Here is a 57671-nt window from a genome sequence, read left to right as displayed (position 1 = left end):
CCGACGTCGACGACGGGCACGGCCACAGCTACGGAGCCGACGCAGTGCGCATGTGGGCCGACATTCTCGAACCGCCGGGATGGTCCGACGCCGACGTCGAGCGGCTGTACCTCGAAATGGCGGGTTGACATCGGTGCCGGAGAACGACGAGGTCGGCCAGGTGTTGGAGCTGGAGCGGCAGTTGCAGCGGGCCGAAACCCGGCGTGACAGAGGCAGACTCGTGGCGCTGCTCGCGGACGATTTCGTCGAGATCGGAGCGTCGGGGGTGGTGTGGACCAAGCAATCGACACTCGAGCTGTTGGGCGGAGAAAGTGCGGACGACGGCATCATCGAGGTCCACGACTTCTCCGGACGGATACTGGGCGCGGGTGTCGTTCTGGTGCAGTGGACGTCACGACGGTCGGAACGTCGAGCCCGTCGATCGTCGATCTGGCGACGCGCCCCCGATGGATGGGAACTGGTGCATCACCAAGGCACACCTGTGGTCGACGGTCCGCCGGATCGGACGGGGTAGCCGAACCCGGGGACGCAACGTGGATTTCTGCGTCCCCGGGTTGCAGGGTCAGGCAGTCACGACGACGAATTCATTGGGCGTGACATCGAGTTGCTTGCTCTCGGTGACGTTTCCGGTGGTGAGGTCGACGGCGTGGATGCTGTTGCCGGCCGGTTCGGTGACGTAGGCGGTGTCACCCGCGATGGAGATGCCGGGGTGGGCGTCCTGGTATTTCGCGGGACCTTCCCAGGCGTCGATGACGGGGTACGAGGCGGTGAATGTCTTTGTCGTCGGATCGAATACGTGGACTGCGCCGTCCGATCCGATGATGTAGGCCAGGTCGCCGGGGCCTCGGGCGACTCCGCGCCAGGTGTATTCGGCACCGTCGGGGAGCTTCACGACGTCGAGGGTCTTGGCCGCGGGGTCGATGACGGTGACCGCGTGTAGGAGTGAGCCCTCTGCGTCCGGGTCGTCCTTGTAGTCTCCGACGATGAGGGGGCTGGTCTCGCTCACGTACGCGTTGCCCGTCCGCCCGTAGGGCTGGTCCGGGGCGTCGAGCTTGGTTATCTGGCCCTTGTCGTAGATCAGAGCGCCGTTCTCGCAACCGAAGACGACGATCTCGCCTTTCGCTGTTCCCTCTCCGTGGACGCCGGGGCACTGATCGTTTTTGGCGACGACCGCGCCCGATGCGTCACGAACCTCGATGCCGGTGCGGCCGTTCGAGTTCCCGACCGTGGTGAGAAACGTGCCGTCTTCGAGGACGATCGAGACGCCGTGGTGCGCGTCGACACCGGGGATGCTCTCGGTCTCCGGGAGCCCGTCTGCGGATTCGAGTGCTGCGGTGTCGAAGATCGTGGTGTCGCTGGTGCCGTCGGCGTACAGGATGGTCTTGCCGCCGTGTCGTACGACGTGACCGGGCTTTTCGGCTTCGAAGACGGTGTCGGTCAGTTGCGGTTGCTCGGTCGTCCCGGCCGCGGTGTCGAGCACACGGAAGCCCTCGCTCGTGGTGACCATGACGTTGCGGTCGTCGCCGGCGAGGTTGAGGCGCGTGTACTCCTCGGAGTCGAAATCAGCGACGGTCTCGAACGTGTCGGCGTCGAGCACCCGAAGGCCGCCTTCGTAGGACACTGCGACCCGTGGCCCGGCCGCAATCGATGTGGATTCGGCCGCGGGTGTGGTGCCGGAGGAGCAGGCCGCCAGGGTCGCTACCGCACCGAGGGCGAGCGCGGTGACGCTCACCCTTCGTAAATGGTTGACACGCATGATTGTTCCTTTTCTGTGTGACGAATCGGTCAGCTGGTGAGTCCATCGGAGATGCGCTCGGTGTTGACGCGCATCATGGTGAGGTAGTCGGGGGCACCGCCGTCGGGTGCGGTGAGGGATTCGGTGAACAGTTCGATCACAGCGACGCGAATGTCGGCCTCGCTCGCCAAGGCCTGGACGAGACGATCCGGAGAAGACGATTCCGCGAATATCGCGGGAACACCGGTCTTTTCGATGGCTCCGACGAGTTCGGCCAGATCGGAAGCGGACGGTGCCGCCAGGGTGGTGCCGCCGGGAATGGCTGCCCCGATCACCGTGAAATCGAAACGGTCTGCGAGATAACCGAATACATGGTGATTGGTGACGAGTGCGCGGCGCTGCTCCGGGATCGCAGCGAAGGTGGCGCTCATGTCGTCGTCGAGCCCCTTCAACTGCAGCAGGTAACCTGCTGTGCGGTCGGCTATCTCGGCAGAATCGACACCGTCCAGCCCGGCGAGCGCCGGCTCGAGGGCATCGACGACGGCTGTCATGCGCGCGGGATCGGTCCAGAAGTGCGAATCGGGACTGCCTGCGGCGTCCCCTTCCGTGTACTCGAGGACGTCGATGGCGTCGCCCGCGACGAAGGTGAGCACGTTCTCCGCCGCTGCCTCGTCGAGATGTTGCTGTAGACCTTCTTCGAGGCCGAGACCATTGGAGACGATCAGGTCTGCCGTGCGTAGGCGGGCCCCTTCCTGCGCCGAGATCTCGAAGGAATGCGGGTCGGCGTTCGGCTTCATCAGCGTCACCACGTCTGCCTCGTCGCCGACGAGCTGCTGCACGACGTCGCCGAGGATGTTCGTGGACACGATCACCACCGGGCGGTCGTCACCGTCGGCGGAGCAGCCGCTCAGGCACAGTCCGATTGCTGCGGCCACCGCCACTGCCGATGAGAAGCGGCTGACGCGTCCGCTCGTCATCGTCCGGTCTCCGCGGTGAAGGCCGGTTCGGTGGCGGTGTCGAAGGTCCGCGCTATGCGGGCACCGTCGGCGTAGTCGATCTCGTACAGCCGTCGTTCGGTCGGGGCGCTGAGATAGGCGCGCTGATCGTCGGCGACGAGAGTCGGGGACGCGCCGGCCTCGAGTGATTCGGCCACCAGCGGTTCGGTTTCGGCCAGAATTGCACCGTTGTTGCCGTCGAGTATCAGGACTCGGCCATCCTCGGTGAGGGCCAGCACGTGCTCGTCCGCATCGTCCACGGCGGTGACGTGCACCAGGGGTGCCGGTGCCGGGAGTAGGGACCACGACCGTTCGCGGGTATCCAGCATCCAAATGCCCTCTGCACCGGCAGAACCTGCGACCGTGGGGCGGCCCTCGCGGTTGTCGAACGACGTCGCTGCCGCGGCGGTAGCGCCGGCCGGGTAGGGGATTCTCTCGACCGCCAATTCGTCACCGGTGGCCGAGGCGAGCAGTGCGCCGTCTGCGCACCCGATCACGGCACCGACCCTGGTGGTGATCGTGCCGCGGGCCTGCGGGCACGGCTCGACCGGCCCGGTGCGTTCGCCGTCGGCGGTGTACCCGACGACCGAGGTCGACGGACCGGATCCCTCGGTCACGAGCGCGAAAGTGCCGACGGGAACGACCATTCCGGCACCGGGCGTGGTGACCTTTCGGAATCGTTCCACGACTGTGCCTTTCGACAGGGCCTCGGTGTCGAGCAGCACAGCCTCGCCGGAGTCGGCAAAGAACAGTCCGGTACTTCCCGAAGTCGAAAGGTTGGACGTGGCAACGGTTGCCGTACCTGAGCCGCCGACCGTGCCGAGCAGTCGAGGCTCGCTGCGGTAGTAGTGAAAATGGTCGACGTGGTCCCAGGTCCAGACCCCGCTGTCGACGATCTCGACGCCCGCGTCGGTCTGCACGAACAGGTAGCGGCCGTCGGTGTGCAGAGCCTGCGGGGCTCCGATCGTCCCGAGATCGGTGACGGTGTCGTCGAGCAGATCGCGATGGGACACCCGCCCCGTCGGGTCCACGGACGTGAGCCCGAGCCGCGGTTCGGCGAGTTCGGCGGCACCGGCTATTGCCCCGTGGCCTTCGCCTGCGGGTTCGTCCGTGCGTGGCACGTTCGTCTCCGAGGAACAGGCCGTCGATGCGAGAACGAGGGCACCGACGGCGATTGTGGTGGTCAGGATGCGGGGGCGCACGTGTTCCTTTCGGGTGAAGTGGGGCGAGGACGGATGGCGGTGACGGCACTGCGTATCGCGTACGACAGGCCGGACACTGCGATCGCGGTCGCCGCCACGGAGGCACCGGCGGCGGTGGCCGCGTGCCAGGAGATCAGTAGGCCGCCGAACACGGACAACACGCCGAGGACGGCCGCCACCAGCATTCGAGTGGGAATGCGGGTGGTCCACTGCCCGGCGGCGACGGCAGGGGCGAGCAACAGTCCGACGACCAGCAGCGAGCCGACGGCTTGGTACGACGCGACGACTGCCAGCGTCACGAGTGCGACGAGAACTGCTTGAGCCGAGCGCGGCCCGAGTCCGAGCACCGAGGCAATTCGGGGGTCCAGCGCAACGGCGACCAGCGGTCGATGAAACAGCGCCGCGACGGCGACTCCGAGTGCGGCCGCTCCGGCCAGGAGATAGAGGTCCGTGTGCGAGATGGCAAGAATGTCGCCGAACAGTATGGACGTGGCGTCGGTGGCGAAGCTCCCCGAGTGGGAGATGACGATGACGCCGAGCGCCAACATGGACACGAACAACATCCCGATGCTCGTGTCGTAGGACAGTGTTCCGCGGCGTTGCAGCGCGGTGATCCCGAGGCTCATGGCGACCGCGCTCAGTGCGCCGCCGATCATCACCGGAACTCCGAAAACGGTCGCGAGAGCGACACCGGGCAGCATTCCGTGTGCGAGCGCCTCACCCAGAAATGCCATGCCGCGGATCACCACCCACGTTCCGACCACCCCGCACAGCACGGCGACCAGGGCTCCGCCGAACAGGGCGCGTTGTACGAAACCGAGGGCGAACGGCTCGAACAGCGCGTCGATTGTCTGAAATGGCACATTCGGGAGCCTAATGAGATTGATAACGATATTCAAAATCGTATAGTGGCAATATGAACACCTCAGCTGTCAGCGCGTCGTCCGAGTTCGCTCGCCTCCGGGGCGTCCGCGTCGAGTTCTCCGGCCACACGGCACTCGCAGGCGTCGATCTGGACCTGTTACCCGGTCGGCTCATGGCCATCGCAGGGCCGAACGGTGCCGGCAAGTCCACGTTGCTCGAGGTGGTCGCCGGCACCCGGCCACTGACGGGCGGGACCCGAAGCGCAACTCGCGCAATTGCATTCGTTCCGCAGCGCGCTGCTGTGCCGGATAGGTTGCCGTTGACCGTATGGGACGTCGTGGCAGTGGGTGCGTGGGGACGCCTCGGCCGGTGGCGTCCGATGAACACCGAGGCTCGGGCATCGGTGCGCGACGCCCTCGAGCGCCTCGACATCGCGGAACTGACCGGCATGCCGTTCGCCGACCTGTCCGGAGGGCAGCGTCAGCGCACCCTACTGGCTCAGGGTGTGGCCCGCCGGGCCGATCTCCTGTTGCTCGACGAACCCACGACAGGTCTCGACGCCGCCAGTGGACAACGGATTCGAGCCGTCATGCGTGAGGAGACGATGCGTGGAGTTGCCGTTGCGTGTGTGTCTCACGATCCCGAGGTGTTGGCCGCGGCCGACGAAGTGGTGCGACTCGAGGACGGTCGAATCGTCTTCTGACGGATACGCGCGTCGGGTGCTCTCACCGCGCCGCCAACTCGGCTCGCAATCCTGCGCGGTCCAGTTTTCCCGGACCCCGCGTCGGCAGTGCGTCGACGAGGAACAGCTCCCGCGGTGCAGCGGTGGCATCGAGCGACTGCTCGACGTGAGAGCGCAACTCCGCCAACGTCACCGGCGCAGAGGCAACCACTGCTACCACCACCTTCTGGCCGAGGCGCTCATCCGGCAATCCGACGACAGCGCACTCGCGGACAGCGGGATGCGTTGCCAGCGCGGCTTCGACCACCTGTGGTACGACGGTCAAGCCGCCCGTCGAGATGGCCTCGTCGAGTCGACCGGTGATGCTCAGCACCCCGTCGATCATCGTGCCTGCGTCGTCCGTGCGGAACCATCCCGGCTCGGCGAATGCCGGATGGTCCGGTAATCCGCGATAGCCCGAGGCCAGAGTCCGCCCGCCCAGAACCACTCGTCCGTCGTCGATCCGAACGACGGTGCTGTGCAACGGAACTCCGTCGTACACACAGCCGCCCGCGGTTTCGCTCATGCCGTAGGTGCGTACCAATCGAACACCCGCGGCAAGGGCTCTCTCGCGCAACGGAATCGGCGTGGCAGCGCCGCCGAGCAACACGGCGTCCAGCGATGCCAGTGCAGCAGTGGCCTCGGGGTTCTCGAGTGCTTTGACCAACTGGCCGGGCACCAGGGAGGTGTAGCGCAGCGGACCCGACATCCGTCCCACGGCCTCGACCAAGGCGGCCGGGTCGAAGCCGGCAGAGACGTCCATGATCACCGGCGACGTGCCGGCGAGCACGCTGCGCAGCAACACCTGCATCCCGGCGATGTGGTGTGCGGGCAGAGCCAGCAGCCACGAGCCGGGGCCGCCGAGGCGCTCCTCGGTTGCCGTCGCCGACGCGACCAGTGCGGACGCAGACAGCATGGCACCCTTGGGAATTCCCGTCGTCCCCGATGTCGCGACGACCAATGCGACGTCGTCGTCGATGGGGGTTCCGGGGGCCAACGCGTCGTGCAGGCGACGGATCTCGCGTGGATCGTCGGCGGGGACGGGGAGGACGGCGGGGCCGTCGCCGGCCAGCAGACGGCTCAGCCGCGGCAGGATGTCTGCCGCGGCCGAGCCTGCTGGAATGGGAACGCTCTCGAGCACACTGGCGAGATTAGTCCTTGCGCCGGATCGTGAACGGGTCGGCCAGAGGCCAACCCCCGGCGGCGAGGTTCGCGCGCACCCGATTGACGTCCTCTTCTCGGGGCAGCTCGTTGGTGACCTTGGTGATGGTGACGGAAATTCCGGCCTTGTCGGCAGGTAGCTGGCCGTCGGCGATGAGGGCATCCATCACCGACTGCACTTCGTCGTCGGACAGTCGCCGATTCAGAAGGGCAAGGAGGGGAACGTAATCCGCTTCGGGTACCCCGTCGGGATACCCGCCGCGGAGCCACTCGACGATCGAGTGGAGAAACGACGGGACCGCCATGGTCTTACAGGGCAGCCGGATCCGCGAGCGGCCAGCCACCGGCGGCCAGTCGTGCCGAGACACGGGAGATGTCCTCGGCCGTCGGCTCGGCGTCGATCTGGTCGCGGATGTACGTCGCGATCTCCTCGGTCGAAATGGCACCGTCGTCGAGTGCACCGTTGGCGGGAGAGACGAGTTCGAGAACGATCTCCTGCACCTGAGCGTCGGTGAGTGCGGCGCGGCGCAGAAGGGCGACGAGCGGGAATCGGTCCTTGGGCGGAACGCCCTCGGGGTATCCGGCTCGGAGCCATTCGAGCACCGAGGCCGGGAATGCGGTCTTGGTGGAGTCGGTCATGAGAGCTGTACCCCTTCTCGGGTGTGTCAGAAGACGGAGATGCCGAATGTGCTGTCGAGGAAGTTCTTCATGATGAAGAGAATTCCGGCCACGATCGCGACGACGACCACTGCGAAACAGAGGACGGCCGCGGCGGTGGCGACTGCGGGTCGGGCCACGCGTGTGGTGCCCGAGGCAGTGGCCTCGTCCGAGGGCTCACCGACCGAGAGTGCCTTGAGTCCGAAAGCGAAGATCGCGGGCAGTCCGGCACCGAGCAGCAGGCCGACGAGAACAACCTGCCAGAGCGAATCGAGTGTGTGCTTCAGGGTTTCCATGTTGTTCAGACCTTCGCGGGGGAGTCGGTTTCGGCGGCGGCAGGAACGAGTCCGCCGTCCCATTCGGCGTTCACGTTGTCCGGATCGACGGGTTCGCGGCGCGAGCGGATGTACATGACGGTGGCCAGTCCGACGAGAATGGCGAAGACCACGAGGATGCCGGGCAGACCGCCGATCGTGTGGGCGAGCAGCCAGCATGCAGCGCCGACCACGCCGGCGAGCGGCAAGGTGATGACCCAGGCGACGGCCATGCGTCCTGCGACGTTCCAGCGCACGGCGGCACCGGGCTTTCCGAGTCCCGATCCGAGGATCGAGCCGGTCGCGACCTGCGTGGTCGAGAGCGGGAGGCCGAGGTGGCTCGACGTCAGAATGATTGCCGCAGACGAGGACTCGGCTGCCATGCCCTGCGGGGATGCGATCTCGACGAGGCCCTTACCGAGGGTGCGGATGACGCGCCAGCCGCCGAGGTAGGTGCCCAACGCGATGGCGAGGGCGCACGTGACCTTGACCCACAGGGGCATCTCGGCGTCCGGCGAGACGGTCCCGTACGCGACGAGCGCCAGGAAGATCACGCCCATCGTCTTCTGGGCGTCGTTGGTGCCGTGGGCGAGCGAGACGAGTGAGGCCGAACCGATCTGGCCCCAACGGAATCCGCGCTCCTTGGACTTCTCGGGAACTGCGTTGGTGATGCGGTAGATGATCCAGGTGCCGACGGTGGCGACGAGGCCGGCGACGATGGGGGCCAGCACGGCGGGCAACACGATCTTGCTCCACACCCCGTCCCACACGACGCCGCTGGTTCCCAGGCCCGCCATCGTGGCACCGATGAGGCCGCCGAACAGTGCGTGCGAGCTGCTCGACGGGATGCCGAGCAGCCAGGTGGCGAGGTTCCACAGAATGCCGCCGACGAGGCCGGCGAAGATGATGGTCAGCAGGGCCTGGCCGCCGGTGTCGCCGAGATTGACGATCCCCTTCGCGACGGTGGCTGCGACCTCTACGGACAGGAAGGCGCCGACCAGGTTGAGGACGGCAGACAGGGTGACCGCGACCTTGGGCTTCAATGCCCCCGTTGCGATCGACGTCGCCATGGCGTTGGCGGTGTCGTGGAAACCGTTGGTGAAGTCGAAGGCCAGGGCCGTCACGACCACCACGAGAAGTACGAGAAATTCAGCGCTCACGGTGGAAAGTGTGGGACACGAACGGTCATTGGAGGAAATTTCTTGCGAAGTGTTCTTCTCGGGTGCCGCGAAGTCGTCTCCAGTTCACCTCCAGTTCACCTTTTTGCCTTATATGTCCACTTCGTCTGTGGCGTAGCGCACGGCGGTGGTCTCCTCCGGTCGAAGCATTGTGGAACAGTGGACGACGTGAAGGGATCGGGTATGGATGATGCGGTGTCGGCCGCCCTGTCGTACTTCGATTCCGTCGATCCGGCTCTTGCCGCCGACGCCCGGCTCGGGTGGGACGGACTGGCCGCGGTGTCGCCGCCTGCGGGGCCGACACAGCATTCCGTACAGACATTTCTGTGGATCTATCTGCGCCACGCGGCCGAGGGCCCCGATCGGGCCGTCGACATCGCCCGAGCGCTCGGGGATCTGCTCGAGCGGCTGGGACGCGTCGCGTATGCGGAGATCGCACGCAGCGGCGTGACGGACGAGCTCGTACGTGCCACCGACGATGCGATCTGGCTGCAGCAGTATCGCGCCGCCACCGAGCAATCCGGTATCGGAGCAGTCGACACCGAGTTGGTGACGTGGCAGGACGGTCCGACCGGGGTCGAGCGGGCCATCGTCGAAAAGATCGGTGAGACACTCGAAGTGGCGACCATTGCCGGTGAGTTCGAGCCGTCGAAGCCCGGCGGCAGGCCGCTGGGAGTCACCGCACGGGCGACGCGTCGTCGCGGCGTGACCGACGCGGTGCTGACCTCGGAGCAGGGCAAGAACGGCACCGACGACGTTCTGCTCGAACAACTTCTCGACCACCGCATCGAACTGTGGAGCAGTTACAGCGCTCCACGCGCCGAGCTCTACCTGGGCTTGCGCGAGGCGCTGCACGAGGCGGTCGAGCCGGTGTACGGGTGCGTGCGCAGACTCGAGAGCTTCATCGGCTGCATCGGCGACGGCGTGGCGCTGACCGATGCCGGGTATCTGCCGGACGATCTGGTGGCGCGGATCGCTCGCACCGTCTTTCCGGTAGCCGAGCGTCCGCAGTTCGTCGGACGCGAACTCGATACCGACAAGGTCCTCGCTCTCCGGCGTCTGGTGATGCGACTTCGGTTGATGCGGCGCTCCGCAGGCAGGCTGGTTCCGACGACGCGCACCCGGCAGCTGAGCTCGGACGGATTGTGGCGCGTGCTCACCGGGGGAATCGTCGGCAGCGACTACCACCCCGACTCGATCGCTGCGGAGGTTCTCCTGGCCCGGATGATCCTGGGCAACGACATCGCCGACGCTCAGGCGACTGCCGACGATTCGGCGCGACTGTTGCGTGCGGAGGGATGGACCCATGCGGGGGAGGAGCCGGAGTCGGAGCACGCCGAGACTCTGGCGGACACGTTGATCGCAGAACTCGACGCTCTCGGAGCGTTCCGCTCGGCCGACAACCGCGTCGCAACCGACGAAGGCGCACGGGTGGCCGCGGCTGTGTTGCGTCATCGGCTCCTGCACACACGCTTCCCGGCATTGTGACGAGCTCGAGATGGGGTTTGCCTGCGGTCTGCCGTTCGTGCACGGTTAAACTCGGTTCCACGCGGGTCGAGAGCGTGCCCGGATGTCGGCTGCGAGGAGATGCTGGTGGACGGTGAGGTGCACGACACCGCACGCTCCCAGTCTCGGCGGCAGAGCGACTCGGCTCGCCGCTACCTCGATCTGGAAGCAACCACACCCGCGTTGCGCTCCACCGTCGAATTCGCGGCACGCAGTGTCGGATTCGCCATCGCCCAGCTGAACGTGTTGGACGAGGACACCCAGTACACACTGGTCAACATCGGCGGTCCGCCGATGTCCACCGTGGTGCGGGCCGACACCCTGTGCGACGACGTGGTGCGCACGGGAGTGCCTGCGGTCGTCGCCCACGGCCGGGTCGATGCGACCACCCGGCAACGCGCGCTGCTCGACGAGAACGGCATCGAGTCCTATGCCTCGGTTCCGCTTCGCGGACGAGAAGGTCTGGTGATCGGCACTCTGTGCTTGCTCGACCGCACTTCGAGGCCCCTCTCCAACGACCAGATGCAGGAGCTCGAACAGTTCGCGTCCGTCCTCGAGGAGCAGCTCGATCTGCATCGGCGGGTCGGCTCGGGATCCACCCGACTCGGCAGCGACAACGACATCGCCGACTCCCTCGCCGACGGTCACATCGTGCCGTGGTTCCAGTCGATCGTGGACCTACGGACAGAGGAGATCGTCGGCTTCGAGGCATTGGCGCGTTGGCACCATCCCACTCGGGGTCTGGTGGTGCCCGCGGACTTCGTGCCGTTCGCCGAGGCGAGTGAACTGATCATCGACGTGGATCTGAGCGTGCTCGCGCAGGCGGCCGCGGAGATGAAGAAGTGGCACGTACACCGACCGGACCTGCGGCTGACCGTCAACATTTCCGGACGTCATCTGGCGCATCCGGACGGCGTCGGCCAACTCGAACGTGCGATCGCGTCGACCGAGGTGTCGCCGAAATCCATTTCGCTCGAACTCACCGAGACCTCGTCGGTGACGCCAGGGCCGTTGCTGCGCAAGCACATCGACGACGTGCACCGGCTGGGTTTCCGCGTCCTGCTCGACGACTTCGGCTCCGGCTGGTCGTCTCTCGAACGTTTGGTGACGTTGCAACCGGACGGCATCAAGATCGACGGACATCTGACACGGTTCATCGACACCGTGGCCGGTCGGGCGATGATCAAGTCGTTGGCCTCGGTCGCCAACGATCTGGAGCTGACGATGATCGTCGAGGGGATCGAAAGTCGAGCTCAGGCCGACGCCGCTCTCGATCTCGGATGCACTCTGGCGCAGGGATATCTGTGGTCGAGGCCGCAATCGGCGTCGGCGGTACTGCGAACCGTCTCGGGTGGCTAGCGAGTATCCCGGCGTAGTGGGTGGTCCTGCGGAATCTGCACCAGCACGATGGGGATTCCATCGGGATCCTCGATCCACATCTCGATGAGTCCCCAGGGTTCGGTGGTCGCCGCCCGCACGATCGCAATGCCGGCCTGCTCCAATTCCGCTGTGGCAGAATCGATGTCGCGCACCTGCAGCCACAGTGCCCCGGAGAACGATCCCGACTCCTCGGCGCCGCCGTGCGCTGCGATCTCGATCAACCCTTGGCCTGCGAACAGCACCGTGCCGCCGGGATATTCACGGCACACCGCAAGGGACAGGCCGTCTCGATAGAACTCGAGGGTCTTCCGGTAGTCGACCGGGCGCAGGATGGTACGTGCAGCGAGGATGTCCACCTCGCATGGATATCACGCAACCGACCATCACTGCCGCAGGATGGTCACAGCGGGAGTGGAGCCTGCGGAACGACCCGGATCAGTGGCGTCGATCAGTGGCATCACAGCACCGTCGTGACAATCCGGTTTCCGCCGGCTGCTTTGGCCTCGTACATCATCGAGTCCGCCACCCGCATCGCCCGCGTCACGAGGTCGAGGTTCTGCTCCCACAGGGGTGAACTCGCGTGCAGGATGGCTGCCCCCACGCTGACCGTCACGGCGACGCCGTCGTCGGGATCGCGCATGGCTCGTCGAACACCGTGGATCAACGCATCGATGTGCAGGCGCGACGTCGAGACCACGGCGAGGTATTCCTCGCCGCCGGTGCGCGCGATCACGCCGTATCTCCCCATGTGTGCGCCCAGACGCTCGGCGACGCGAACGATGACGGCGTCTCCCTCCTCGTGCCCGTAGTCGTCGTTGACGGCTTTGAATCGGTCGATGTCCACGACCACGACGGCCGAGCAGCGATCCTCCTCGCGGCCGAGCAACCAGACGTCGTGGATCACCGATTCGAGCCCGCGCCGATTCAGCAACCCGGTGAGCGGGTCGAGCAACGAACTACGGGCGTCGTCGGTCAATACGGTGACCAACAGATGCGAGGTGAGCGGCACCCCGGCGATCGCGAGCAACACCACGTCGGTCCGGAAGATCAGTGACGCGACGTCCACATCGCCGGTGCGGTACGTCGCCGCCGCGGCAGCGACGGTGCACGCCACCGAGAAGACCAGGTGAGCCACCAGCCACCGTGGGCTGACGAAGAACGTGCAGAACGTGCCGATGACGGCGAACAGCGCGCACGTCAAGATCGCATCGGCGATCGGGTTGACGAGGATCGACGACGCGGTGCCCAGATCGGCGAACACCGCGAATGCGACCACCCCGAGACGGCCCGGGAACGGCTTGGCGATCCACGCGGCCGCGACCGCCACCGCCATGACGACCAGGAATGCCTTCCAGCCGATCGCCGCGGCGTTCCGCGTGGCACCGTCGGAGAAGAGGGCCACCACCGCCAGAGCGCCGTAGTTCAGCGTCAGGATCGCCATCACCCATCGGATGAGCTTTCCGGTGGGCCGCGAGTTCTGGAAGTCCGCCATCCAGCGGTAGTCGTACGGCTGCGTGAACCAGGCCCACAGAGCACCCACGGCAGTACCGCGATCGCGGTGATGCGAGTTCGGGGTCACGAAGCGTCAGAAATATCGAGGAAACGGCGACCAGTCGGGCTCGCGCTTCTCCAGGAACGCATCGCGTCCCTCGACGGCCTCGTCGGTCATGTACGCCAGCCGGGTGGCTTCACCGGCGAACAACTGCTGGCCGACGAGACCGTCGTCCTGCAGGTTGAACGCGTACTTGAGCATCCGCTGCGCCTGCGGCGACTTGGCGTTGATCTTCGCGGCCCACTCGATGGCGGTGTTCTCGAGTTCGGCGTGATCGACCACCTTGTTCACCGCGCCCATGCGGTGCATTTCCTCGGCCGAGTACGTCTCGCCGAGGAAGAAGATTTCACGGGCGAACTTCTGGCCGACCATCTTGGCCAGGTACGCACTGCCGTAACCACCGTCGAAGCTGCCCACGTCGGCGTCGGTCTGCTTGAAGCGAGCGTGCTCGCGGCTTGCGAGCGTCAGATCGCACACCACGTGCAAGCTGTGACCGCCACCCGCTGCCCACCCGTTGACGAGACAGATGACGACCTTGGGCATGAAGCGGATCAGCCGCTGCACCTCGAGAATGTGCAGTCGGCCCGCGCGAGCCTTGTCGACCGTCTCGGCCGTTTCACCGTCCGCATACTGGTAGCCACTTCGTCCGCGAATGCGCTGATCGCCGCCGGAACAGAACGCCCAGCCGCCGTCCTTGCTGCTCGGCCCGTTTCCGGTGAGCAGCACCGTTCCCACGTCCGAACTCACGCGTGCGTGTTCGAGCGCGCGGTAGAGCTCGTCGACGGTGTGCGGCCGAAAAGCGTTGCGAATCTCGGGACGATCGAACGCCACCCGCACGGTCGCGTCGGACACGTGGCGGTGATAGGTGATGTCGGTCAGATCTTCGAAGCCGGGAACGGGACGCCACAGTGCGGGAGTGAAGGTCACGTGGGCCAGCTTAACGGTGGCGAGGGCTGAATCCGCTGCGGCCGGGCGGTGCAGCTAGCGTGCAGGTCATGACCGATCCGATGCAGCTCGACCGCAGTTCCGACCCCGATTACGACCACCACGGCGGCTTCCCGCGTTTCGTTCCGGCGAAGGTGGGGCCGGAATACGGACAGTTGCTCGAGGCACTGCGCACGGTCCAGGATCTCGCGGTGTCCACGTCGTTGCCCGCAGACGTCACCGAGGCAGCCGCGAGCAAGACTCGAGAATTGATCGAGTTGTTGGAGCCGCACGTGGTCGCCGAAGGCAAGCAGACCGCGGGGCGGGTACCTGCTCTGCCGGGCCGTGGTTCGCTGCTGCTGCCGCCGTGGATCATCGAGAAATTCGCAGCCGACGGCGTCCGCAGCCGTGGCATGTTCCGTCGCTTCCACCTCGGTGGCAACGCCGCCGCGCACGGCGGCACCCTTCCGCTGCTGTTCGACGACCTCTTCGGCCTGATCCAGCATGCATACGGTCGGCCCATCAGCCGGACCGCATATCTGCACATCAACTACCGCAAGGTGACCCCACTGAACACCGAGTTGGTCGTCGAGGGTGCCGTGGACAAGGTGGAGGGTCGTAAGACGTTCATCAGCGCGAGGCTGACGGATCTGGACGGCAACCTGCTCGCCGACTGCGAGGCACTGATGGTGCAGTTGCTCCCGGGGCAGCAATGATTCCCCCGATCGACGATCTGCTCGACGGTGCGCACGTGCTCTCGATGCCGATGCGGACGAAGTTCCGTGGGATCACCACCCGTGAGGTGATGTTGATTCGTGGTCCCGGTGGGTGGGGTGAATTCTCTCCGTTCCCCGAGTACGACGACGTCGAGTCCGCCCCGTGGTTGGCGTCGGCGATCGAGGCCGCGTGGGATGGCCCGCCGAATGCGGTGCGTCGACGCATCGCGGTCAACGCGACCGTGCCCGCGGTCGACGCCTCCGATGTGGCGGGCGTGCTGAGCCGCTCACCCGGGGCCGAAACGGCGAAGGTGAAAGTGGCCGAGAAGGGGCAGAGCCTGGCCGACGACGTGGCTCGCGTTCGTGCGGTGCGCGAGCTGGTGCCGCGGGTGCGGATCGACGCCAACGGGGGCTGGACCGTCGACGAGGCAATCACTGCGTTGGCTGCTCTCACTGCGGACGGGCCACTCGAATACGCGGAGCAGCCGTGCGCCACGGTTGCCGAGCTCGTCGAGCTGCGCCGCCGGGCTCCGGGAGTTCGGGTGGCCGCGGACGAGAGCATCCGTCGGGCCGAGGATCCGATGAAGGTCGTGCGGGCCGGCGGCGCGGACATCGCGGTACTCAAGGTCGCTCCGCTCGGCGGCATGCGCGCACTGCTCGAACTGGCCGGCGAACTGGGGGAGTACGGCGTGCCGGTGGTCGTGTCGAGTGCACTCGATTCGGCTGTGGGCATCGCCTCCGGGCTCGCCGCTGCCGCCGCGCTGCCGCATCTCGAATTCGCCTGCGGACTGGGGACGGGCAGCCTGTTCGTTCGCGACGTCGCACCGGCACCCGAGGTGGTCGACGGAACGTATCCGGTCCAGAGCGTCGAGCCGGATCCGCACGCGTTGATCGAACTCGGTGCCGACGCCGAGCGCACCCGGTGGTGGATCGAGCGAGTGCGGCGCTGCCACGCACTGCTGCGGTAGTGTTGCGCCCGGTCCGCGTGGGGCCGCCGACACATCTGGGAGGAAGTTCGAAGTGGTTGCTGCACTGAAGGATTCGCTGCTCGACGAGTCGAAGGCCGACGCTCTGCGCGTCGACGTGCTGGCATTGATCGACGCCGAGGTAGCCGACAAGAAGGGCGCGAGTGGCCTCGCGGTCAAGGGGGGCTACGGCGCAGTGAAGAAGGTCGGCCCGTCCTACATCGACAATGCGGTCTCGGCACTGTGGCCCGATTTCGTCGACAAGCTCGACCCGTTCTGGCAGTCGTACAACGCTGCCCCGCAGGGCACGTTCGGTGAGTACCTTGCCGCCAACGGAGATGCCGCGTCCGACGCTCTGCTCTCGGTCACCGATGCGCGCATCGAGGAGACGGACAAGTCCGTCGTCAAGAAGTTCTACGGCAGCCTGCGTGGCTCGGCGAAGAAGAACGTCACCGAGGCATTGCCGCGCGTCGGCGATCTGGTGGCCAAGCACGCCTGAGCGGCTTCGCCGCATGTGAGTGGAAATTCGTAGCAGGCTACGAGGTGGGAGTGGAGCCCGCGGAACGACCCGAGGGCTCCACACTCACATGCGCGTAGCGCTCAAACGCTCCCAATCGGCCTCGGTCTGGTCGGCGTAGAGCCGCGCGAAGCGGCACAGTGCAACGTCGAGTTCATCGGAATCGCCCGTGTATCCCGAGATCATCGACGCGCCGCTGGTGCGAGCGTGTCCCTTCGCCAGTAGTCGACCCACCACCCGCGCGTAGTCCACCAGCGCGGGTGCATCGATCGACGAGAGGTCGATCGTCCCCTTCATGTTGCGGAACTGCCGCACGTAGTACTGCCGTCCGGCGATGGTGCACCACCCCAGCAGTGGATCGCTGACCGTCTGCAGATCCTGCTGGTACTCCACCACGCGTTGTCCCTGATGGTCGTGCCAGGCCGATTCGCCGTGCACATATGGCGCGAGCACCGACCGTCTGGCCTGCTTGAGCTGCAGGAACACGACGTCGTCCGCGCTGGTGCCTTCGAGCAGTGCCACGTACGCCCGGAGCCCGACACTGCCGACTCCGACGACGCGATGCGCGACGTCGATCAACGTGTATCCCCCCAGCACCCGACGCCAATGCGGGGTGAGAGTGCCCAGGTATTGGTCCAGTCCGACGGCCAGCAACTCCTCGTCCTCGGCCGAGATTCGGGTGGTGATCGGCGGCTCCTCGACGATCCTGCGAGTGCCCTCGTGTTCCTCGGTGAATCGCGGCAGGACGCGGTCACTCGTGCGTCGACGCGCTTTCTTGGTGGCGCGTTTGATCTCCTTGCGCAACGATCCCGCGGTGGCGTCCCGTTGCAGTTTCTCGGCCGTCAGCCGTTGGAACGACCGCGACATCAGCGGTTCGTCGGCGAGGCGCGCGACCTCGATTCGATACGCGGACACGCAGGCGGCGACGGCATCGCGGCACCGATCCTCGCTGCGTCCGTTCTGTCGGCCGGCCACCCAGATGCTCGCGGCGAGGCGTCGTAGATCCCATTCCCAGGCACCCGGGTGTGCTTCGTCGAAGTCGTTGAGGTCGATGACGAGGTCGCGTTCGGGGGAGGCGTAGAACCCGAAGTTTCCGAGGTGGGCGTCGCCGCTGATCACCGGGTTGATGCCGGTGGACGGCAGCATCGCGACGTCGCGGGCCATGACGATGGCCGTCCCGCGCAGGAAGCCGTACGGGGATTCGACCATGCGCTCGAGGCGCGTGGGGATGAGCCATTCGATCCGGCCCTGGTGTGAGTACTCGATCTGCTGCACCGGGTCCGGGCGATCCGGTGGCGGTGTCCAGTCGCCCAGCGATGCGATCGGGACCTTGTCGCGCAGGCGTCGACCCAGCTCGTATCGTTCGGCTCGGGGGAGTGGCCGCGCACGCAACGATGCGTACGGCGCGCTGTCGACTGCTGCCGAGTCGGTGACGACGGTATGACCTTTTCCGGAGCCGGGCATGTGAAGTCACACTAATCGAGGGCTACGGGGCGGCTTTACCGAACTTCCAGTATCCGGTGAAGCAGATCCGAGACTTGGGTACGGAACGCTCGTTCACCAGGTATCTACGCAGGCCCGTCGCCAGCCCCTGTTCCCCTGCTACGTAGACGAACGGATCGCCGTCCGGAAGCTCGGCTTTCTGCACCGCGGCCAACGCGGCCTCGCCCGGCTTGGCCAGCAGGTTGGGGCGCACGATCCATTCGATCTCGACGCCTGCGTGCACGTCCTGCTTCTGGATGTCGGCCTCGGTGGGCACTTCGACGAAGGCCTTGACCCGAACGTCGTCCGGCAACGACCGCAGAATGCCGAGAATCGCCGGGGCAGCACTCTCGTCGCCGACGAGCAACTGCCAGCTCGATTGTCCCTCGAACGTGTAGATGCGCCCTTCGTCGAAGATCGCGACGCGATCGCCTGGGACCGCCCTGGTAGCCCACGACGACGCCGGGCCACTGTGACCACCGGTTCCGCCGCCACCATCTACTTCGCCGTGCACCACGAAGTCCACATCCAGCTCCGGGCCGTCGCCGTACGTGCCCTCTCCCTCAGCGCGGTATCGGCTGACCGTGTAGTTGCGGACCGCCGGCTTGGTGTCTTTGGAGAACGTCAGATACTGGGCGTACCAGAGCATCGAGGTGGCGCTGGGGATGCGCGGCTCGTCCTGGCCCGGCTGCGGCAGGAACAGGCGAAACCAGTGGTCGTAGCCCATGTAGCGGAAGTTCGACAACGAATCGCCGCCGAGGGTCACCCGGATGAAGCTGGGGCTGATTCGGTCGCTCCCGAGCACGGTCAGGCGGTAGAACGCGGGGTTCTCCGGTTTGAGGTACTTACCCATGCAGCACAGGTTAGCCGACCCTAAGCTGCGATGGGGTTCCCTCGATTTCTCACTCGGGCCGACCGCGCCGGTAGCGCTGGACCACCTTGGCTCCGACGGGTACTGCGAACAACATCATGAACACGCGGATCACCTGGGCGGCCACGACGAAGGTGACGTTCGCCCCGGTCGACGCGGCGATGGCCAGCACCGCGTACACCCCGCCGGGAGTGGTCGCGAGGTAGCCCTCGTAGCCGCTCGTCCCCGTCGCGGACGCCAGCCACAGGCCGAGCATCGCGCAGCAGACGGTGACGGCGATGATCAACATCAGCGATGCGGGCAAGACCCGCGAGATCGACTTCAAGCTGGCGACGGTGAACCGCAGTCCGGCCTGCCAGCCGATGACGATGTACGCCGCCCACAGCAACAGCGTCGGGACGGACGCGTCGAACGAGACGCCGAGCACGTCGGCGAGCGTGGCGATCATCAGCGGGCCGAGCAGGGCGGGGGCAGGCAGCCGAATCGCCTTGGCCAGCATTACCCCGATGACGCCGCAGACCACGACGAACGCAAGATCGATCCACAGCGCCTCGTGCACGTCGGCGGTGACCGACGATTGTCCGGGTTGGGCGTCGAACACCAGGGTTGCGACCAGCGGCAGCGTCGTGGTCACCAGCACGACACGCAGGTATTGCACCACCGCGACCACGCGTTCGTCGCCGCCCAACTCCTGGGTGATCGCCACCAGTCCCGAGGCTCCGCCCGCGACCAGCGCCAACGAACCGGTCAGTGAATCGATGTCTTTACGAAGCCCCAACAGTGCGCCGGCCGCGATCGACAGCAACAGGGTGCCGATGCATGCCAGCAGTACCGGCAGCCAGGTATCGCCCAGCGAGCTCAGAGTGTCGCTCTGCACGAGCGTGCCGATCTCGACGCCGAGGATTGCCTGCGCCGCCATGCCGAGTCTGCGGGGGAGCGGCGCTCGCTCGGTTCCGGTCGTCGGAGCCCATCCGGCGAGCGCGAACACGATCGCCACCAGAAGTGCAACGAACAACGCAGCCGACGGCACACCGAGCGCATCGGCCCCGACGGTCAGTGCGACCGTGACGAGAACCAGCAGCAGCCAGCGAATCAAGAAGGTCGCTCGATCTCGCGAACCTCGGGCGGCAGTCCCCACTCGGTACGGCCGAGTCGACTGAGCGGTGCGATGGTCTCGAACTCGGGCAGGCCGTCCTCGGCGAGAAATTCCGGTCGAACGGACACTGCGACGACGCTGCCCATGACGACGAAGCAGTTTCCCACCTCGACGACGCGGTGCAGCGTGGCTTCGATGGCGATCGGGGCGGCAGCTACCCGCGGCGGCGTGACGATCGCACTGGGTTCGCTCTCGATGCCGACGGCCTCGAACTCGCTGACGCCGTGCTCGAAGCTCGCCGAGCTGCCGTTGACCTGATCGACCAACGGTGCCGTGGCCAGATTGACGACGAACTCGCCGGTGGCCTCGATGTTGCGCAGACTGTCCTTGCGGGTCACGGACGTGAACTGGACGACCGGCGGTTCCACGGACGAGACGGTGAAGAAGCTGTAGGGCGCGAGGTTCGCCACACCGTCGGCCGAGACCGTGGAGATCCAGGCGATGGGCCTGGGGACCACCGACGCGGTCAGTAGCTGGTAGAAGCGGCGGGAGGAGACCTCGTCGGGCCGGAAGACTGTACGCACGTCTCAATACTGTCAAAGCCCGGTTGCGGCGGCCGACCGGAGCATCTGACACTCTGGAAACTGTGAATCCGTCCACCGCTCAGGCCACTGCAGTCGTCGACGAACTGGCGCGCAGCGGGATCGAAGACGTCGTGCTCTGTCCCGGCTCGCGCAACGCCCCGTTGGCCTTCGCTCTGCAGGAAGCAGACGCGGCCGGACGGCTACGACTGCACATGCGGATCGACGAGCGGACCGCCGGATTCCTGGCCATCGGACTGAGCCTGGGCAGCGGCCAACCTGTCCCGGTGGTGATGACGTCGGGAACAGCGGTGGCGAACCTCGGGCCCGCGGTGCTCGAAGCGAACTACGCCCGGATCCCGCTGATCGTCATCAGTGCCAACCGGCCGTACGAGATGCTCGGCACCGGTGCCAACCAGACCATCGAGCAGTTGGGTCTGTTCGGTTCGCAGGTCCGCGCGACGATCAGCCTCGGGCTCGCCGAGGAAGGACCCAAGCAGAACAGTCAGTGGCGCAGCGCGGTCTCGCGGGTCATCGCTGCTGCGCGAGGTGCGCGCTCGGGCAACGCCGGGCCGGTGCACTTCGACATTCCACTGCGTGAACCGTTGGTTCCCGCCCTCGGCGATCCTGGGGCTCGGCCCGAAGGACGTCCCGACGGGATGCCGTGGACCTCGACCACCCAGGCGACCCTCGACGTCCCGGTCGAACTCGATCTGTCGGTCGACACCGTCGTCGTGTCCGGGCACGGCGGAGCCGTTCGCCCGGAGTTGGCCGGGCTGCCGACCGTTGCCGAGCCGACCGCGCCACTGCACGGAATTGCGTTGCATCCCTTGGCTCTTGCGCAGTTGAAGCCGCGTCAAGCCGTCATCACCGGCCGCCCGACCCTGCACCGGCAGGTGTCGGCGCTGCTCGCGGATCCGGCGGTGGACGTCATCGCGCTCACCACCGGCCCACGCTGGCCCGACGTCTCGGGCAACGTACTGGCCACCGGTACGCGTGCCGTGACCACCGGCGCACCCGATCCCGCGTGGATCGCGCGCTGCGCTGCCGTATCGGAACGCGCTGAAAAGGCTGTGCACCAACAACTTCGAGAGCACCCCAAGCCGGCGGGTCTGCATGTGGCCGACGCGGTGATGTCGGCATTGCAGCCCGGAGATCAGCTGGTGCTCGGAGCCTCCAACCCCGTGCGCGACGCGGCCCTGGTCTCGACTCCGATCCCGGGCGTGAAGGTTCTGTCCAATCGTGGCGTGGCCGGCATCGACGGCACCGTCTCGACGGCCATCGGTGCGGCGATGGCCGGAAAGCGCCGCACGGTGGCGCTTCTCGGTGATCTGACGTTCCTGCACGACGCGGCCGGTCTGCTCATCGGCACCGGCGAGCCGAGTCCGGACGACCTGACGATCGTCGTCGCCAACGACGACGGCGGCGGCATCTTCGAGCTTCTCGAACAGGGCGACCCGCAGTACGCGGGTGTGTTCGAGCGGGTGTTCGGAACACCGCACGGCATGGACCTGGGAGCGTTGTGCGGGGCCTACCGCGTGGAGCACCACCTGGTCGACTTGGCCGATCTGGCAACCGAACTCACCGGCCACGCCGACGGAATCAGGGTGCTGGAAGTGACCACGGAACGGTCCGGGCTACGCGACCTACACGCAGCGATCCGGGCCCGTCTCTAATTCTGTTGCGCAGCAACCCATTCGAGTGTTTCGCCGGTTTCCTGATCGATCATGTCCTTGATCATCTTGTTGATCAGGTCTTCGATCTTGCCGCCGACGAGCGGAATCTTGACGGTCGACTCACCCTTGACGATCAGTTTCGCTCCGGTGCCGTCTGGGCGAAGGGAGAGGGTGCCGTTCACTTTCGCGGGGAGACCCGTGGTGCCGCCGACCAGCGTGCCCTCGGCGTGGTCGCCTTCGAGCGGACCCCAGTGGTCGGTACGCGAGACGATCAGCTTGCCCTTGATGACTTTCGTGACGAACCCGGGCAGTTCGGACGTGCCGACTTCCTCGGTGATGTCCACGGTCAAGCCGCCGTCGTCGTGCTTGGTCATCTCGTACCCGTCCGTCTTCTTCGCCTTGGCGAAGCGAGCGGCCCACTGGTCTTCACTGGTGAGTGCGGCATGCACGTCAGCGGGCGGATTGGACGATTCGACGGTGAACTCGAAGCTGCGCGACATGAGCACAGAGGCTACCGGAGCGGAGGCGAACCGGCCGCGAAGTAACCTGAATGCTGTGACCGACACCGAGAGGGGCAGCCGAACTCTGCACAGAATCCGGCTGGTCGTGCTCGTGGTCGCGGTCGCCATCTCGATTCTGTCGGTCCTCTTGGTGGTCGGTGCCTGGCGAAACGACATCACCATCGACTCCGACAAGGGCGTCGCGACGGCCGAGGTGCTCTCGGCGGGCAAATTGCGTTCGGCGGTCAGTTTCATCACCCCCGACGGCGTGACCCACAATCCCAGACTCGGCGTGCTGTACCCCACCAATCTCGTCGTGGGTCAGCGCATCGAGGTCGAGTACTACAAGGCGGACTCCGACGACAACGACAGCGACAGCGACCTGCTGGTGCGTGTCGCTGGCCGTGACGCCGCGGTAGCGATCGTTCCTGCCGGATCGGTCATCGTCGTCACGTGGCTCATCGCCGGGCCGGCGTTGTTCTGGTTACGTCGCAAGGAGGCCCCGCGCATGAAGGCCAAGCGCATGGAGGTACAGGATGCGTAATGCCAGGCAGTGGGTCATCGCTGCTGTCGCCGCAGTGGCCGGGTTCGCGTTGGTGAACTTCGGCAACATCGCGTCCTCCATCGTGATCATGGTGCTCGTGGTGGTGTTTCTGCTCGTTCTGACGACTCCGGTGCTGTATCCGCGCTCTGTATCCGACGACGCGTCTCGAGTGGCTGCGACCGAGAAATCGGTGCCGCTGATCTACTGGCGTCCCGGTTGCATCTTCTGCCTTCGGCTGCGGGTTGCGCTGTTGCTCCGCGGAAAGAACGCCGTGTGGACGAACATCCGCGCAGATGCTGCTGCCGCAGCGCGGGTTCGGTCGGTGAACGACGGGAACGAGACGGTTCCGACGGTGTTCGTGGGCACCGGACACCGCACCAACCCGAGTCCCTCGTGGGTCGCCCAGCAATTCGTGTGACGTTGGCCCACACGTAACGTCGTCCATGCCTGGGCGACCGCGTGGCCACCCACACTGAGGACCGTGCGAGTAGCCATCGTTGCGGAATCGTTCTTGCCCAACATGAACGGCGTCACCCACTCGGTGATCCGTGTCCTCGAAAATCTCGAGAAGACCGGGCACGACGCCATCGTCGTCGCCCCCGACAACCCGTCGGGACCGCGAGCGGCGACCTGGCACAACGGCGTCCCGGTCCACCGAGTGCCGTCCGTGATGGTGCCGAAGGTCAGCTCCCTGCCCGTCGGTGTTCCTGGCCTCGGGATGGTCTCGGCGCTACGGACCTTCGCGCCCGACGTCGTGCATCTGGCGTCCCCGTTCCTGCTCGGAGCGGGCGGCCTGGCCGCCGCCAACCGCCTCGATGTGCCTGCCGTCGCCGTTTACCAGACCGATGTCGCTGGATTCGCCGCGAGCTACGGCCTCGGCTTGACCTCGAAGGCCGCGTGGCGTTGGACCAGGAGACTGCACCGCGGAGCGGCCCGCACTCTGGCACCGTCCACCTCGGCCGTCGACGCTCTCGAGCAGCACGGCATCCCGCGCGTACACCGGTGGGCCAGGGGAGTGGACGCGGTTCGGTTCGCGCCCTCGGCCGCGTCGGCCACCCTTCGCGGCCGATGGGGAGCCGGCGAGAAGCTGATCGTCGGGTTCGTCGGCAGGCTCGCGCCGGAGAAGCACGTCGAGCGGCTCGCCGTGCTGGCCGCAGATCCGTCGGTTCAGCTGGTGATCGTCGGCGGCGGACCCGATACGGCAGCACTGCAGGCGTTGATGCCGAATGCGATCTTCACCGGGCAACTCGGCGGCGACGAACTCGCGCAGGCCTACGCCAGCTTCGACATCTTCGTCCACCCCGGCGAACACGAAACCTTCTGTCAGGCAGTCCAAGAAGCCCTCGCCAGCGGAGTGCCCGTCATCGGTCCCGACGCCGGCGGACCCCGCGATCTGGTCTCGCACTGCCGCAACGGCTACCTGTTGCCGGTCGACAAGTTCACCGAGCTGCTGCCCAGTGCAGTCGGCGCCCTCGCCGAACCCACCACCCGCGCCCGCTTCGGCAACGCCGCCCGCCGATCGGTTCTGCACCGCACCTGGCCTGCCATCTGCGACGAGCTGATCTCCCACTACTACGACGTGCAAGGCATCACAGCGCCACGGGTGACCGAAGCAGCCTGAGTAAGCTGGAGTTCGTGGCCACGACATCGCGCGCAACCCTGGAAAAAGAGCCCCACGAGGTGGCGTCGATGTTCGACGGCGTCGCCCGCCGCTACGACATCACCAACACCGTTCTGTCGTTCGGCCAGGACCGCAGCTGGCGCAAGCTGACCCGCCGAGCCCTCGATCTGAAGCCCGGCGAGCGGGTCCTGGATCTCGCCGCCGGCACCGGCGTCTCCACCGTCGAACTCGGACGCAGCGGGGCCTGGTGCGTCGCCACCGACTTCTCCAAGGGCATGCTCCGAGCCGGACTCTCCCGCGGAGTGCCGATGGTCGCCGGTGACGCGATGGCGCTTCCGTACGCCGACGCCAGTTTCGACGCCGCCACCATCTCGTTCGGCCTTCGCAACGTCTCCGACTTCGATGCCGGTCTGCGCGAAATCGCCCGAGTCACCAAACCCGGTGGACGTCTTGTGGTCTCGGAATTCTCCACCCCGGTCTTCGGCCCGTTCCGCACGGCATACATGGAGTACCTGATGAAGGCGCTCCCCAAAGTAGCTCGCGCAGTGAGCAGCAACCCCGACGCTTACGTCTATCTCGCCGAGTCCATTCGCGCGTGGCCCACCCAGGAGCAGTTGGCTCAGCGCATCGCCGACGCCGGCTGGACGGACGTGCAGTGGCGCAACCTCACCGGCGGAATCGTGGCTCTGCACAAGGCAATTCGGCCCTGATTCCGCGCGCGGCTACGAAAACGGCGGCCGCGAATCGATTTTCAGTGACGTGGTTCCTGCGGTTCGCCACGTACGAGCGACGAGGTCGCTGTCGGCCTCGGTGACCAGGTTGCCCATGCACCGGACGGCAACTTTCATCAGTGCCCGCGAGCGCATGCCCACCGGACCCGCTGCGGGCAGGAACCTCGGCACGGTCAGCAGTCCGGCGAGGCGTCGAGCAATGGAGAAGGCTTGACCGTAGTGCTCACGCAGCACAGTCGGCCAGGCGTCGGTCAGGTCGGCGTGATCGAGAAGGTCGACCACCATGCGGCCGCCTTCGAGTCCGTAGTCGATGCCCTCACCGTTGAGTGGGTTCACGCACGCTGCGGCGTCACCGATGATCGCCCAGTTCACCCCCGCGACGCCGGAGACCGCCCCGCCCATCGGCAGCAGCGCCGACGCGACCGACCGCAGCTCGCCGGTCAGTTCCCATTCCGACCGCCGCTGCTGGGTGTAGAGGTCCAGCAGGGGACGCAGGGCTCCCGATGCGGGCCGGGTGGCGGTGGCCAGCGTGCCGACGCCGATGTTGATGTTGCCGTCGTTCAGTGGGAAGACCCATCCGTAGCCGGGCTGCAGCGTGCCTGCGCCGTCGCGCAGTTCGAGGTGCGAGCTGATCCATTCGTCGTCGCTGCGCGCAGACGTGATGTACGCGCGGGCGGCGACGCCGAACGCGGTGTCGCGGTGCCACTGGCGTCCGAGTTGCTTGCCCAGCGTGGACCGGACGCCGTCGGCGACGATCAGAGTGCGGCACGCGATGTCGTGGCTGCCTTCGCCGGTCTGCAGCGTCACCGATCGGACCGCATTTCCGTCGCGGGTGACGGACACCGCTTTGGCACCCTCGGCCATCACAGCCCCGGCGTCGACGGCAACGCGGCGGATGCGGTCGTCCAATTCGGTTCGCGGGACGGCACTGCCCACGGCCGGGAAAGATCTGCTCGGCCATTCGAGCTCGAGTTCCTGGCCGAACCCACTCAGGCGCAACCCGCGATTGCGCGCGGTACCGCGAACCCATTCACCCAGGCCCAACCGATCGAGTTCGGCGACCGCGCGCGGAGTCAGCCCGTCGCCGCACGTCTTGTCCCGGGGAAAGACGGCCGCGTCGGCGAGTACGACGTCGCGGCCCGAACGCGCTGCCCACGCTGCCGCGGACGATCCTGCGGGGCCCGCGCCCACGACCAACACATCGGTCGAGGAGGGCAGGGCCGGGTTGGATGAGGTCACAGATCCCAGTATCCCGACTGCCGCGGTGCTGCGCCGTCAGGGCCTTCGGTCGACCGTTGTCGAGGCCCTGCTCGTCGGGCGTGTTCACCGTCGGAGCGGTGACGTCGTTCACTCATTGGCCCTGGAGGGCGCGTCGGGAAGCGACTCGGGCTCGGTTCGGTGAGGGAATAGTCACCTGTGGTAGGCGGCACCGTCGTGCGAGTGTGCACACTAGGTTCACTACGGTAGTACCCGAGCAGCAGTTTCCGTCATCCATCGCCGCTCGACGCCGACGACAGGACAGGGATCAACATCGTGAGTACAGACGACGCGACCGCAGTAACGGTCGTTGCCGGAGTCGACCTGGGTGACCCGGAGCTCGCTCGATCCGTCGCCGACGGTCTCGCGCGCGTCGAAGAGCTGATGATCAGCGAACTGTCCGACGGCGAAGAGTTCCTCACCGAGGCTGCTCTGCATCTGGCGAAGGCCGGCGGCAAGCGATTCCGACCCCTGTTCACCGTGCTGACCGGCCAGCTGGGGCCGTCGCCGACAGATCCGGCGATCGTCACCGCCGCCACCGTGGTCGAGCTGGTGCACTTGGCGACGCTCTATCACGACGACGTCATGGACGAGGCGTCGATGCGCCGCGGAGCCGAGAGCGCGAACTCACGCTGGGGCAACAGTGTGGCCATTCTTGCGGGCGACTACCTGTTCGCACATGCGTCGCGTCTGGTGTCCACCCTCGGACCCGACGCCGTCCGCATCATCGCCGAGACCTTCGCCGAGTTGGTCACCGGGCAGATGCGCGAAACGATCGGGGCCAAGAGCACCGACGATCCCATCGCGCACTACTTGAAGGTCGTGTGGGAGAAGACCGGGTCGCTCATCGCCTCCTGTGGGCGCTTCGGCGGCACGTTCAGTGGCGGCGATGCCGAGCACGTGGGACGCCTCGAGCGCCTCGGTGACGCTGTCGGCACCGCGTTCCAGATCTCCGACGACATCATCGACATCTCCTCGGCCACCGAGCAGTCGGGTAAGACTCCCGGCACCGACCTGCGGGAAGGCGTGCACACCCTGCCGGTGCTGTTCGCGCTCCGCGAGGAAGGTGCCGACGGCGACCGCCTGCGCGAGATCCTGGCCGGCCCGGTCACCGAGGATGCGCTGGTCACCGAGGCCCTGGAGCTGTTGCAGCGGTCACCCGGCATGGTCGCGGCCAAGAAGACCCTCGGCGAGTACGCCGACCGCGCCCACGCCGAGCTCGCACTGCTGCCGCAGGGACCGGCCAACGACGCCCTGGGCCGACTGGTGAACTACACCGTCGAACGCGTGGGGTAGTCGCCCACTCGGTGGTCGGGAACTGCACGTCGGGGTGCCGTCGTTGAATCGGGTAGGAACACCCGGTACGAGGAGGCACCCGTCACGATGAACAGTTACGCCAACGGTGCGAAGACATTCGGCCTGCTGGTCGGGATGTCTGCGCTGATCGTCTTCATCGGGTCGTTGTTCGGTAACTCGATGATTCTGATCGGGTCGATCGTGCTGGCCGTCGGCGTCAACGGCTACGCGTACTTCAACAGCGCGAAGATGGCTCTGAAGTCGATGCACGCGGTGCCGGTGAGTGAGCTCGAACAGCCGGCGATGTACCGGATCGTGCGGGAACTGGCGACAACGGCACATCAGCCGATGCCCGCGCTGTACGTGAGCCCGACCAACAATCCCAACGCGTTCGCCACCGGGCGGAACCCGCGCAACGCAGCCGTGTGCTGCACCGAGGGCATTCTTCGGATCCTCGACGAGCGGGAACTTCGAGCGGTGCTCGGACACGAACTCTCGCACGTCTACAACCGCGACATCCTGATCTCGTCGGTGGCCGGTGCCATGGCGTCGGTCATCTCGGGTCTGGCGAACCTGGCCTTCTTCGCCAACGTCTTCGGCGGACGCGGCAACGGGGGACCGAACCCGCTCGCGCTGCTGTTGGTGTCGATGCTGGGACCCATTGCGGCCAGCCTGGTTCGCCTCGCGGTCTCTCGTTCTCGGGAGTATCAGGCCGATCAGTCCGGTGCCGAGCTGACCGGCGACCCGCTGGCGCTGGCGTCGGCACTGCGAAAGCTCGAGCAGGGGGTGCAGCTGGCACCGCTGCCGCCCGAGCCGCGGCTGGCCGCGGAGTCGCATCTGATGATCGCCAATCCGTTCCGCATCGGCGACAAAGCGGGCGCGCTGTTCGCCACCCACCCGCCGATGGCCGACCGAATCGAGCGGCTCGAGCGCATGGCCGGCCACCGGCCGTACTGAGCGGAGCCTGCGGCATGTGAGTGGAACTTCGTAGTCTGCTACGAGGTTCCACTCACATGCGGCGCTCTACCGGTAGTTGACGAACTGCAGGGCGATGCCGAAGTCCTCGTTCTTGAGCAACTGTTGGATTGCCTGCAGGTCGTCGCGCTTCTTGCTGCTCACGCGCAGCTCGTCGCCCTGGATCTGCGCTTTGACGCCCTTGGGGCCGTCGTCGCGGATCTTCTTGGAGATCTTCTTGGCGTTCTCGGTGCTGATGCCTTGCACGAGTTTGCCGGTGACCTTGTAGACCTTGCCGGACGCGGCCGGGTCGTTGGTCTCGAAAGCCTTGAGCGATACGTCGCGTCGGATCAGTTTCTCCTTGAAGACGTCCAGAGCTGCCTTGACCTTCTCCTCGGATTCGGACGTGATGACGATGGTCTCGGACTCGCCACTGCCGGACCACTCGATGCTGGTGTCCGATCCTCGGAAGTCGAAGCGGGTCGCCAGCTCCTTCGCGGCCTGTCCGAGAGCGTTGTCCACTTCCTGCCGGTCGACTTTGCTCACTACGTCGAAGGACGAATCAGCCACTTCTCACACTCTCCAGTCGAATCGAAAATTTGTTTCTGCGGTGGTGTCGGTCCACATCCCGCTGGGACTTTATCGGCCCGCTACCGACCGTATCCACCCGGTTTGCGTTCCGGGGGGACGTTCGTTGTATTCTTCTCACCGCGCCGAAGACCAGCACGGACTTCGATCGCAGCACGGCAGATTGCCCGAGCGGCCAATGGGAGCGGACTGTAAATCCGTCGGCTTATGCCTACGTAGGTTCGAATCCTACATCTGCCACACCTGGAACCCCGGCGAGAGATTTTCTCGCTGGGGTTTCCATGTGAAGAGGACATATCAGGGCCGCTGACCTCGCAATTTGGCAGTCGGTGCTCGGAATGTGTAACCTCTTGAAGGCTTCAGCGCACGGCTTGTTCGTGTTCTGAGGTGGAGCCTGCGGAACGAGAGTTCCCGTAGTCACCCGCCCCCTTAGCTCAGTCGGTAGAGCGTTTCCATGGTAAGGAAAAGGTCAACGGTTCGATTCCGTTAGGGGGCTCGCTGGATTGGATGGCTCGACGTCGCGCTCCCGTTCGTGGGATGGTGGACGATGAGCACCTGAGGCGGTGTAGCTCAGTTGGTAGAGCAAACGACTCATAATCGTTGCGTCGCCGGTTCAAGTCCGGTCACCGCTACACAGTAGGCAAGCACGGCAAGTAGCACGCATGAACAGTCCTGATTGACCCAGATCAGATTTACCCGAAAGTAGGCGTCCAGTGGCCTCCTCCACCGATGTGCGGCCCAAGATCACCTTGGCCTGCGAGGTTTGCAAGCACCGCAACTACATCACCAAGAAGAACCGTCGGAACGATCCCGACCGCATCGAGCTGAAGAAGTTCTGCTCCAACTGCGGCACGCACCGGGCGCACCGCGAGTCTCGCTAGGTCCAACTGCCCTTCTGTAAGGGTAGAAAAGGTCGTTTCCACCGTGTCACAAGCACCACACGATGCTGCGGCATCATCTGAAATTCCGGCCATGGATGTATCCGCTCACGCGGCGTCCATGGTCGGTTTTCATTACCGCGTCGACGACTTCTACGAGGTCGGCCGCGAAAAGGTCCGTGAGTACGCGCGTGCGGTCCAGGACTTCCATCCCGCGCATCACGACGAGGACGCAGCGAAGGGCCTCGGTTACGACGGTCTCCTCGCGCCCTTGACCTTCATTTCGCTGGTCGGCATCATCGCGCAGACGCGGATGTTCAAAGAGGTCATCACCGGGTACGACCCGAGCCAGATTCTGCAGACCGATCAGCGGCTGCAATTTCACCGCCCGATTCAGGTCGGCGATCGACTGGTGTGCGATGTGCACCTCGAGTCGTTCCGGCAGATGAGTGGCAGCGACATCATGACCACCAAGAACATCGTCACCGACCAGAACGGCGAGGTCGTGCAGACGACGTGGACGACCATCGTCGCGCGTACCGGCGGCGAGGTCGACGAGAACATCGCGCACGCGGTCAAGGAAGTGATCATGCATGGCGCTTCGTAGCTTCGACGACGTCTCCGTCGGATACGAGTTGCCGGAGCGAGTCGTCATGCTCACGCGCGGCGATCTGGTGAACTACGCGGGTGTCTCGGGAGATCCGAACCCGATTCACTGGAGCGACGAGGTCGTCCGCCTGGCCGGCCTGGACAATGTGATCGCGCACGGCATGCTGACGATGGGCCTCGGTGCCGGGTTCGTCACGTCGTGGCTGGGTGATCCCGGTGCGGTCACCGAATACAACGTTCGCTTCACCAGCTCGGTCTACGTGTCCGAGGACTCCGCGGCTGCGGTCGAGTTCTCCGGCAAGATCAAGTCGGTGGATGCGGACGAGAGAACTGCCGTCATCGCTATCGTGGCGAAGTTCGAGGGCAAGAAGATTTTCGGGCGAGCGACCGCTACGGTTCGCTTGGCCTGATGATGGGTCGATCCGGACGGCCACCGAGCTGCCGGAACGACGGGATTTATCTGTTCCGAAGGGTGTGCAGTACACTGAGATTTCTGGGGTAATCCAGCGCTGTGCGCTGCCCGCGTCCTCCTCGGAGGTTGTGTGGGTTCGCGTGAATGCGTCGGGTGGACACCAGAGCGGCCGAGAAGTTTTCGGCCGAAGGGGCGTAGCTCAATTGGTAGAGCAACGGTCTCCAAAACCGTAGGTTGCAGGTTCAAGTCCTGTCGCCCCTGCCCAAGGTGTCAGCAACTGAGAGGAACGACGTGAGCGAGGAGCGCGGTAAGCGCGACGGTCGATCGGAGGAGTTCGAGAACTCCTCGGCTCCAGACGACGTCGCACCTGGCTCCGAGGGCCGTCTCTCCGATGCTGACACAACCGCAGATGATGCCGCTGCAGGCGCAGTGGCTCCCACCGGCAAGCGTGCGTCCGGCAGGTCCCGTGGCAGCGCCGCCGGCGTGTCGATGACGAAGGCCGCGCCCGCGAAGGCCACTCCGGGCAAGGCTCGGTCCGGCAAGGCCAAGCTCGACAAGCGGCCGAATGTGTTTCTGCGTCTGCTGCAGTTCTTCCGCGAGGTTGTTGCCGAACTGCGCAAGGTCATCTGGCCGAACAAGAAGCAGATGGTCACCTACACCACCGTCGTGCTCGTCTTCCTGACGTTCATGGTCGCGTACATCAGCGGTCTCGACGTGTTGTTCATCAAGGGCGTCGGCTGGCTGTTCGGCTGACCGAGACGGCCGACTTTTCGACGATCGAACCGAGCAGGAAACTAGAGAAAGGGTGCTGACGTGAGCACGCCGCACAACGACGCCACCGAAGTGGCCGCATTCGACGCCGATGTCGAGGCGACCAAGCAGGGCCTCGAAGCGGAGCAGGCCGCTCAGGACCGCGAGACCGACGAAGCAATCAAGGCCGACGTGGCCGCTGCCGCCGGGGACGACGTTGCCGCCGAAGGCGACGAGGCCGCTGACGCCGACGTCACGGCAGAGCCCGAGGATCCCGTCGCCGAGATGAAGGCGGCTCTGCGTCGCGCTCCCGGCGACTGGTACGTCATCCACTCGTACGCCGGATACGAGAACAAGGTCAAGGCCAACCTCGAGACCCGTGTGCAGAACCTCGACGTCGGCGACTACATCTTCCAGGTGGAAGTTCCCACCGAAGAGGTCACCGAGATCAAGAACGGCCAGCGCAAGCAGGTCAACCGCAAGGTTCTGCCCGGCTACATCCTGGTCCGCATGGAACTCAACGACGAGTCCTGGGGCGCGGTGCGCAACACCCCCGGCGTCACCGGATTCGTCGGTGCGACGTCGCGTCCGTCACCGTTGACCATCAACGAAGTCGTCAAGTTCCTCATGCCGCAGGAAGGTGCCAAGAAGGACGCGAAAGCGACCGCAGGCGCAAGCGACCAGAGCGGCGACACCACGTCGAAGCCGACCATCGAGGTCGACTTCGAGGTCGGCGAGTCGGTCACCGTCATGGACGGCCCGTTCGCGACTCTCCCCGCCAGCATCAGCGAGGTCAACGCAGAGCAGCAGAAGCTCAAGGTGTTGGTATCGATCTTCGGCCGTGAAACCCCGGTCGAGCTCGGCTTCACCCAGGTCTCCAAGATCTAGAAGCCGCGCGCACAGACTTGCAGTAGCAACCGCAAGAAACCCGAGCGAATACAAGGAAAAAGAAATGCCCCCGAAGAAGAAGAAGCTAGCCGGGATCATCAAGCTTCAGATCCAGGCCGGTGCCGCCAACCCGGCACCGCCCGTCGGCCCCGCATTGGGCCAGCACGGCGTCAACATCATGGAGTTCTGCAAGGCGTACAACGCCGCGACCGAGTCGCAGCGCGGCAACGTCGTACCGGTCGAGATCTCGGTCTACGAAGACCGCACGTTCGACTTCAAGCTCAAGACTCCTCCCGCTGCCAAGCTGCTGCTCAAGGCTGCAGGCGTGGCAAAGGGCTCCGGCGAGCCGCACAAGACCAAGGTCGCCAAGGTGACCATGGATCAGGTGCGCGAGATCGCCAAGACCAAGCAGGAAGACCTCAACGCCAACGACATCGATCAGGCCGCGAAGATCATCGCCGGCACTGCTCGCTCGATGGGCATCACGGTCGAAGGCTGATTACCAGCTCTCTGCAGTAACCGAAGTACACGTGGGAGAGCCGGCCAGGCTCGTCAACCACACTGAACTCGAACGAAGGACAGCAAGACATGGCAAAGCGCAGCAAGGCCTACCTCGAGCAGGCCGCAAAGATCGACCAGGACAATCTCTACTCTCCTCTCGAAGCCGCCAAGTTGGCCAAGGAGACCGCGTCGAGCAAGTTCGACCCCACCGTCGAGGTTGCAGTGCGACTCGGCGTCGATCCCCGCAAGGCGGATCAGATGGTGCGCGGCACCGTCAACCTTCCCCACGGCACCGGCAAGACCGCTCGGGTTATTGTTTTCGCCGCTGGTGAGAAGGCTGCAGAGGCCGAGGCAGCAGGAGCCGACGTCGTCGGAGCAGAAGATCTGATCGAGCGCATCCAGGGCGGTTTCCTGGACTTCGACGCCGCGATCGCCACCCCCGATCAGATGGCCAAGGTCGGCCGCATTGCCCGTGTCCTCGGACCGCGTGGCCTGATGCCGAACCCGAAGACGGGCACGGTCACCAACGATGTGACCAAGGCCGTCAACGACATCAAGGGCGGCAAGATCAACTTCCGCGTCGACAAGCAGGCCAACCTGCACTTCGTCATCGGTAAGGCCTCGTTCGACGAGACCAAGCTGGTGGAGAACTACGGCGCAGCGCTGGACGAGATCCTGCGTGCGAAGCCGTCGTCGGCCAAGGGTCGTTACGTCAAGAAGGTCACCGTCTCGACCACCACCGGACCCGGCGTCCAGGTCGATCCGAACCGCACGCGCAACCTCCTCGAGGACGACGCGAACGCGTAATTTCGTATCTGCGAACGAAGGCCGGTCTCCCCAGGGAGGCCGGCCTTCGTCGTAGGGTCTTGCCGAGGATCTAGGCCGCGTTCGCGCGAGCGAAGTTGGCCAGGACGATGCCGCTGATGCGGTCGAGCAACGCGGCGGGTAGGTCGTGGGCCATGCCGTCTATCAGCGTCAGCTCGGCACCGGGAACGGCGCGGGCGATGGCCTTGCCGCACGACGGTCGGACCAGTCTGTCGGCGGTCCCGTGAATGACGGTCGTCGGCGCGGTGATCTTCTTCGCGTACGGCCGCAGGCTGCCGGTGCCGGTGATCGCAGCCATCTGCCGCACGACGCCCGAGGGGTTGTAGTTCCGCTCGTACATCACCTGCGCGATCTCCAGTTGTTCCTCGAGCGGAGTGCGGAAGCCGGGAGAGCCGATGGTGGACAACGTCTTTGCCGAATGCGCGATGATTTCCTCTTTCGTGGCGTCCTTCCCGACGCCACCGAGCAGGGGCAGCAGGGCGCGTGGGTCCGGCGGAGGCAGGAACGGCTCGTTGGTGCTCGAGAAGAGAATGCCCACCGATTCGGTTCGTTCGGGGTAACTACCGGCGAAGACCTGAGTGATCATGCCTCCCATCGATGCACCGACGACGTGCACGGTATCGATGCCGAGGTGATCGAGTACTCCTACGGCGTCGGCGGCCATGTCGACGATCGTGTAGGGCACGTCGGAAGACATCCCGAGCTCGTGTCGGATCATTCGGAGGATCTGGGATCCCCGCACCTTTTGCCCGGTCATCTTCGTGGACAGTCCGATGTCGCGGTTGTCGATGCGGATCACTCGGTATCCCGCATCGACGAGGCGGGTACAGAAATCCATGGGCCACAACGTCAATTGCGCGGACAGGCCCATGATCAGCAGGACCGCAGGGTCATCGACCGAACCCATGTCCTCGTACGCGATCTCGACGGAGTTCGCCGGCGCGATGCCTTGTTCGATTCTCATGATGTCGTTCCTACCAGCCCGGCTCACCGAGTATGGGCACCACCAGGTAGCTCGGGCTTTCCGGGTCGATGCTGATGTCCTGTTTGCGTAGTCGAGTGCGCAGTAGGTCCGGCAAGATCGGGATGAACCGTGGTGTGTCGGTGGCGAATACGTCGACCCGGAGTCGGTGGCCAGTGGCGATGACGGCCTCGGTGGTGAGAATGTCGATATCGAGAACGATGGGTTCGCCGATGGGTACCGGAAGCAGCGCCGCTTCGGTGAGCGGGTGGTAGGGCCGGGTGTAGTCGCCGTTCGGCGCGAACAAGGAACGTTCGTCGTCCACGGCTCGACGCGAGGCCAGAAGAGCGCCGTTGCTGAGCACCGTCGAGGTCCCGTCGGGAGCGACGTCGCAGATCATGATGGCCCACAACGCTTCCCGTGCGTGGCAGACCACTCGAAGATGCAGATTCATCGGACCGGACAGAACGGCGTCCGACTCGGCCGGACCGGTGGTGAAGGTGACTGCGGCACCTTCGGCGAACCGGTTGTCGTAGGTGAATCCGCCCCCCAACACTGCCGTCACGCCGGCGAGTACCTGGGTGGTGTCACGCGAGACGACGGCCCGCAACGAGGGCCGCACCGTCAGGATGTCGCGGGACGTGGCCGGTTCGGTCGTGAGGCTGCCGTCGGCTACGGCGTGGGCTGCCGTTCCTGAGGGCGTCGCCGACAGGTACAGCCTGCGTGGTTGCGCCCGCGGAGCCGGAAAGCGGCCGTGCGCAGTCCAATTGCCGCCCTGTTGACGCAACGTGACGGGGCCGTAGTTCTCGATTCCGTTGTCGATGTCGCGTAGCCACTTGTCGAACCAGGCTCGCTCGAGCATATCGAGACGCGGTGGAAAGCCCGGTTCGCCGAACCCGATTCCGGGGTTGCCGTGGTACCCGTCACCGACGAGCAACTGCTTCGATCCGCGTTCGAGGGACAGCCGGTTGTAGATGTCGGGGGCGGAGCCGCCGAAGATGTCGTGCCAGCAGCCGTACAAGAATGTCGGCACCGCGATGTCCTCGATGGCGGCGTCGATGGTGTCGTAGTACTCGTCGTCGTAGATTCGTGAATCTCGTCCTGTGACAAAGCCTTTGGCCAGATCGAACAGGTTGGTGGCGGGGGACAGGGTGCGATCGCGGAGCCAGGTGAACGTGTCGATGCCGCCGATGGCCGGTGCCCACTTCAATGCGTTGACGGCGGTGAGCCACAGCGGGATGAACGCCGAGGTGGCCCCTCCGGTTGCGAAGATCTCGCGGACGATGTCCACCGAGCCCTCGACGGCGAAGATCGCGTCGAGCCCGGCGGGTTGCTTGGCTGCGGCCTGCAGCGCATTGATCGCCGAGTACGAGATGCCGGCCATTCCCACCCTGCCGTTGCACCAGTACTGGCGTCGGGCCCAGTCGATCACCTCGAGGGAATCGAGTTGTTCGCGGGTGCCCAGCACGTCCCAGGTGCCCGAGGAACTGCCGGTGCCGCGGACATCGACGATCATCTGAACGTACCCGCTGCGGACGAGGTGCCGGTTGACCGACAGCAGGTCCGCCGCCCCGCCTGCAACCACTCGGGTGATCTCGGTGATGCCGTCGAAACGGGTTCCGGTGAGGTCGAACGCGGACGAGAAGGCTCTGATCGCACGACCGAGAACAGGGGTCTCGAGGATCGTGTCGATGCTCTTGATCAGCAGCTTGTTGTACGGCGTCAGATTCAGGACGGTGGGAAAACTCCCCGTCACCGCCTTACCCGATGCGTCGGCGGGGCGGACGACGTACGCGCGCAGCGCTGTGCCGTCGCTCATCGGGATACGAACGTTCGCCGATACCGACACTCGCGGATACCGCGGTTCCTCGCGCACGATCGCCGCCCACGCCGCTGCCGCGTCGCCGCCGCTGGGGTCGCGTACGGGTTGCAGTAGGGGGTGGGGCTGCACGGCAGTCATGAACGTCGACTAGACCGTCGAACGACCCTGTTTGTCCCGAGGTGTCAACTTCAGAAGACGGCTGCACTCTTTGCAGGCGTTTCGAGGGTGAGTGCACGTGTCTTCTGACATTCTGATGTCAGAAGTGCGGTGCACGGTCGCACGTTCGGCTCTCGGTGACAGGGAGGCTTGTGGTGGACCCCGACAAGCTCGACGTCGTGGAGACCGGTGTGCTGACAGCGTCGGGGGAGCGGTGGTCCCAGGCCGAGGCCCGTTTCGCTGTCCTGGCTCCCTTGCTGGAGATGCATTCGGTGCGTTCGGAAGCGGTCGACGATGCCGCGCAACGGTTGGGATTGTCCAGGCGGCAGGTCTACACGTTGGTCGGCAGGCTCAGGAACGGGACGGGGACAGTCACCGATCTTCTGACGAAGGTCTCGTCGGGAGGGCGTGGCCGCAGCCGAGTAGCGGCTGAGGTCGAGGAAGTGATCGGCGATCATCTCACCCGCTATTTTCTTCACCGCCAGAAGCTGAGTGTCGCTGCGCTGCACCGACGTATAGCACTGGCGTGTCATCGCGCGGGTTTGCCGGTGCCGGCCAGAAATACCGTCACTGCGCGTATCGCCGCGCTCCCTCCGGCATCGGTGGCCAGGTCAGGCGGAGGACCCGATGCCGCCCGCCCACGTCAGTCCGCCGGCGACGTTCCACCGACGGTTTCGGGGATTCTCGATCAGGTCCAGATCGACCACACCGTCGTCGATCTGATGGTCGTTGACGAGTAAGAGCGGTAACCGATCGGCCGCCCCTACCTGACGATCGCCGTTGATGTCTTCAGCCGTTCCGTACTCGGGTTCGTCGTCACTCTGGAGCCGCCGTCGTCGATATCGGTCGGGTTGTGCCTGGGCCGCGTGTGCTGCGGGAAGCAGACGTGGCTGGAGGCATGCGAGCTGGCGGAGCAGGTGCAGTGGCCGATGGCGGGGAAGCCGAAGCAGTTGTATCTCGACAACGCCTCCGAGTTCAAAAGCGAAGCGCTGCGCCGCGGATGCGCCCAGCACGCCATCACCCTCGAGTACCGTCCTCCGGGCCGACCGCACTACGGCGGGATCGTCGAACGCATCATCGGAACGGCGATGACGGCGGTGCACGAGCTGCCTGGGACCACCTTCTCGAACCCAGCGGACCGAGGAAGTTACGACTCGGACAAGCACGCGGCGTTGACATTGCGTGAGTTGGAGCGTTGGCTGGTCCTGGCTATAGCCTCGTATCACGCGAGCGTTCACGCAGGGATCGGGAACACTCCGGCCGCCGTGTGGGCCGGTGGGGTCGCCGCAGTTGGTCATGCCCCTCGTGTGGTGCTCGGCGAAACCGCGTTCTTGGTGGACTTTCTTCCCGTCATCCGGCGACGTCTGACGCGGACGGGCTTCGTTCTCGATCACGTGCACTACTTCTCGAACGCGCTCAAACCGTGGGTTGCGCGGCGAGAGGATTTGGGGCGGTTCGTGATACGACGTGACCCACGCGATTTGAGCAGAATCTGGGTCCTCGAACCAGACGGTGCCGGCTATGTCGAGGTGCCGTACCGGACGATGTCACATCCCGCGGTGACACTGTGGGAGCACCGAGCTGCTATCGCCCGTCTCCGCGAACAAGGTCGGTCGAACGTCGATGAGAGCGCTCTGTTTTCGATGATCGAGCAGATGCGCGAGGTCACCGACCGCTCGCAGAAAGCCACCCGCAAAGCCCGGCGCAACCGTGCCCGCCGCATGCATCTCACCGGTGCCGCCGCGTGTGCACCGATCCCGGCGATCCACCCGCCGGTGGAGCCTCGAGCGGACGGCGGCACCGCCACGCCGGTCTTCAGCGACATCGAGGAATGGTGAGGCGATGACCGCATAGACAGGAAGTGGCGAAGAACCCGCCGAGTCGTCCATTGAGGATTTGGGGCACCTGCGGATGCCGTACACGCAGATCGCGGCCCTGCGGGCATGCGATGTCACCGCCGATGCGGGTCTCGACGCCTTTCGCGTCGAGACAGGCCGCGGCGTTCGTACCCTCACCTCCCTCGCGCTGGCGGGGACGGGCATTTCTCCGCGCACGGTGTTCCAGCGCTGGTGTGAGGTGCTCGGCCATCAGACCCGGTATGCGAGCACCCGAATGCTCGCCGACGCTCTCGATGCCGTGGACGGTACCGGGCTCGGCGGATACGACCGGTATTTCGATCCGGCCGATCGACAGCCGCTGTCGACTCCTATCGACCGGTGGGGCCACACCCCGTTGGCTGCGACCCCGCTGACCGCCCGTGCGGTAGCGGGCATCGTGCGAATGCACCTGGACGGACGGGCACCCACCCACCTGCAGCCCACTGCGCGGTCACAACATCCGGAGCAGATCGCGGCACCGGATCCAGTACCGCGGGTCCTACTCGACCCCGGCTACTACGAACGCGGAACGCTTGCGCGTAGACACGCCCACGGTCTTCTCGACGAAGTGGACTCCGTCCTCGCCGATGTCGAAACCCGCGCGGACAGCCTGTTGGAAGCTCTCGTCGACTTTCTCGAATCGGAGACCGCACGCGTGCCGGCCGACACCGTCGAGTGACAAGTGGTTGGTACTCGGGTTTGCACACACTCTTCTTCTCACGGCAGGGAGGCGGTGACGTCTCCGACATCTCCGAGATGAAGATCGACCAGGCCGCGAACGAACGAGGCATCGATCTGACCCCGTCTGTGGTCTACGTCGAATCCGGGTCGTCCGAGAGTCGTGGGTTTCGGAAATCTTTCGGAGAGCGCCCGGTCCAGCGTTTGAAGGCATGAGAGAAGTTGGCGAGGTCGCTGTATCCGAGTTCGGAAGCGATCTCGCTGACCGAAACCGAGCGATCGAGGAGCCGTAGCATCGCGCGTTCGTACAGCAGCGTGTGGCGGACCTTGCTGTAGGTGGTTCCTTCTTCGGCAAGCCGCCGTTTCAACGTGCTGCTCGACATCGACAATGCTTGTGCAACATCATGGTTGGTTCGCTGTCCGAGGTCCTTTTCCAACAGTTGCCTCACCTTCTCGGCGGATGACATGGACCCACTCCGCTGGGCGAGTGTCCGCTGCAGATCAGTGATAGCGAGTCGATATGCGAGAGGGTCCGAGAACCGACAAGCCTTGTTTAGTGTGTCCTCGGGTACGTGGACGAAGGAAATCGGAGCGTCGAAGAACCGGCGATTCGCCCCCGGACCTTTGTCGTGGCTCACCTCGGTCGGCTCCGGCCAGCTCAGATGGAGTGTCACCGGCGATATGTCACCGGCGAGCATGTCCAGCAGTCGTAATAACGCCGACCCGCCGTAGGTGATGACCAAGCAGTCCAGTGCGGAATCGCCTGTGTGCGCAGTGAGCCCGACGATCAGACCGTAGTCGCCAGTGTGGAACTGCGATTTCAACGCCGTGGAGATCAATGGCAGGTATGTCAGGAGATCGACGATCTCGGCGACCGAACCAGCGCTGATCAAAGGTGAACTCAGGGGCCCGAACGATGTCAACTGGGCCTGCTCGGCAAACGCAAGTCCGAGTCGAGTGGCGTGGGCGATATCGAGTTCGGGATAGACCTCCCGAAACCACCGTATCGGTGCCTGGACGTCATGCTGAATGAGCGTCGCTTCACTGGTTCCTTCGCGGTGCATGATTGCACGAAGGCGCGCGGCGGCGTCAGGGTCGAGTGCGCGGCGTTCGAGCAGTTGCACGAACGCAAGCGGTGGCACGCCCTCGTCGCTCAGCTTCACGGTGATTCCTTTGACCCGAATTCACAAGTTTATGACTCCACCGAACATAGCCGTCACCCACGTTTGCGACGACACTTTCGTCGATCACGCCAGGAACTGAGGTGGTGGCAAGCTGGACGGATTCTTGTCCGGAAGTTCGTTTGTCTTGAGAATGGGAATATTGCGTGACACCGACGCTAGCGGCGCTACACCGCTGTCGCTACGGTCGACCGAATCGAGTCGTCTTGCTCAACTCTGGATTGGCTTGAAAATCTTGGAACCCCTCGATGTACGGAGCGAGTAGGTCTGCGATATCGGTGGCGGTCTGGGCTGCGTCAGTCGGGGGCCGTGAGACATACGCCAAGGCCATCTGAACGATGGACGTGCTCAGGATATCGGCTTGGCGTTTCGGGGCTTGCACCCAGCATCGCTGAAATGTGGCAGAGAGGTGATCTGCGGCTCGCTCGACAAGCTGGGTGCTGTGAACAGTAATGAGCCGCAGGAGGTCTGCGGATGCGTCTTCTTCTCGTAGCGATCTGACCAATGGGTCACGTTCGGAGACGGCGAAAAACGCAGCCAAGCCTCGGCCGAGCGCCAATCTGATATCACCAACGCAAGTGTAGAGGCCATCGTCCACCACACTGACCAGCTGATCGGTCAGTCGTATCGCGTAGCTCTCCGCCACACCGCGCCGGGACCCGAACTCGTTATAGATGGTCTGTCGAGACAAACCGGCTTCCTTCGCGACCTCGGACATGGTCACGGACTTCCAGCTCTGCCGCAGCAGGAGAGCGCTCAATGCGTCTAACGCGGTCGCACGAAGGAGAGTGCTTGCCGCTGTCCGGTAGCCACCATCAGGGCGCGCAGTGTGGACGGAACTCATGAATAGAAGTCTAGGCGCGTTCGGACATTGGTGGTGGGAGATGATGTCGCTGTCGCCAGCGCGTCGATGCTGCCAGCGATGCGACCATTGGCGTTATCTGCGGGCGAACGAACCAGGCGCAGCGGTGAGCCGAACACCTACGAAGAACTCATCTGTTCTTTCGGTAGGTTTCCCGAGCGGCGTGCAGCGAACGCAGAGCATGCAATTCGGCACAACTGCCGGCGTGTGGCGTCAGAAAAGCTCTCCATTGCAGAGGTCGGCTACGCACACCCCTCGTCTGCGTAGCTCGACCTACATCTGGCTGATTTTCACGTCGCGAATATTTCGGCGTTCGATCCGACTCGCGCACCGTGGTAGGTCAACGGATTCCACGAGGGTGCCAACATGAACAGTAGGAGCGGTGTCAATGTGAAGAATGCAAAATCCAGCACGATACCTCGATTTCCACTGCAGCCATGGAGGCCTGAAGGGGCCGTCGTCGTGGTGTCGATCGTACTGGATCGGCACCGTTCTGTGATATGTCCAAGTTGGCCAAAGTCGCAAGGAGTCCTTGTTCTTTATGCACAAATCATCCTTCCCTCTTTGACACATGAGGAATAGCTATCGTACAACTAGGTCGTATCGAGTTCGCTCCCGTACTTAAAGGAATCAACCTTGAATCGAGCATTGGACCGTCTCGCAGTTCGTGGTCGGGTGCTGGTCACACCCTGCCAGGGGGAGCCCGAACTGTGGGACTACGAATCCGATCCACCCTACGAGACGGTTGCTCAGCGAGCTGCGCGTCATAAAACTGCAGCAGACTCTTGCATGAAATGTCATATACTGACCGACTGCGAGCAGTATCTTGCTACTGATCCTTCGCCAGTCGGAGTGTGGGCCGGTCGAATCTTGGAGACGTCCGAAGGATCTGTCGAATCAAATGCGGCGAACATTGCGACAGGTGAAGGAATCGAGGGCAAAGAAATGGATATGAATGACCGAATCAAGTCGCTTTCACCGAATGCGGCATTCGATATTCTGATAGCAACAATCGTGAATCAGCATGGCAATGGAGTCTGACGAACGTGACGCTGGAAACCTGGAAGGTTTGAGCCGGGTCGCAGCCACCCTGCTCAAACCGTCAACCGTGCGTCTGCTGAGCCGAGCGGTATGGGTAACTTGAGTACTGTGCTGGGTGTCCACCACGCGGCATCCAGCGCAATCCTGAGGTTCATGAGGATGCCGGCATCGTCCAGCTTGCAACCGCACTCTTTCGCTGCTTGTCGGATGCGGTATTTGACCGTGTTTCGATGGATCGTCATATCGTGAGCGGTCGCGGTAACGCTACAGTTGTTTGCTAGGTAGACTCGTAAGGTCTCGCGGAGCCTGCGGTTCCGCGCACTGTCCAGAAGCAAGCCTCCGAGTGAGTCTTCCGCTAGATCCCTTAGGATTTCCGGATCTTCGAGCAGAAGAGTGATGGCTGCAACTTCCTCGAAAGTTACCACCGGACTGATGTCGACCTTGCCGTCCGAAACTACGCGGGCCGCGCGCTCTGCCTGCCTGGCTGTCTTCCGAAAACCATTTTCACCACTCTGCACGGTTCCAATTGCTGCTCGAATTCGGCCGTACTTCTGAAGAACGTCTGTAACGCTTTCAAGGCAAATCCTTCCGGCGTGAATTATCGGAAACCAAACCAGGGATCGGGCATCGCCTTTACTGTTGACTTGCGGTCGACCGATCGTACCGAGTCTGACGCCAACGGTATCTACGAGCTGGTGCCAGGACTTTCTCGGGAATGGTTCCCGGTCATTCGTCCAAAACTCAATGGCAATATGGTTTCCTGTGAGATTGTAATATGAATCGATTTTGTATGCGCCCAAAGAATCTGTGCATGATGTCGACATTGCGCGTTCGAGTTCCGTGTTTACAGAACTATTTTCTTCACGTATCTTCGATTTCTCCGCTTCGTATTCTGAACATGCGTCCTGACACACGCGGTCTATGAAGACGGCAGACCTGCTGACCAGATGCGCAAGTTGATTCGCGGCCAACGTGTGCGTAGCACGCGAGAGCGAGAACAGGACATGCTCAAGAAATCTCGATTGGCCCAGGTGATAAGCGCGCGCGAGCGCCGTCAGCGGGACATGCGTGTGTGCGAGAACGCGAGCATGGCACAGGGCGGCATGCGGAGCTCGCAAGTTGTCGTGCTCAGTCCTGTCGGCCAGGAAGTCGATAGCCGCATTGATGTTGGCTTTCACGCTGGTGTGTAGAAGTCCGGTTGCGTCTGCATTGCCGTTCATTTCATGGATTGATGCACTTATGAATGAAGAGATATTCTCCGTCAACTCTGCCTTTCTGTCCTCCATCTCGTCCACAAGTGTTTCCATCAAATGAGTCGATATCATTTTAGTGTCATACCTATCCTGGTAGTTCAATTCTGGAGCGGCGCGCCATTTCGGTGACGATCGCTGCGGATCTACCTTGTCGATCTCGGGGCTTGCCCCGCCGCCTGTGCACCTCGGCTTCTCGTCAGAGCCCTCCTTGCTGGCTTCTGACGCACCGGCTCCTTTCGGTTCGGCTCGCCGGTGACGGAAGCGTCAGCGGCTTGTGGTTAATGAGCTGCACCACTAGTATCTGTACACGCAGGCTGCATCTGTCAATTAATTGGACAAAAAGTCATCGTCTGTATAGTAGTGTGCCCGGGTAGGCAGGCGGTCGGCTTTGGTCTCACCGTCGAGGGGGCGCACTCTCGCGCTGGGTCCCGGCCCCTGGGGCGAGGAGCAGTTATCCGGTTTGAAGAACCAGAAGGAGACGCCATGGCGACGCCACCGAGCAGTTCAATCGATTACGACGTCTTGATCGTCGGTTCGGGCTTCGGCGGAAGTGTCACCGCGCTGCGGCTGGTGGAGAAGGGGTACCGCGTCGGGATCCTCGAGGCCGGGCAACGCTTCGAGGACAAGGACTTCGCGAAGAACAGCTGGGATCTCAAGCGTTTCCTGTGGGCACCGAAGCTGGGTCTGTACGGAATCCAGCGTGTGCACCTGCTGCGCGATTGCCTCATCCTCGCCGGTGCCGGAGTGGGCGGTGGATCCCTGAATTACGCCAATACTCTCTACAAGCCGCAGGCACCGTTCTTCGAGGACAAGCAGTGGGCGCACATCACCGACTGGAGCAGTGAGCTCTCTCCGTTCTACGACCAGGCCACCCGCATGCTGGGCGTGGTGCGCAACCCACACATGACCCCGGCCGACGAGGTCATGAAGTCGGTGGCCGAGGACATGGGCGTCGCCGACACCTTCATTCAGACGCCGGTGGGAGTGTTCTTCGGAGACGAGCCCGGCAAGACCGTCCCGGACCCGTACTTCGGCGGTGCAGGTCCCGAGCGCACCGGATGCATCGAATGCGGTGAGTGCATGACCGGTTGCCGCCACGGAGCCAAGAACACCCTGCTGAAGAACTACCTCGGCCTGGCCGAGCGCGCGGGAGCCGAGATCGTGCCGATGACGACCGTGACCGGTCTCGTTCCGCGATCCGACGGCACCTGGGACGTCGACACCGAGCGCACCGGCGCTCGGCTCCGCAAGGGCAAGAAGACGTACAGCGCAGCCAATGTCGTGTTGGCCGCGGGCACCTGGGGCACCCAGAATTTGCTGCACAAGATGAAAGACACGGGCGCGCTGCCCAAGCTGTCGGACACACTCGGCGAACTGACTCGCACCAACTCCGAGTCGATCGTCGGAGCGGCCAAGCTTGCGGTCGATCCGAACATGGACCTCACGCGCGGAGTGGCCATCACGTCCTCGTTCCACCCCAGCCCCAACACGCACATCGAACCGTGCCGCTACGGCAAGGGCTCGAACGCGATGGGAATGCTGCAGACCCTGATGACCGACGGCGGCGGAAAGATCCCGCGTTGGCTCAAGTTCGTGTTCGCGTTGATCGCACACCCGGTTCAGTTCGTTCGCGTCGTCAATGTCCGGCACTGGAGCGAGCGCACCATCATCGCGCTGGTGATGCAGAACCTCGACAACTCGATCACCACATTCACCAAGCGTGGGCCGTTCGGCCGCAAGATTTCCAGCAGGCAGGGCCACGGCGAGCCGAATCCGACGTGGATCCCCGAGGGCAACGACGCCACCCGGCGCATCGCCAAGAAGATCGGCGGCGTCGCTGGAGGCACCTGGGGAGAGCTGTTCAACATCCCGCTCACCGCGCACTTCCTCGGGGGGTGCGCCATTGCCTCGGATTCGGCGCACGGCGTCATCGATCCGTACCACCGCGTCCACGGATACCCGACGCTGAGCGTGGTGGACGGGGCGGCTGTGTCGGCGAACCTCGGGGTCAATCCGTCGCTGACCATCAGCGCGCAGGCCGAGCGGTCCGCCGCATTGTGGCCGAACAAGGGCGAGCTCGATCTTCGTCCGGCACAGGGGCTTCCGTATCAGCGGCTCGATCCCATCGCCCCCAACTCGCCCGTTGTTCCGGTGGACGCTCCGGGTGGGCTGAGATTGCCTATCGTCGAGATCCGAAATGGCCATCTGGTCGCCGGTGAGACGGCTTCGCGGTGAAAGAAGTACTTGGTGAGCGCGCATTTCGAAACAGGAGCCCAGCCGCTCGATGCCTTCGTGCGGAGCGCAGAGTTGTCGCACTCCACATCTGGAGTGGACTCAGGTCGGATCTCTGGGGCGAACCGTCTGACCCGAATTCACAAGTTTTTGACTCTACGGAACATGGCCGCCATTCACGTTTGCGGCGACACTGTTATCAATCGCGAAGAAAATTGAGGAGTTGACATGGCAGTTGTAACTTTCGTCGCCCACGATGGTGGGAAGCACGAGGCGGGCTTGGTCGAAGGTCGATCGTTGATGCAGATTGCAACCGACAATGCTGTGCCGGGGATCGATGGAGACTGTGGGGGCGAAACGGCCTGTGGCACCTGCCATGTGATCGTCGACCCGCAGTGGTCAGGAGAGGTGGGTCTGTCCGGTGCCAACGAGGAGGAGATGCTGGCTATGAACCCCGAGCGTGAACCCACGTCTCGGTTGTCGTGCCAGATGGTGGCCTCAAAAGCGTGGGATGGCCTGATCGTTCGAACACCTGAATTCCAATTGTGATGTGTGAAAGGCAGGCACGACAGCATGAAAGTTTCTGAGTCGATCACCGACAAGGTCCAGTCGACCATCCCTATAGGGCTGCAGATCCAGGGCGCTCATCTGTACGACAAGACCCGACGGTGGGTGACTGGCACGAATGGCAAGAAGATCTTCGTCGAAAGTCCCATCCCACCGGTCGAGGATGTCGAGCTCGCCGACATCGACCTCAGTAACCCCTTTCTCTACAGACAAGGGCGGTGGCAGTCGTACTTCGAGCGCGTGCGGAACGAGGCACCGGTTCATTACCAACCCAACAGTCCGTTCGGCCCGTTCTGGTCGGTCACGCGCCATGCCGATATCGTGGCCGTCGACAAGAACCACGCTGTGTTCTCGGCCGAACCGTTCATCGTCATCGGCGTCCCGCCCCGGTTTCTCGATATCGAGATGTTCATCGCGATGGACCCGCCACGCCACGACAAGCAGCGCGCTGCCGTCCAGGGGGTTGTCGCACCGAAGAACCTCCGGGAGATGGAGGGACTGATCCGATCGCGGGTACGGGAGGTATTGGACGACCTCCCCTTGAACGAGCCGTTCGACTGGGTGCAGAATGTCTCGATCGAGTTGACAGCTCGGATGCTCGCAACTCTTCTGGATTTCCCCTACGAACAACGCCGCAAACTCGTCTACTGGTCCGATTTGGCAACCTCGATGGAGCAAGCCAACGGTGGGCCCTCGGACAACGACGAGGTGTTCGAGGGCATGCGTGACATGGCCCGTGGCCTCAGCGCTCTCTGGCATGACAAAGCAGCCAGGAGGTCTGCAGGGGAAGAGTCCGGTTTCGATCTGATCACCATGTTGCAGAGCAACGAGGACACCAAGGATCTGATCGATCGTCCGATGGAATTTCTGGGCAACCTCGTCCTGCTGATCGTCGGTGGGAACGACACGACGCGTAACTCGATGAGCGGTGGCGTTCTTGCGTTGAACCAATTCCCCGACCAGTTCGAGAAATTGAAGGCCAATCCCGATTTGATCCCCAACATGAACTCGGAAATCATCCGATGGCAAACACCCTTGGCGTACATGCGCCGAATTGCCAAAGCCGACACCGTTCTGAACGGACAATTCATCCGCAAGGGTGACAAATTGGTGATGTGGTATGCCTCGGGTAACCGCGACGAACGCGTTTTCGAGAATCCTGATGATTTCATCATCGATCGTGCCAATGCGCGCAATCACATCGCGTTCGGATTCGGTGTACACCGGTGTATGGGCAATCGGCTGGCCGAAATGCAGCTGCGGATTCTGTGGGAGGAGTTGCTTCCCCGCTTCGAGAACATCGAGGTCGTCGGCGACCCCGAGTATGTTCAGTCGAATTTCGTGCGGGGCATCAGCAAGATGATGGTGCGCCTGACGCCTACTTCCAGCGCATGACATCGCAACGGGCGATCATCGTCGGCGCAAGCCATGCTGGGGCACAACTGGCAGCTAGTTTGCGCCAAGAAGGTTGGACAGGCGAGATCGTCCTCATCGGTAACGAGTCTGCCACTCCCTATCAACGCCCCCCGCTGTCGAAGGCATACCTGGCGGGCAAATGCGTACTCGACGATATCGCCATTCGCAGCACGGACTTCTACTCCAAGCAAGGTATTCAGCTCCTGAACGCGCAGGTGGAGGCCATCGTTCGGTCGGAAGGCAACGTCGTTCTCGACACCGGGGAGAAGCTGGCTTACGACAAGCTCGCGCTGTGCACGGGAGCCCGCCCTCGTCGGCTCACCGTTCCCGGGGCCGATCTCCACGGGGTCTACTACCTACGTACCGCAGCGGACGTCGAGAGGATCCGTATGGCCACCGGCCCTGGCCGGCGGGTGGTGATCGTCGGAGGCGGCTACATCGGACTCGAGACAGCGGCATCGCTGCGCGCACTGGGCGTGCAGGTCACAGTTCTCGAGGCAACTGGGCGTGTGCTCGAGCGGGTCACTGCTCCCGAGGTTTCGACGTTCTTCGAGCGGATACATCGCGAGCAGGGAGTCGACATCAGAACGAACGCGATGGTCGAAGGCCTGTCCGGTGACCGTGAGGTTCGTGAAGTCAGTTTGGCCAGCGGGGAATCGATCCTCGCAGATCTGGTCATCGTCGGTGTCGGCGTCGAGCCGAACACCGACCTCGCCGCCGACGCGGGTCTTGTCATCGACAACGGCATCGTGATCGACGATCACACTCGGACCAACGACCCCGACATCATGGCGGCGGGGGACTGCGCGAGCCACGACATGGCCCGTTACGGCCGTCGACTACGGTTGGAGTCCGTCTCGAGCGCAGGAGAGCAGGCCAAAGTCGCTGCCTCGACCGCCTGCGGGAAGTCCAGAAAAATCGAAGCGTTGCCGTGGTTCTGGTCAGATCAGTATCACTTCAAGCTGCAGATCGCCGGCCTCAACACTGGATACGACGAAGTGGTTCTCAGTGGTGATCCCACCCGTGACAGTGATTTCAGTTGCTTCTATCTCCAGGCCGGTGAGCTCATTGCCGCCGACTGCATAGGTCGCCCGCGCGAGTTCATGTACAGCAAACGGGTGATCGCCCAGCGACTCTCCGTCCAACGCGAAGACCTGATGCTCGGCGGACTCGCGCGCAACTGACCGATCCTTCGGTCGTTGTGCACACAACAGCAACCGGTTTGCTCAGAGAAGGGAACATCGGCGATGACCATGACAGACCGCCCGCCCGGGGCACATACGACGCAGCCACCGCACGCGTATCTGGGAGCAACGGACTTCCTCGACATCGAGCACGAATCCGTGCGGGCGTTCACCGCCGCGGCAATCGGGGATGCGAGCAGCGACCGTGACAAGGCCAGACGCCTCTTCGCCGCCGTCCGCGACCGGATCTGGTACGACCCGTACACCGTGTCGGACGATCCTGCCCACTATCGAGCGAGCTTCGTCCTCGAGACCGGGCGCGCTTACTGCGTCCCGAAGGCGGTGCTGTTGACCGCAGTGTGCCGGGCGGCGGGTATCCCGGCACTGCTCGGTTTCGCCGACGTCCGAAATCACCTGCAGACCGAGACGTTGCGCGCGCTGATGGGCGGCACCGATCTGTTCGTCTACCACGGCTACAGTCGCCTCTACATCGAGGGCCGGTGGTTGAAGGCCACGCCGGCATTCAATGTCGAGTTGTGCGCTCGTTTCGGCGTGCCGCCAGTGGAATTCGACGGCGATCGCGATGCTCTCATGCATGCCTTCACCGCAGACGGAGCTCAGCACATGGAGTATGTCCGCGAGCGAGGAGTCTTCGATGACCTACCCTTGAACGCGATCTTGACGGTGCTTCGGCACGCCTACGGCCCCACGATCTTCACGGGCGCTCACCCACTCGATGATGTTTTCACCGGCCGCACCCGGCCGGGCGAAACTCCCGGGGATCGAAACTCGCCGCGGGAGTCTCGATGAACACAAGCGGTGAGAACATACGCGCCGAACCCCGTATCGCGGCCGACTGCCGATCGGTCGGAGCTCTCTCCGCGAACAATCGCGATCGTGAACACTCGGACCGCCTCGGACACCTTCGAATCGGGTGAGCCGACACCTGCTGGCAGAGCTGTGCCACATGACTGTCTCGTCGGCGCGGCCGTGTTGAGGCCGGGCACCGGAAGTTGCACCGAACAGACGAGACCCGTTCTGCCGCTGGGGTTGCGGCCGATGAACGACCGATCCGAACGCCTCCCCGGGCACGAGACGCCGCGCGATACCCATATCCCTCTCCTGTGTGCGCAGCCGCTACCGCGAGAGCGGCCCGAACGGCGTCTACCGATGTCTCTTATCTATGCAAGGAGCGCAGCATGATGAACAACGCACCTCACACCCCCGCCAGGACCGTGGCGATCACAGGTGGAGCTCGCGGCATCGGCTATCAGACAGCGAAGGAGTTGATTCGACGAGGCCACCGGGTCGCCATCGGCGACATCGACGAGGCACGTGCGAAGGAGGCCGCCGCCGAACTCGGGGTGAAGGTCGTCACCCGACTCGACGTCACCGAACCTGACTCGTTCACAACGTTTCTGGACCTGGTCGAACGTGAACTCGGACCCCTCGACATCCTGATCAACAACGCGGGCATCATGCCTACCGGCCACGCCCACGAAGAGGACGATGCAGTAACCCGGCGGCAAGTCGAGATCAATGTCCTGGGGGTCATCTTCGGGACCAAACTGGCTCTTCAGCGCATGCTGCCGCGCCGCACCGGACACATCATCAACACTGCGTCATTGGCCGGCGAGCTCGCGGTACCTGGTTTGGCGACCTACTGCGCTACCAAGTTCGCAGTCATCGGATTCACAGAGGCCGCACGACTGGAGTACCGCAAGTCAGGGGTTCGACTGTCCACAGTCCGCCCGACGTTCACCAACACCGAACTCGTCGCCGGAACCGCCGGCGCAAAGGGATTACGCAACGCCGAGCCGGAGGAGATCGCCCGCGCGACAGCAGATCTGATCGAGAATCCACGCCCCTTCGTCCGCGTCACCCGTCTCGCCGGCGCAATGGTCGCGGCGGTGAAATTCGTCCCCCGGCGTCTGGCGACCGGACTGGGTGCGGCCCTGAACACAGATTCGGTGTTCCTCGCGGACGTCGACATGGCTGCTCGCCGAACGTATCTCGACAGAATCCGGAACAGCTGAGCGTGCCGACACGCGCGCTCGACCATCCACCCGAAAGGCAGCCACAGTGACCCACACGACTCTGATCGAGAACTATCCCCACCGGATGGGAGGGCACTGCGGGTCAGGTGCAATGCGAGACCTTCTCCAGTGGCATGGTCTGGGATGGGACGGACCACCCGACGAGGGGTTGGTGTTCGCACTGGGTGGTGATCTGGGTTTGTCCTACCTGCGATCGGACGACCTGGTCCCACCGATGTACCTGGTCGGCCGCGGTGCCGACTTCGAGATCGACTTACCGCGCAGGCTCGGCGGACAAGTCGAGGTTCTCACGACCGACGATCCCGCTGAGGGATGGTCATGGGTTCGCGACGACATCGATGCGGGACGACCCAGTCTGGTCTGGGCCGATATCGCTGAGCTGCCCTACCTACGGGTGAAACTGCAGATGAGTCGTCACGACATCGTGGTGATCGGCTACGACGAGATCGGGGGGACTGCCTCGGTCGTCGACAACGATCGGGCCGATGTGCAGGAGATCCCGCTCGACGCGCTCGCTCGGGCGCGATCTTCCACCTCGTTCCCGCAACCGACACGTCACTGCACGTACCGAATCACATGGCCGCAGACACTGCCGCCCGTGTCTACTGCCGCGGCCGCGGCCTTTGCCCGATCCGCCGCCAGCATGCGCGCCCCATCGACACCGGGAATAGCCGACCACGTACCAGCGGCCGGTGCCGAAGGATTGGCCGCGGTCGACCAGCTGGCAACCGACGTCAAGAGCTGGGTCGACCTTCCGCCCGATGACCTCGAGACGTTGCTGTTCAGTCTCGGTATCTTCATCGAAAAGGCCGGAACCGGAGGCGGGCTCTTTCGTCGGCTTCTCGCCGACGGCTGTACCGAGATTGCACGTCTGACCGGGGATCCCGCTACCGCAGACCTCGCGGTGGCCGCCGATCACTGCGCCCAGGCCTGGACCGAAACTGCCCGCGCCGGAACACAACGCGGTCTCGATGTGCGAACACGCGCAGCTGCGGTGGCCGTGTCGGCTGCCGAACTGCCTGCACTCGAGCTGATCCTGGTGGAGTCCCTGGAGTCTGCTTCACGCTCGCTGTCCGCCATCACGAGATGATGCCCATCGTCGTTCGACGGCGCGCGGTAGACGGTGCATCGCACTGTGCTGCAGCCTCTCGTGCCGGATCGCCGCAGGCGTGCGGAGGCACCGAACGACCGAAGAGTTGCCGGACGGAACAGTCGAACGCCTCTCGGTGGACGCTGCATCGATGCCGTGTCGTTGCTCGGCAACAGACCCTGATCTCTGCCCCGCGCCGACAACAATTCAGCCGCCGACGGAAGCCTTCGATGTTCGCGGTCACCGTTTTCGGCTCGACGGCCGCGTCGTGTGCGCTATCGGGCCAGGCCCGTTATCTTCTAGCTGATACTTGAAACCGAGGGCTACGGTAGCCAGACCCGGTATGACTTCTCGCCCCTGTCATCGATGATCCGGGGGGGGGGGTGGGGGGCTGTCGCCGGGTGTTGACGTCGGATCGGTGACCGGACGAAGGACTGCTTCATGGCCACGAGCTACGCCGTGTTTTGCGGCATCGACGTGGGAAAATCCGAACATCACGCCGTCGGTCTCGCCGTCGACGGAACCCGTCTGTACGGCAAAGCCCTACCCAATGACGAGGCCCGCCTGCGCACAGTGTTCGACCGCCTCGCCACGCGCGGGCCGCTGTTGATCGTCGTCGATCAGCCTAATACGATCGGCGACGCCCTGCCGGTCACCGTCTCCCGATCCTGCGAGCACCAGTTCGCGTCCCTACCGGGTCTGTCGATGCGCCGCATCGCAGATCTGTATCCAGGGCAAGCCAAAACTGATGCGCGGGCCTGCGTTCACATCGCCGACACGGCCCGGACCATGCCCCACACGCTGCGACGAGTCGATACCGGTGATGACACACTCGCCGAGCTCGGTGTGCTGATCGGTTTCGATGACGATCTCGCCGGTGAAGCAACCCGCGTCAGCAACCGAATCCGCGGACTGCTGACCGGCATTCACCCCGCGCTCGAACGAGTCCTCGGACCGCGTGTGACACACCCGGCAGTGCTCGAGATCCTGTCCCGCTGCGGTAGCCCCGGCGGCATCCGCGCTGCTGGTAAGCGGAAACTGACCGCTTCGCCGCCAAAAACGCGCTCAGGATGGGGGCAAGACTGGTTGCGGAGATCTACGCCGCACTCGAGGCTCAGACGGTAGTAGTGCCCGGGTCTGCGGCTGCCGAGACTGTTCTACCCAAACTGGCGGACTCGCTCAAAGAGACACTGCAGCAACGCAACACAGTTGGCTCGGACGTCGAGAGGATGCTCGGTGCCCACCCTCTTTCCTCGCTCCTGATCTCGATGCCAGGCGTCGGAGTCAGGACTGCCGCACGCATCCTTCTCGAAGTCGGTGACGGATCGGCATTCAAATCAGCAGGACACCTGGCCGCCTACGCCGGCATCGCACCCGTGACCCACCGATCCGGCACCTCGATCCGAGGTGAGCATTTAGCGTGATCAGGAAACCGCAAACTCAAACGCGCGTTGTTCCTTTCGGCCTTCGCCGCGCTGCACGACCCCACCAGTCGCGCCTACTACGACCGCAAGCGAGCCGAAGGCAGGAAACACAACGCCGCGCTCATCTGCCTCGCTCGACGCCGATGCGACGTCCTGTACGCCATGCTCAAGAACAAGACCCTGTACCAACCGCCCGCAGCTCACGCAGCTTGACAGAAACCATAGGGACACGTTATTGAGGCGTGAGGTTCACCCCAACGGTACCAACGGCAGCGGTTGTACCCGCGTTCGCCGACGATCACGGTCGGATGCCGTGCGTGGGGTTGATCTGCCGCGAGGATTTCCGACACTGGAGATGACTATTCTGAAGCCGCGTTTGCGGACTGCCCGTAACTGTAGTGGACAGCGTTCGGGGTTCGGTACCCGAGCGCCGAATGGCGGTGTTGTGAACTGTAGAAGCCGTCGATGTATCTGACGATGTCTTGTCGTGCTTTGCTTTTGGTGGAGTAGATCGTTCGGTAGACGCATTCGTTCTTTGTCGGCGGCCATGAAAAACTGACCACAGGCGGCCATGAATATGCCCACTGACGGCCGATAAGAACTGACCACTCGCGGCCACGAATGTGACCGCCTGTGGCCACGAATCTGCCCAGACCACACCCATCCTCTCGGCGCGTCAGCGCCGAGGAGGCCTCTCCTGCGGTTTCGATACCGATGCCTAGTCCGTATCGAATCCACCGCAGGAGAGACCACGTGAAGTCTGACGGAGAACTGATGGACATACTCAATGCATACGACCTGACCGGATCATTGCGGGCCGCCGCAGACTTGTGCGGCTGCTCCCACAACACCGTGAAAAAGGCCGTCGAAGACCGAGACGCCGGCCTGCCACCGGCCACCCACCGAACCAAAATCACCGACGACTGGCTCGAATACCTCGAAGAGTGGGTCTCCAAATCCAAGGGCAAGATCCGCGGCGACAAAGCCCACGAGAAACTTCTCGCACTCGGCTACACCGGTGCCGACCGCACCACTCGACGCGCCCTCGCCGAAATCAAAACCCAATGGAGACTGGGCAATACGAGAGTGCACCGGCCATGGATCACCGAACCAGGACTGTGGCTGCAGTACGACTTCGGAGACGGCCCGGTCGTCGACGGCCGCAAGATCGTGCTCCTCGTCGCCTGGCTGGCCTGGTGCCGCTACCGCATCGTGGTCCCACTACGCGACCGCACCGCAGCGAGCGTCTTCGCTGGCCTGGACCGGGTCTTCCGCATCATCGGCGGCGCACCGACCTACCTGCTCACCGACAACGAAAAGACCGTTACCGCCGGCCACGTCGCCGGCGTCCCGATCCGCAATCGCACCGCGGTCACCTTCGGTCGGTACTACGGAATCACCGTGCTGACCTGCCAACCGGCGGACCCTGCATCGAAAGGCGGAGTGGAGAACGCTGTCAAACTCGCCAAAGCCGACATCGTGCCCACCGAGACGAACCTGCTCGAGCAGTACGCCACCTTCGCCGACGTCGAAATCGCGTGCACGGCGTTCATGACCGAGATCAACGCCCGAGTACATCGGGCCACCCGCCGCGTCCCGAACGAGATGCTCGCCGAGGAACGACCCGAGTTGCACGGTATCCCCGACATGCCGCACACCGCAGTCCTCGGAGTCGCTCGCCGAGTCCCCGACAACACACCGATGGTCACCTTTGATCACTGCCAATACTCGACACCAGCAACACTATTGGGTCAGAGCGTGTGGGTCAGACTGCACGACGGGACAGATGAGGTCGTCATCTGCGCTCTCGATGACGGTGGCCCGATCGAAGTGGCCCGGCACGCCCGCACCACACCCGGCAGCCCCGCCATCGACGACGCCCACTTCCCCGGACATCACCCGAGGATCCCCGGCGACTACAGCGTCCGCGCGCGAACAGTATCCGAACAGCAATTCCTCGCGATCGGGGAAGGTGCCGCGACATGGCTCAAGGAAGCCGCCGCGGTCGGCACCGAACGGATATACCTGAAAATGTCGCACGCGGTCGATCTCGCGCGACTCGGAGTTCGGGGCGATGTCGATTGGGCACTCGGGCACGCAGCGGTGCACGGCCGCTTCGCCACCGGCGACCTCGACTCGATCCTCGCATCGAAGGGAATGGACCTCACCCGCCGCGGCGCATCCGAATCCACCTCCCTCACGCAAGGCACATCAGGATGGAACTTGTTGGGCAGCAACGCTATCGAACACAAAACCGCCGACGAGACGAACGAAGGTCAGCGATGAACACCGTCACAGCGGAACTCCCCACCGACCTCGAAACGCTGCTGCGGCAACTCCGCCTGCCGCATGCCAGGTCCATCGCCGCCGAAGTCCTCGCCACCGCACGAGCACAACGCTGGGACCCCGCCGAGGTCGTCAAAGCGCTTCTCTCAGAGGAATCCGCCGGCCGGGCACGATCGATGCTGACCGCCCGCCGCAAAGCAGCGGGATTCCCCACCGGGAAGACCTTCGAGGTCTGGGACGAGAACGCATCATCGATCCCGCTTCCCACCCAGCATGCCCTGCAGACCCTCGAATGGGTGCATCGCCGCGAGAATCTGGTGGTCTGCGGGCCGGCCGGGACAGGCAAGACATTCTTCCTCGAAGCGTTGGGACAGAACGTGATCCAAGCGGGGATGCCGGTCGCGTGGTTCACCCTCGAGCAGATCGGGGTCCTCGTACGCGCGCACCGATCCGACGACTCACTCGGCAAAGCGATCGCGAAGATCGTGCGCGCCGAACTCGTCGTGATCGACGATGTCGGGCTGTTGCCCGTCGGGACCGATGCCGCCGAAGGGCTGTACCGAATCGTCGAAGCAGCCTACGAACGCAAGTCCGTCGCGATCTCCTCGAACCTTCACCCGAGCGGGTTCGACGAACTGATGCCCAAGACCCTCGCCACTGCAACGGTCGATCGGCTGCTGCACCACGCGCACCTATGCCAAACCAGCGGCGATTCGGTCCGCCTCGCCCAAGCCCTGCACGGTCAGGGGGTCAAACCCTTGACCTGACATGATGCTCGACCGGTGGCGGACAAACCCGACATGGGCAGATTCGTGTCCGCCACCGGTCAGTTCTTGTTGGCCACCCATGGGCAGTTCTCGTGACCGCCTGTGGTCACTTCCCGATGTCCATTGACAGTTTTTGAAATCAGCGAAGAAACTTTCGGCCATACTGTTGCCCCACAACACCCCGCGAAGACCGCATCCGCGGAGAGCTCACGAGAGCCCGGTAAGCCCGGTAAGCCCGCGAGGTACATACGGCAAGTTCGGAGTGGAAGATGATAGTGCCCCATGGGGTGGTGTAATTCGGATCGGTGAACCATCCGGTTCATGATCAACGAGTTGTGTTGTATGTTAGGCGCTTTCGAGCTGAGGTGTC

General features: G+C 64.2%; 58 protein-coding genes, 4 tRNA genes and 1 pseudogene (1 of these 63 running past the window's edge). 39 read left to right on the top strand and 24 right to left on the bottom strand.

What is annotated here, in order from left to right; all coding sequences use genetic code 11:
* Window positions 1-128, top strand: partial view of an alpha/beta hydrolase gene (locus tag CH268_RS18505; protein ID WP_255182443.1) — the end only. It extends 1549 nt beyond the left edge of the window; only the last 128 of its 1677 coding nucleotides appear in the window; its start codon lies off the left edge, out of view; it ends in the stop codon at window positions 126-128.
* A 5-nt stretch (window positions 129-133) separates the two neighbouring features.
* Entirely contained in the window at window positions 134-514 is a 381-nt protein-coding gene (locus tag CH268_RS18500; protein ID WP_255182442.1) for a nuclear transport factor 2 family protein, read from the top strand.
* Window positions 515-562: 48 nt separating this feature from the next.
* Here the strand turns inward: CH268_RS18500 and aztD are convergent, their stop codons facing one another.
* Genes aztD through aztB form a run of 4 tightly spaced genes read right to left on the bottom strand, consistent with a single transcriptional unit; the run spans window position 563 to window position 4795 of the window.
* Entirely contained in the window at window positions 563-1756 is a 1194-nt protein-coding gene (aztD, locus tag CH268_RS18495; protein ID WP_176457985.1) for a zinc metallochaperone AztD, read from the bottom strand.
* 29 nt (window positions 1757-1785) lie between these two features.
* The gene (gene aztC / locus CH268_RS18490; protein ID WP_094665484.1) at window positions 1786-2712 is read right to left on the bottom strand and encodes a zinc ABC transporter substrate-binding protein AztC; all 927 of its coding nucleotides are present in this window, start codon (window positions 2710-2712) and stop codon (window positions 1786-1788) included.
* Entirely contained in the window at window positions 2709-3932 is a 1224-nt protein-coding gene (locus tag CH268_RS18485) for an ABC transporter (protein ID WP_094665482.1), read from the bottom strand. The genes aztC and CH268_RS18485 overlap by 4 nt, the downstream gene beginning before the upstream one ends.
* The gene (aztB, locus tag CH268_RS18480) at window positions 3914-4795 is read right to left on the bottom strand and encodes a zinc ABC transporter permease AztB (protein WP_217900925.1); all 882 of its coding nucleotides are present in this window, start codon (window positions 4793-4795) and stop codon (window positions 3914-3916) included. The genes CH268_RS18485 and aztB overlap by 19 nt, the downstream gene beginning before the upstream one ends.
* A 53-nt stretch (window positions 4796-4848) precedes the next feature.
* On the opposite strand from aztB, the gene aztA reads away from it, so the two are divergent.
* On the top strand, window positions 4849-5499 hold the full coding sequence (aztA, locus tag CH268_RS18475) for a zinc ABC transporter ATP-binding protein AztA (RefSeq protein ID WP_037219540.1): 651 nt from the start codon (window positions 4849-4851) through the stop codon (window positions 5497-5499).
* Between the two features lie 22 nt (window positions 5500-5521).
* On the opposite strand, the gene menE is transcribed toward aztA, so the two are convergent.
* Genes menE through CH268_RS18450 form a run of 5 tightly spaced genes read right to left on the bottom strand, consistent with a single transcriptional unit; the run spans window position 5522 to window position 8809 of the window.
* Window positions 5522-6658 (bottom strand): o-succinylbenzoate--CoA ligase, encoded by a 1137-nt coding sequence (menE, locus tag CH268_RS18470; protein WP_032369751.1) that lies wholly within the window; start codon window positions 6656-6658, stop codon window positions 5522-5524.
* A 10-nt stretch (window positions 6659-6668) separates the two neighbouring features.
* On the bottom strand, window positions 6669-6983 hold the full coding sequence (locus CH268_RS18465; protein ID WP_027498307.1) for a DUF3349 domain-containing protein: 315 nt from the start codon (window positions 6981-6983) through the stop codon (window positions 6669-6671).
* A 4-nt stretch (window positions 6984-6987) separates the two neighbouring features.
* On the bottom strand, window positions 6988-7317 hold the full coding sequence (locus tag CH268_RS18460) for a DUF3349 domain-containing protein (protein ID WP_032369750.1): 330 nt from the start codon (window positions 7315-7317) through the stop codon (window positions 6988-6990).
* A 26-nt stretch (window positions 7318-7343) separates the two neighbouring features.
* A complete protein-coding gene (locus CH268_RS18455; protein WP_027498305.1) occupies window positions 7344-7631 on the bottom strand; it encodes a hypothetical protein in 288 nt (95 codons plus the stop codon).
* 5 nt (window positions 7632-7636) lie between these two features.
* Window positions 7637-8809: an inorganic phosphate transporter gene (locus CH268_RS18450; protein ID WP_027498304.1), complete on the bottom strand. Its 1173-nt coding sequence runs from the start codon at window positions 8807-8809 to the stop codon at window positions 7637-7639.
* Between the two features lie 177 nt (window positions 8810-8986).
* On the opposite strand from CH268_RS18450, the gene CH268_RS18445 reads away from it, so the two are divergent.
* Together CH268_RS18445 and CH268_RS18440 are read left to right on the top strand one after the other, a co-directional pair.
* Entirely contained in the window at window positions 8987-10315 is a 1329-nt protein-coding gene (locus CH268_RS18445) for a hypothetical protein (protein ID WP_255182441.1), read from the top strand.
* 105 nt (window positions 10316-10420) lie between these two features.
* Window positions 10421-11692, top strand: a complete 1272-nt coding sequence (locus CH268_RS18440) for a sensor domain-containing phosphodiesterase (RefSeq protein WP_238325117.1) — start codon at window positions 10421-10423, stop codon at window positions 11690-11692.
* Here the strand turns inward: CH268_RS18440 and CH268_RS18435 are convergent.
* From CH268_RS18435 to CH268_RS18425, 3 genes are all read right to left on the bottom strand, one after another.
* On the bottom strand, window positions 11689-12069 hold the full coding sequence (locus CH268_RS18435; protein WP_094665480.1) for a VOC family protein: 381 nt from the start codon (window positions 12067-12069) through the stop codon (window positions 11689-11691). The genes CH268_RS18440 and CH268_RS18435 overlap by 4 nt on opposite strands.
* A gap of 101 nt (window positions 12070-12170) precedes the next feature.
* Complete coding sequence (locus tag CH268_RS18430) at window positions 12171-13292, bottom strand: GGDEF domain-containing protein (RefSeq protein WP_255182440.1); 1122 nt, start codon at window positions 13290-13292, stop codon at window positions 12171-12173.
* A 6-nt stretch (window positions 13293-13298) separates the two neighbouring features.
* Entirely contained in the window at window positions 13299-14192 is an 894-nt protein-coding gene (locus CH268_RS18425) for a 1,4-dihydroxy-2-naphthoyl-CoA synthase (RefSeq protein ID WP_027498299.1), read from the bottom strand.
* A 68-nt stretch (window positions 14193-14260) separates the two neighbouring features.
* Here CH268_RS18425 and CH268_RS18420 point away from each other — a divergent pair, with 68 nt between their 5' ends.
* Genes CH268_RS18420 through CH268_RS18410 form a run of 3 tightly spaced genes read left to right on the top strand, consistent with a single transcriptional unit; the run spans window position 14261 to window position 16369 of the window.
* The gene (locus CH268_RS18420; RefSeq protein WP_027498298.1) at window positions 14261-14905 is read left to right on the top strand and encodes a PaaI family thioesterase; all 645 of its coding nucleotides are present in this window, start codon (window positions 14261-14263) and stop codon (window positions 14903-14905) included.
* Entirely contained in the window at window positions 14902-15873 is a 972-nt protein-coding gene (locus CH268_RS18415) for an o-succinylbenzoate synthase (protein ID WP_094665478.1), read from the top strand. The genes CH268_RS18420 and CH268_RS18415 overlap by 4 nt, the downstream gene beginning before the upstream one ends.
* A 52-nt stretch (window positions 15874-15925) precedes the next feature.
* Window positions 15926-16369, top strand: coding sequence for a DUF6918 family protein (locus CH268_RS18410; RefSeq protein WP_027498296.1), 444 nt, complete (start codon window positions 15926-15928; stop codon window positions 16367-16369).
* An 84-nt stretch (window positions 16370-16453) separates the two neighbouring features.
* Here the strand turns inward: CH268_RS18410 and CH268_RS18405 are convergent, their stop codons facing one another.
* The 4 genes from CH268_RS18405 to CH268_RS18390 are packed head-to-tail and all read right to left on the bottom strand — an operon-like array spanning window position 16454 to window position 20420.
* Window positions 16454-17851, bottom strand: a complete 1398-nt coding sequence (locus CH268_RS18405) for a DUF2252 domain-containing protein (RefSeq protein WP_176457984.1) — start codon at window positions 17849-17851, stop codon at window positions 16454-16456.
* A gap of 22 nt (window positions 17852-17873) precedes the next feature.
* Window positions 17874-18722 (bottom strand): siderophore-interacting protein, encoded by an 849-nt coding sequence (locus CH268_RS18400; protein WP_094665476.1) that lies wholly within the window; start codon window positions 18720-18722, stop codon window positions 17874-17876.
* Between the two features lie 49 nt (window positions 18723-18771).
* Complete coding sequence (locus CH268_RS18395) at window positions 18772-19836, bottom strand: AbrB family transcriptional regulator (RefSeq protein WP_094665685.1); 1065 nt, start codon at window positions 19834-19836, stop codon at window positions 18772-18774.
* On the bottom strand, window positions 19833-20420 hold the full coding sequence (locus CH268_RS18390) for a flavin reductase family protein (RefSeq protein ID WP_032365245.1): 588 nt from the start codon (window positions 20418-20420) through the stop codon (window positions 19833-19835). Before CH268_RS18390 ends, CH268_RS18395 begins: the two co-directional genes overlap by 4 nt.
* A gap of 62 nt (window positions 20421-20482) precedes the next feature.
* On the opposite strand from CH268_RS18390, the gene menD reads away from it, so the two are divergent.
* Window positions 20483-22093 carry a 2-succinyl-5-enolpyruvyl-6-hydroxy-3-cyclohexene-1-carboxylic-acid synthase gene (menD, locus tag CH268_RS18385; protein ID WP_094665474.1) on the top strand — a complete coding sequence of 537 codons (1611 nt, stop codon included), beginning with the start codon at window positions 20483-20485 and terminating at the stop codon, window positions 22091-22093.
* Here the strand turns inward: menD and CH268_RS18380 are convergent.
* Entirely contained in the window at window positions 22090-22593 is a 504-nt protein-coding gene (locus tag CH268_RS18380; RefSeq protein ID WP_094665472.1) for a DUF2505 domain-containing protein, read from the bottom strand. The two genes, menD and CH268_RS18380, sit on opposite strands and share 4 nt — an antisense overlap.
* A gap of 55 nt (window positions 22594-22648) precedes the next feature.
* Here CH268_RS18380 and CH268_RS18375 point away from each other — a divergent pair, with 55 nt between their 5' ends.
* From CH268_RS18375 to CH268_RS18360, 4 genes are all read left to right on the top strand, one after another.
* Window positions 22649-23137, top strand: a complete 489-nt coding sequence (locus tag CH268_RS18375; protein WP_176457983.1) for a DUF3592 domain-containing protein — start codon at window positions 22649-22651, stop codon at window positions 23135-23137.
* Window positions 23130-23555, top strand: a complete 426-nt coding sequence (locus CH268_RS18370; RefSeq protein ID WP_094665470.1) for a glutaredoxin domain-containing protein — start codon at window positions 23130-23132, stop codon at window positions 23553-23555. Before CH268_RS18375 ends, CH268_RS18370 begins: the two co-directional genes overlap by 8 nt.
* A gap of 63 nt (window positions 23556-23618) precedes the next feature.
* Complete coding sequence (locus CH268_RS18365; RefSeq protein WP_217900924.1) at window positions 23619-24758, top strand: glycosyltransferase family 4 protein; 1140 nt, start codon at window positions 23619-23621, stop codon at window positions 24756-24758.
* Between the two features lie 14 nt (window positions 24759-24772).
* Entirely contained in the window at window positions 24773-25468 is a 696-nt protein-coding gene (locus tag CH268_RS18360; RefSeq protein WP_027498286.1) for a demethylmenaquinone methyltransferase, read from the top strand.
* A 12-nt stretch (window positions 25469-25480) separates the two neighbouring features.
* Here CH268_RS18360 and CH268_RS18355 read toward each other — a convergent pair whose 3' ends face one another.
* Window positions 25481-26728, bottom strand: coding sequence for a geranylgeranyl reductase family protein (locus tag CH268_RS18355; RefSeq protein WP_094665466.1), 1248 nt, complete (start codon window positions 26726-26728; stop codon window positions 25481-25483).
* Window positions 26729-27022: 294 nt separating this feature from the next.
* Here CH268_RS18355 and CH268_RS18350 point away from each other — a divergent pair, with 294 nt between their 5' ends.
* Window positions 27023-28042, top strand: coding sequence for a polyprenyl synthetase family protein (locus tag CH268_RS18350; RefSeq protein WP_032365250.1), 1020 nt, complete (start codon window positions 27023-27025; stop codon window positions 28040-28042).
* Between the two features lie 87 nt (window positions 28043-28129).
* Complete coding sequence (htpX, locus tag CH268_RS18345; protein ID WP_027498283.1) at window positions 28130-28999, top strand: zinc metalloprotease HtpX; 870 nt, start codon at window positions 28130-28132, stop codon at window positions 28997-28999.
* Window positions 29000-29065: 66 nt separating this feature from the next.
* Here the strand turns inward: htpX and CH268_RS18340 are convergent, their stop codons facing one another.
* On the bottom strand, window positions 29066-29566 hold the full coding sequence (locus tag CH268_RS18340; protein WP_027498282.1) for a YajQ family cyclic di-GMP-binding protein: 501 nt from the start codon (window positions 29564-29566) through the stop codon (window positions 29066-29068).
* A gap of 175 nt (window positions 29567-29741) precedes the next feature.
* On the opposite strand from CH268_RS18340, the gene CH268_RS18335 reads away from it, so the two are divergent.
* The 11 genes from CH268_RS18335 (at window position 29742) to rplA (ending at window position 34429) form a co-directional block, all read left to right on the top strand.
* Window positions 29742-29824 (top strand) — tRNA-Tyr (locus tag CH268_RS18335).
* Between the two features lie 183 nt (window positions 29825-30007).
* Window positions 30008-30080: transfer RNA gene (locus CH268_RS18330), tRNA-Thr, on the top strand.
* A 63-nt stretch (window positions 30081-30143) separates the two neighbouring features.
* A tRNA-Met gene (locus CH268_RS18325) sits at window positions 30144-30216 on the top strand.
* 81 nt (window positions 30217-30297) lie between these two features.
* On the top strand, window positions 30298-30465 hold the full coding sequence (gene rpmG, locus CH268_RS18320) for a 50S ribosomal protein L33 (protein ID WP_027498281.1): 168 nt from the start codon (window positions 30298-30300) through the stop codon (window positions 30463-30465).
* 91 nt (window positions 30466-30556) lie between these two features.
* The gene (gene hadA / locus CH268_RS18315) at window positions 30557-31069 is read left to right on the top strand and encodes a (3R)-hydroxyacyl-ACP dehydratase subunit HadA (RefSeq protein WP_048316186.1); all 513 of its coding nucleotides are present in this window, start codon (window positions 30557-30559) and stop codon (window positions 31067-31069) included.
* Complete coding sequence (gene hadB / locus CH268_RS18310) at window positions 31056-31481, top strand: (3R)-hydroxyacyl-ACP dehydratase subunit HadB (protein ID WP_032365253.1); 426 nt, start codon at window positions 31056-31058, stop codon at window positions 31479-31481. The genes hadA and hadB overlap by 14 nt, the downstream gene beginning before the upstream one ends.
* Window positions 31482-31671: 190 nt before the next feature.
* A tRNA-Trp gene (locus CH268_RS18305) sits at window positions 31672-31744 on the top strand.
* 30 nt (window positions 31745-31774) lie between these two features.
* The gene (gene secE, locus CH268_RS18300; protein ID WP_094665464.1) at window positions 31775-32236 is read left to right on the top strand and encodes a preprotein translocase subunit SecE; all 462 of its coding nucleotides are present in this window, start codon (window positions 31775-31777) and stop codon (window positions 32234-32236) included.
* A gap of 60 nt (window positions 32237-32296) precedes the next feature.
* Window positions 32297-33121 carry a transcription termination/antitermination protein NusG gene (gene nusG / locus CH268_RS18295; protein WP_027498277.1) on the top strand — a complete coding sequence of 275 codons (825 nt, stop codon included), beginning with the start codon at window positions 32297-32299 and terminating at the stop codon, window positions 33119-33121.
* 64 nt (window positions 33122-33185) lie between these two features.
* Window positions 33186-33620, top strand: coding sequence for a 50S ribosomal protein L11 (rplK, locus tag CH268_RS18290; RefSeq protein ID WP_008713829.1), 435 nt, complete (start codon window positions 33186-33188; stop codon window positions 33618-33620).
* Between the two features lie 89 nt (window positions 33621-33709).
* Window positions 33710-34429, top strand: coding sequence for a 50S ribosomal protein L1 (gene rplA / locus CH268_RS18285; protein ID WP_027498276.1), 720 nt, complete (start codon window positions 33710-33712; stop codon window positions 34427-34429).
* Between the two features lie 70 nt (window positions 34430-34499).
* Here the strand turns inward: rplA and CH268_RS18280 are convergent, their stop codons facing one another.
* Window positions 34500-35411, bottom strand: coding sequence for an alpha/beta fold hydrolase (locus CH268_RS18280; protein WP_057475224.1), 912 nt, complete (start codon window positions 35409-35411; stop codon window positions 34500-34502).
* 10 nt (window positions 35412-35421) lie between these two features.
* Entirely contained in the window at window positions 35422-37368 is a 1947-nt protein-coding gene (locus CH268_RS18275) for a CocE/NonD family hydrolase (RefSeq protein ID WP_094665462.1), read from the bottom strand.
* 173 nt (window positions 37369-37541) lie between these two features.
* Here CH268_RS18275 and CH268_RS28565 point away from each other — a divergent pair, with 173 nt between their 5' ends.
* The 3 genes from CH268_RS28565 (at window position 37542) to CH268_RS18265 (ending at window position 39942) form a co-directional block, all read left to right on the top strand.
* Window positions 37542-38126 (top strand): hypothetical protein, encoded by a 585-nt coding sequence (locus tag CH268_RS28565; RefSeq protein WP_228139278.1) that lies wholly within the window; start codon window positions 37542-37544, stop codon window positions 38124-38126.
* A gap of 189 nt (window positions 38127-38315) precedes the next feature.
* A complete protein-coding gene (locus CH268_RS28560) occupies window positions 38316-39224 on the top strand; it encodes a Mu transposase C-terminal domain-containing protein (protein WP_441346983.1) in 909 nt (302 codons plus the stop codon).
* 73 nt (window positions 39225-39297) lie between these two features.
* Window positions 39298-39942 carry a hypothetical protein gene (locus CH268_RS18265; protein ID WP_068046090.1) on the top strand — a complete coding sequence of 215 codons (645 nt, stop codon included), beginning with the start codon at window positions 39298-39300 and terminating at the stop codon, window positions 39940-39942.
* 133 nt (window positions 39943-40075) lie between these two features.
* On the opposite strand, the gene CH268_RS18260 is transcribed toward CH268_RS18265, so the two are convergent.
* The 3 genes from CH268_RS18260 to CH268_RS18250 form a co-directional block, all read right to left on the bottom strand.
* Window positions 40076-41104, bottom strand: coding sequence for a helix-turn-helix domain-containing protein (locus tag CH268_RS18260; RefSeq protein WP_068046087.1), 1029 nt, complete (start codon window positions 41102-41104; stop codon window positions 40076-40078).
* A 199-nt stretch (window positions 41105-41303) separates the two neighbouring features.
* The gene (locus tag CH268_RS18255) at window positions 41304-41966 is read right to left on the bottom strand and encodes a TetR family transcriptional regulator (protein WP_045840684.1); all 663 of its coding nucleotides are present in this window, start codon (window positions 41964-41966) and stop codon (window positions 41304-41306) included.
* Between the two features lie 1112 nt (window positions 41967-43078).
* The gene (locus CH268_RS18250) at window positions 43079-44311 is read right to left on the bottom strand and encodes a PucR family transcriptional regulator (RefSeq protein ID WP_255182456.1); all 1233 of its coding nucleotides are present in this window, start codon (window positions 44309-44311) and stop codon (window positions 43079-43081) included.
* A gap of 450 nt (window positions 44312-44761) precedes the next feature.
* On the opposite strand from CH268_RS18250, the gene CH268_RS18245 reads away from it, so the two are divergent.
* The 10 genes and pseudogenes from CH268_RS18245 to istB all read left to right on the top strand — a co-directional run bounded on the left by CH268_RS18245 (window position 44762) and on the right by istB (window position 57301).
* Window positions 44762-46513: an FAD-dependent oxidoreductase gene (locus tag CH268_RS18245; protein WP_068046078.1), complete on the top strand. Its 1752-nt coding sequence runs from the start codon at window positions 44762-44764 to the stop codon at window positions 46511-46513.
* Between the two features lie 225 nt (window positions 46514-46738).
* Window positions 46739-47059: a 2Fe-2S iron-sulfur cluster-binding protein gene (locus CH268_RS18240; RefSeq protein ID WP_068046075.1), complete on the top strand. Its 321-nt coding sequence runs from the start codon at window positions 46739-46741 to the stop codon at window positions 47057-47059.
* A gap of 24 nt (window positions 47060-47083) precedes the next feature.
* Window positions 47084-48472 (top strand): cytochrome P450, encoded by a 1389-nt coding sequence (locus CH268_RS18235; RefSeq protein ID WP_027498265.1) that lies wholly within the window; start codon window positions 47084-47086, stop codon window positions 48470-48472.
* Window positions 48469-49677, top strand: a complete 1209-nt coding sequence (locus CH268_RS18230; RefSeq protein WP_068046072.1) for an NAD(P)/FAD-dependent oxidoreductase — start codon at window positions 48469-48471, stop codon at window positions 49675-49677. Before CH268_RS18235 ends, CH268_RS18230 begins: the two co-directional genes overlap by 4 nt.
* A gap of 69 nt (window positions 49678-49746) precedes the next feature.
* The gene (locus CH268_RS18225) at window positions 49747-50487 is read left to right on the top strand and encodes a transglutaminase-like domain-containing protein (protein ID WP_054186661.1); all 741 of its coding nucleotides are present in this window, start codon (window positions 49747-49749) and stop codon (window positions 50485-50487) included.
* Between the two features lie 389 nt (window positions 50488-50876).
* The gene (locus CH268_RS18220) at window positions 50877-51713 is read left to right on the top strand and encodes an SDR family oxidoreductase (protein ID WP_068046070.1); all 837 of its coding nucleotides are present in this window, start codon (window positions 50877-50879) and stop codon (window positions 51711-51713) included.
* 46 nt (window positions 51714-51759) lie between these two features.
* Window positions 51760-52824, top strand: a complete 1065-nt coding sequence (locus tag CH268_RS18215) for a BtrH N-terminal domain-containing protein (RefSeq protein WP_027498261.1) — start codon at window positions 51760-51762, stop codon at window positions 52822-52824.
* A 441-nt stretch (window positions 52825-53265) separates the two neighbouring features.
* A pseudogene (locus CH268_RS18210) lies at window positions 53266-54461 on the top strand (IS110 family transposase).
* A gap of 540 nt (window positions 54462-55001) precedes the next feature.
* Complete coding sequence (istA, locus tag CH268_RS18200; RefSeq protein ID WP_094665460.1) at window positions 55002-56534, top strand: IS21 family transposase; 1533 nt, start codon at window positions 55002-55004, stop codon at window positions 56532-56534.
* On the top strand, window positions 56531-57301 hold the full coding sequence (istB, locus tag CH268_RS18195) for an IS21-like element helper ATPase IstB (protein WP_094665458.1): 771 nt from the start codon (window positions 56531-56533) through the stop codon (window positions 57299-57301). The genes istA and istB overlap by 4 nt, the downstream gene beginning before the upstream one ends.
* The last annotated feature ends 370 nt before the right edge of the window (window positions 57302-57671 follow it).

The organism is Rhodococcus sp. 06-1460-1B, assembly GCF_002258475.1.
Lineage (GTDB): Bacteria > Actinomycetota > Actinomycetes > Mycobacteriales > Mycobacteriaceae > Rhodococcoides > Rhodococcoides fascians.
This window is presented reverse-complemented; position numbering and strand designations above follow the sequence as displayed.

Bases quoted from the DNA above. Each gene is read 5' to 3' on its own strand.
- aztD (WP_176457985.1), bottom strand. From the start codon at position 1,756: ATGCGTGTCAACCATTTACGAAGGGTGAGCGTCACCGCGCTCGCCCTC.
- aztC (WP_094665484.1), bottom strand. From the start codon at position 2,712: ATGACGAGCGGACGCGTCAGCCGCTTCTCATCGGCAGTGGCGGTGGCC.
- aztA (WP_037219540.1), top strand. From the start codon at position 4,849: ATGAACACCTCAGCTGTCAGCGCGTCGTCCGAGTTCGCTCGCCTCCGG.
- CH268_RS18465 (WP_027498307.1), bottom strand. From the start codon at position 6,983: ATGGCGGTCCCGTCGTTTCTCCACTCGATCGTCGAGTGGCTCCGCGGC.
- CH268_RS18460 (WP_032369750.1), bottom strand. From the start codon at position 7,317: ATGACCGACTCCACCAAGACCGCATTCCCGGCCTCGGTGCTCGAATGG.
- CH268_RS18455 (WP_027498305.1), bottom strand. From the start codon at position 7,631: ATGGAAACCCTGAAGCACACACTCGATTCGCTCTGGCAGGTTGTTCTC.
- CH268_RS18420 (WP_027498298.1), top strand. From the start codon at position 14,261: ATGACCGATCCGATGCAGCTCGACCGCAGTTCCGACCCCGATTACGAC.
- CH268_RS18415 (WP_094665478.1), top strand. From the start codon at position 14,902: ATGATTCCCCCGATCGACGATCTGCTCGACGGTGCGCACGTGCTCTCG.
- CH268_RS18405 (WP_176457984.1), bottom strand. From the start codon at position 17,851: ATGCCCGGCTCCGGAAAAGGTCATACCGTCGTCACCGACTCGGCAGCA.
- CH268_RS18400 (WP_094665476.1), bottom strand. From the start codon at position 18,722: ATGGGTAAGTACCTCAAACCGGAGAACCCCGCGTTCTACCGCCTGACC.
- CH268_RS18380 (WP_094665472.1), bottom strand. From the start codon at position 22,593: ATGTCGCGCAGCTTCGAGTTCACCGTCGAATCGTCCAATCCGCCCGCT.
- CH268_RS18370 (WP_094665470.1), top strand. From the start codon at position 23,130: ATGCGTAATGCCAGGCAGTGGGTCATCGCTGCTGTCGCCGCAGTGGCC.
- htpX (WP_027498283.1), top strand. From the start codon at position 28,130: ATGAACAGTTACGCCAACGGTGCGAAGACATTCGGCCTGCTGGTCGGG.
- hadA (WP_048316186.1), top strand. From the start codon at position 30,557: ATGGATGTATCCGCTCACGCGGCGTCCATGGTCGGTTTTCATTACCGC.
- hadB (WP_032365253.1), top strand. From the start codon at position 31,056: ATGGCGCTTCGTAGCTTCGACGACGTCTCCGTCGGATACGAGTTGCCG.
- rplK (WP_008713829.1), top strand. From the start codon at position 33,186: ATGCCCCCGAAGAAGAAGAAGCTAGCCGGGATCATCAAGCTTCAGATC.
- rplA (WP_027498276.1), top strand. From the start codon at position 33,710: ATGGCAAAGCGCAGCAAGGCCTACCTCGAGCAGGCCGCAAAGATCGAC.
- CH268_RS18280 (WP_057475224.1), bottom strand. From the start codon at position 35,411: ATGAGAATCGAACAAGGCATCGCGCCGGCGAACTCCGTCGAGATCGCG.
- CH268_RS18275 (WP_094665462.1), bottom strand. From the start codon at position 37,368: ATGACTGCCGTGCAGCCCCACCCCCTACTGCAACCCGTACGCGACCCC.
- CH268_RS28560 (WP_441346983.1), top strand. From the start codon at position 38,316: ATGGCGGGGAAGCCGAAGCAGTTGTATCTCGACAACGCCTCCGAGTTC.
- CH268_RS18265 (WP_068046090.1), top strand. From the start codon at position 39,298: ATGCCGTACACGCAGATCGCGGCCCTGCGGGCATGCGATGTCACCGCC.
- CH268_RS18255 (WP_045840684.1), bottom strand. From the start codon at position 41,966: ATGAGTTCCGTCCACACTGCGCGCCCTGATGGTGGCTACCGGACAGCG.
- CH268_RS18250 (WP_255182456.1), bottom strand. From the start codon at position 44,311: ATGGAGGACAGAAAGGCAGAGTTGACGGAGAATATCTCTTCATTCATA.
- CH268_RS18245 (WP_068046078.1), top strand. From the start codon at position 44,762: ATGGCGACGCCACCGAGCAGTTCAATCGATTACGACGTCTTGATCGTC.
- CH268_RS18240 (WP_068046075.1), top strand. From the start codon at position 46,739: ATGGCAGTTGTAACTTTCGTCGCCCACGATGGTGGGAAGCACGAGGCG.
- CH268_RS18235 (WP_027498265.1), top strand. From the start codon at position 47,084: ATGAAAGTTTCTGAGTCGATCACCGACAAGGTCCAGTCGACCATCCCT.
- CH268_RS18230 (WP_068046072.1), top strand. From the start codon at position 48,469: ATGACATCGCAACGGGCGATCATCGTCGGCGCAAGCCATGCTGGGGCA.
- CH268_RS18225 (WP_054186661.1), top strand. From the start codon at position 49,747: ATGACAGACCGCCCGCCCGGGGCACATACGACGCAGCCACCGCACGCG.
- CH268_RS18220 (WP_068046070.1), top strand. From the start codon at position 50,877: ATGATGAACAACGCACCTCACACCCCCGCCAGGACCGTGGCGATCACA.
- istB (WP_094665458.1), top strand. From the start codon at position 56,531: ATGAACACCGTCACAGCGGAACTCCCCACCGACCTCGAAACGCTGCTG.